Source organism: Acinetobacter sp. YH16044 (assembly GCF_013417145.1).
Classification (GTDB): Bacteria; Pseudomonadota; Gammaproteobacteria; order Pseudomonadales; family Moraxellaceae; genus Acinetobacter; species Acinetobacter amyesii.
In genome coordinates this window covers 1-56,808 of the sequence record NZ_VPEK01000019.1, presented here as the reverse complement: position 1 = coordinate 56,808, position 56,808 = coordinate 1, and the positions used below count along the sequence as shown (strand labels likewise).

The window sequence follows — 56,808 nt, the reverse complement described above, 5'->3', positions numbered from 1 at the left end:
TGTACACAGCGCATTGGGTTATGTATCGCCTTTTGAGTTTGAAGCAATGTACTATGATAAGATTAACCCGTTAGGTCACGTGGCCTAACTTAAATAAAAATGTCTCCGACAAACCCGGTACGGTTCAGTTTATTGCGATTAATTTTGATAATCGCGGCTGGATTGTGCATGACCCGATAAAACATCCACCTAATTTATTACCTGTGAACAAGCCGAGCCTGTTCGGGCAAGATGCAGGCGGTGTGGTTGGGAATATTGATATTGAATTTGGCTATCCACAGCCACAGCAAAACCTAGCATATAAACAGCATTTTGACTTGGTTTCTGCATACCCTTATCAGTCTTATTTGGTTTTTCGTGGCACTGGAGGGGAAAAATCAAATGAGGGTGGCTTGATTGGTGGCATTATAAATGCACTATCGGTTAGTGATAGAGATGCGTTTTATTTCGGCAACTCAAACTACATGAAAGAGATGTTGCTATGGGTGAAGCGTACGCGTGTTAGAAATGATGGTCAGGGGCAGTGGTATGAAGTTCGCGGAGATGGAGCGGTGGTTTGTGAGATCGGATCATACTACATTAAAACATTAATCGACCATTCAAGAATGGTGGGTAATGGCGTAATGCTGGAAACTAGAATATCTGATAATGAAACGGAAATATTCACAGAGTATAACGATGGTAGCGATTGGAGACTGGAAAATGTTGATAAATACGTCATAGTTGATCATAAAACAAACCATGCTGGTGGTATTTGGGTAGAGAACAATCCAGTCGGCTATGTTGGCTCAACAAGCGCAAGCGCAAATGTTAATTTTGAGATTGACTGTAACTTTTTGGTTGAAGTCACTTTCAACATAGACGGAACGAACTATTCTCCCAAAATAACACACAGTAGAGCTGATATTTTGTCATTTGAGGTGGAGGAATTTGCAGATGGTGACTCTAGTTATAAAATTGTTTTTCTGGCACTAAAAGATTTTAGCTTCAATGTTATCGTTGATCCGCACAGAGTTAATGATACGACAATTTTTTCAAATCACCTGTATCCTTTCTACGTTAGAGTTTTTTATCCTAGATCAGAAATAACAGAAACTATCGAACTTGATTCGCCAGATATTAATCCCATTCATAAAATCCGAGAGATTTTAACCGATGATATAGCAATGGCTAAGCCTGAGATTGATGTAAATGATGCTAATTTCATTAAAGCAGCTAACAGAATTTGGGATGAGGGATTAGGTATCTCATGGGCAATTGATGAGAAATCTTGCATTGATGCAATTGAGGAGCTTTGTTACCACATTGAAGCTGGTATCCGAGTAAACCGCCAAACTGGTTTATATGAGATGGTTTTGTTCCGTGATGATTGGCTTACTGATGAAGAAATACACACAATTGCAGAAAACAAAATCAAAGACTTATCGCTTGAAGTGATGAACTCTGATGATATTGTTAATCAACTAAACGTGACGTATTACGACAGAAAGCGCATTAAAAACTCGACATTCTCGGTTTATGAAAATGGCTCAATTTTAACAATTGGTAAAGCTAATGCAGAATCAATTGATTTTCCGTATTTCATGAATATGCGAAATGCTGAAATTGTAGCGAATTGGAAGTTGAAACAATACTCAACACCAGCATGGAAAGGCACACTCACAACTGGATGGCGTGAAGCTAGAAAGTGGAATCGCTATGACTTAGTTAAAATCAATTGGTCTAAAAAATGGCAAGGCACAATTTTAGCTCGAATTATGAAAATTGATTTGGGTAACGGCTTAAACAATGAGGTGATGATTGATTTTGAGGAAGTTGTACCATATTCAGGAGAAATGAATACAAGCATCGTGGTTGATGACTCTACTGAAGAAAAAGCCGAGCCTGCCATGCCCGCAATTGGTGAAACTTTTGAGGCACCTTACTACATTGCAGTCCAAAATATCGGTCAGCGCAAAATTGATGAGGAACTTGCGCATAATCCAGATGTAGGTTTTACATTCTCAACATATCGAAGACCACAGTGGAATGCTTTATATGCAGAGGTTTTAACTTCGGATGTAGATAAGCCTGAAAATGGATGGGTTGTTGAGGGAAATGCTGAGTTTGTTACAAGCGGTCAATTCGATCAATTGGTCTCAAGAACAGCAACACAGATTCCAGTCAAAAATCTACAGATTGAAGATTACTTGAATCCGAATGACTTGATTGTTGTTGGTACTTGGTTATCAGGTGAATTTGGCTCTTATGAATTTATGATTGTTGAATCGTTTGACGCTGAAACAAGCATCTTAACCGTTAAACGCGGTGCATTGGATACCATTCCAAGGGGTTGGGATAATGGCATGTATTTTTTTAGATCCAATCCTGATGATGGATTATTCTCACTAACTGAATATTCGGCAGATCAGAATGTAAGGGAATCTACATTAACGGTTACACCAAGCTCTAAGCTAGAGCAACTTGGCAGTGCGCCTGTTTATATGCGCTCAAGATTATCTAGACCATACCCACCTGCCAACGTGAAAATTAATGATGTTTATTATCCTGAAACCATTATCACGACAAACGATATTGTATTAACTTGGCTTGGTCGGAATCGCTTGGCGAATCAAATTATTGATTTTTATGATGCTTCAAATGATGCGGAATTAAACACAACATATTCTTATGAATTAATTTCTGAAAATGTTGTTTTGGGTAGTGCAAGCGGAATAACTGGAAATACAGCAACCATTCTATCTAGCGCGTTAATTCCAAATAAACCACATACATTGAGATTATGGTCTGTGCGGGATGGGTATTACTCATATCAAGTATTTGAACATTCATTCTTTGTTGAGTCAGCAAGTTTGATCTTGACTGCAACAACGGACGGCTCAAGCGTTACTGGAAACACAGTTCCGACTTCCAATATCTCTGTAAATGTGGATGAATCACTTAGCGCGAACATGAAATTTGATGGCTCATCAATTTCAGGGAAAGCCGAAGCAGGTGCAACTATTACAATTGAAATTGAGGAATAAGAGATTATGGCAACTTATACAACAGTTGCGGATGGAAACGGTGATTTTGCCGTTTCTTTCCCTGCCAGTTATACAGGTGGTGAAAAAATCACGGTTACATCTGAAAAGGATTCTGCGACAAAAACCATTGAATTGTATGCTCCAAGTGAAGTTATTGGTGGTGGAGCAATTCAATTTAGCGGAACAATGGATAATTTTCCATTAAATATAGGGAATGTAATACTGAGCAATGCTATAAGCGGGGTTATTCAAAATAACGCACTAATAGCAACGCAGCAGGATAATAATATTTTTTACAGAGCAACTGGATTAATCATTAGTGGCAGTGTGACTGAGATTAAAAATTACTCATTTACAGATTGGAGATATGCGTCATTACTGCAACTACCAAGTACATTGCAAAAAATAGGAGAATACGCTTTCCAAAACTTCGGTTCATCTGCACCTGTGTTTTTTGATTGCGTACTACCTAACTCTGTCACAAATTTATCCAACTATTGCTTTAGCAGGGCTGGATTCAAGAACTTTGATATTGGCTCTGGGGTATTAACCATACCTGACAACTCATTTGAATACACATCAAAACTTGAAACATTTAACTACAGAAACGTAAAAACAGTAAACGGTTCTGCTTTTTATAGCTCAGCTATTAAGTACAATATAATTCCAGACACTGTGACAATGATAGGGGGTGGGGCATACCAATATGCTGCTTCTTTGGAAGTAAATACAGGCAATGGAATAACATCAATACCTGCGTTTGCTTTTGCGGGCAATGATAAATGCACAAAATTCACAATTGGATTAAATGTGTTAAGCATACTTTCAAATGGAATTGCGGGGCTGACCAGTTGTAACGAGTTGATATGCCTTCCAGTCAATCCTCCGGACTTAAATTCATCTGGATTGTCTTCATTAAAATCTACATGCGTCATAAAGGTGCCTGTCGCTTCATTATCTGCATACCAAACAGCGCCGAACTGGTCGGCTCATGCCGCAAAAATGGTGGGTGTTTAGTGTTTTGCGCTTCTGGTACTACGTATCATTTAGGTGCCAGAGTTTTTATTACAAACCAAGTTAATTTTCGACCTGCGCCAAGTGGGTCGCATTCAGAAATAAAAGTTTAGATTTAAAAAAAATAAAGCACCTTTCGGGGTGCTTTTTTTATTACCAAAATTTAGGGGAATTTAATGGACGACTTTTCTAAACAAGTCGCTGAATCAGTAAGTCCTTTTTATACAGCCATTGCATCATTTGTAATGGCTTTTTTAATGGCTTTATTTCGTACCGCTAAGAAACGAGGGCAGGCCGATTGGCTTGAAGCGTTTATGTGTGGATTTTTTGCAGTGGGCTTTGCATCAGTTGTTGGCTACAAAGGCACGCATTTCGTAAGTAAGAAAATAGATAAGGTGAGTGATGAAACTAATCGATAACTGGAAACAAGCTTGGAAACTCAAGTCGATACAAGTAGGCGCATTAAGCGCCTTTTTTTATGCTCTGATTTTATTTTCAGAGCAATTTTTAAATATTTGGAATGTTATTCCACAGGAACTTAAAAACAAGATTCCTGAAAACATTGCAGAGTGGGTTGGTATGTTGGTTGGTGTGGCTATGGTTCTTGCCCGCCTGAAAAAGCAACCTGAACTACACGATGTAAATCAATTTGTGACGATTACCGCAGGGCATAGCAATGCAGATCCGGGTGCTGTCAGCGGCAAATATAAAGAAGCTGAATTGGTGCGACAATTCCGAAATGCTGTAGCACATTATCTTGCAGCCGCAGGTCTGTCTTATAAAACCGATGGCGCAGGAACAATCAACCTTCCTCTAACGAATGCAATTGCCCTAGCCAAGGGTGCATCGATTGCAATTGAATTCCACATGAATGCCTCTGTAAATGATCAGGCGAATGGAATTGAAACGATTGCTCTTCCCAAAGATAAGGTCTTGGCTCAAAAACTATCTAAGGCCGTGGCCGATGTTTTTGGATCTCGATTGCGTGGACAGAATGGTTGGATTGATCAATCAGAGTCAGCACGTGGACGGCTTGGATTCATCAATGCTGGTGGTTTGATTGTGGAGCTAGGCTTTATTTCAAACGCAACAGAACTTGCAGCATTTCATTCAAAATATTGGTCGGCTGCGAAAGCGGTGGCGCAAGTAATTATTGAACATGAAAAAGCCCTCAAGTAAGGGCTTTTGGTGCAAACCCTACGCAACTCGACGTGTTGGGGTTTGCTATTTTAGAATACATTAAATTATTAAAGTATGGATAAATTACCACTCATCTACCATATCAGCCCAATCTTGCATCATTTTTCTACGCTCATTTAGATGTTTGGCGTGATTATATGAAGCTTTAGTTCTATTGCCGCTTACATGGGCCAACTGGAGTTCAATCCAGTCTTCTTTATAACCCTTTTCGTATAAAGCTGTTGAAGCAGTTGCACGAAAATCATGTGCAGTAACTGCTGACATCCCCATGTATTCAAGCATTCTATTTAATGTAGTCCTAGACAACATATTATTGCGCCGTTGAGGTGAAGGGAAAACATAAATTTGATCACCTGATAGTGCGTATTGCTGCTGAAGCAAATCAAAAAGCTGTGACGAAATTGGGACGATATGAGTCCTATTTTTCTTCATAACACGATCTTGCTGCGTTTGTCTTGATGATCGGGGGAGCGTAATAGTCTTGGATTCAAAATCAATGTATGACCATTCTAACTTCCTTATCTCCACCGTCCGCAACATTGAATAAAGCATTGCTAAGCCAGCATTTCTGACAACTGTAGAGCCGTTATAGCTATCAATTTTTCTACGCAGTTCTTTTCTTTCATGTGGATCAAGCGCTCTCGCATGTTCGACTGCTGGTTGAGATACCACACTACGTAATGCGTATGTAGGATCATTATCCAATCGAGATGTGATAATTGCATAACGCATGACTAGGCCGATAAATCTACGATTTAAGTTTGCTGCTGCTTCACCTGTTCCGAATTTAGGGGATGCACTAATGCGACTTATGGTGTTTTTCATCACAGATAATATGTGAGCAGATGTAATGTCCTTAATTGGTAGTGAGCCAATTTCTTTATACACATCCATCTGCATGCAATTTTTAAATCGCTCAACATAATCAGGGGATTTGTGTTTCATTTGCTCAGCTGCATATTCTTCTGCTATAGCCTTGAATGTATTGCTGGCTTTAATTCTTTTTTCTAATTTTTCTTTCTTCTTTTCTTGTGATGGGTTTAATCCTTTAGCTAATTTTGCACGTGCATCATCTTTTAGTTTTCTCGCTTCCTGCAGGGTTACAGCAGGATATTCACCAAAACTAATAGTTCCTTCTTTGCCATTCAGTGTGTATTTGAAGCGCCATATCTTCGTACCAGTAGGGCGAACCTCTATATAAAGCCGCTCAGCATCTAAAATGCGATAAGACTTATCCTTAGGTTTAAGTGTTTTTACTTTTGCATCTGAAAGCATGACGGGTAACACGGGTAATTTTAATGTTACCCGTCAAGATACCCGTTTTTGATACGAATTAAAATGGAATTTATCGAACTGTAGCGAACTTTAATTATTCTAATTTAAAGGTTAATAGCAGACGTGGCGAACTATATAGGATTATAACGAATTATTATTATCAGAATTGTTTAAGATGACGATTTTCATAGGAAATAACTTCTATTAAATACAATAATTCAAATTGGTTAAGATTTATTCAATAGGGAAATGCAGCTATTTCCCATCTAAATCTCAAAAAAGGTAGATTTGCTTTAGAGTATTATGCGTGAAGCGCAATTAAAAGTCTTATCAAACAGCAATTATTTTTTCACTCGCTTCTCAGGGAGGGTCATAAAAATGGGTTATCAAAAGATCGTCGTTCCAGTGGATGGGACAAAAATTACAGTAAATTCAGACTTATCATTCAATGTTCCCAATAATCCAATTATTCCATTTATTGAAGGCGATGGTATTGGTGTTGATATCACTCCAGTGATGAAAACCGTGGTGAATGCCGCAGTACAAAAAGCTTATGGTGGAAAACGTGCCATAGAATGGATGGAAGTTTATTGTGGTGAAAAAGCCAATAAAATTTATGGTACCTATATGCCCGAAGAAACCTTTGAGGCTTTACGCGAATTTGTGGTTTCAATTAAAGGGCCATTAACGACGCCTGTCGGTGGTGGCATTCGTTCGCTAAATGTTGCACTACGTCAAGAATTAGATCTCTACGTCTGTGTGCGCCCAGTACGTTGGTTTAAGGGCGTTCCTTCACCTGTTCAGCATCCTGAACGTACAGACATGGTGATCTTCCGAGAGAACTCAGAAGATATCTACGCTGGGATCGAATGGAAAGCAGATTCACCTGAAGCCAAGAAAATGATCAAATTTCTTAAAGAGGAAATGGGCGTCACTAAGATTCGCTTTGAGGAAAATTGCGGTATCGGTATTAAGCCTGTATCTAAAGAAGGTTCTCAGCGTTTGGTTCGGAAAGCTATTCAATTCGCCATTGATAATGATAAGCCGAATGTCACCTTGGTGCATAAAGGCAATATCATGAAATATACCGAAGGTGCGTTTAAAGAGTGGGGTTATGAAGTCGCACTTGAGCGCTTTGGTGGTGAATTGCTAGATGGAGGTCCTTGGGTCAAAATAAAAAATCCGAAAACTGGCAAAGAGATCGTGATTAAAGATGCGATCGCAGACGCTTTTTTACAGCAGATTCTGATGCGTCCGACCGATTATTCAGTCATTGCTACCCTAAATTTAAACGGTGACTATATTTCAGATGCTTTGGCGGCCGAAGTTGGCGGTATTGGTATTGCACCGGGTGCCAATATTGGTGGCGCTGTGCAAGTATATGAAGCGACACATGGCACAGCGCCTAAATATGCGGGTCAAGATAAAGTAAACCCAGGTTCTATTATTCTGTCTGCAGAAATGATGCTGCGAAATTTGGGCTGGACAGAAGCTGCAGATCTAATTATTAAAGGTATTGCAGGGGCGATTGAAGCAAAAACAGTGACTTACGATTTTGAACGACTTATGCAAGGAGCAAAACTATTGCGTTGTTCGGAGTTTGGACAAGCCATCATTGAGCATATGGACTAACTTTATTTGCTAATCTAGGTGTAAAAAAGCTAGATGCATAAAAGGCTAGGTAAAAAGGATTGAATCATTCAGTCCTTTTTTAGGACTAAACATTAAAAACACAGAATCATAGCTTCTCAATACCATTCAAAAAACAGCAATCAAAAGGTGACTTCACGCAATCAATTAGATGGTCTGGCATGCTTGTCATGTTACTAAAAGTTTAAAACCGCACTATTCGAGTGAACTTAGGTAATGCAGAAAATAGAGGGGGATTGATTTCAAATTAATTATTCTCCATAAATTTTACAATGACGTAATTCGAAACATTTATCGGCTTGGATCCTTGAAAATTAGCGGTACATTGGTTGTTGTCCTTTAGTGGAAGTACATCTAGTAGTACATTGCGACACTTGTGATGAAAAGGAGAAATGAAATGTCTCGTAAACAGCATCAACAAAACCAACAATCTGATCAACAACAGCAGCAAAATGATCAGCAACAGCAACAGCAACAGCAACAGCAACAGCAACAGCAACAGCAACAGCAACAGCAACAGCAACAAGACCAAAAGAAACAGAAACAACAGCCACATCAACGAAATCAGCGTCAACAACATCATTAATAGGCTAAAGACTTTGTGAGTCAAAGTTCATTTGGTCAAACGATTTTCTAATTGAACGAAATTAAAGTTTTATACGTAGACGAGAAGGAGATGAATTTGTCTAAGAAAACCAAATCACTTAAAAAGGAAATTAAAGCGAGGTTGAACAAAATTTCAAAGCATAATTCTGCTCTGAAAAAATTAAAGAAAAAGCTAAAAAAAGCTTAGCCCATTCACTCTTTATCAAAATGAAAAGACCTATTTATATAGGTCTTTTCTTTGTATGCATGATTTTTGTATGTATGACTTTTGTATGTGTGATTGATGATGCAGTTGAATGTCATATGATTTGCCTAGACGAGATTTTTGCTCAATTTTGCTGTGCGAGTGAACCAAAAGAGTTGCATTGTTCCAATGCCGAGTACGCATGCGGCTAAAATAAATTGCTGTGAATAATCAATACCAATTCGCTGTAAAAAACTAAAGCTTAAACCGCCAATCAATTGAATAGATGCAAAGCACAGGGTTGCAATACTCCAGAGCTTTTTATAGGCGCTACCATAGATTTGCAGAATGGTATAAGAGGTGAGAAAAACCACTGCCGGATTGAGCAAACCTGTAGCAAAAGAAGAAAAAAAAGTAAAAAATGGATGGATATTAATAATCGCTATAAAAATCGCGAAGACATAGCAGCTATATAAAATTTTAAGAGCACTGATATTTCCCTGTTTTTGTGCTAGGCAGTAAGCAGCAAATGCCCCTAAAGCACTCCCTAGACCATATAAAATCCAATTGAAATTGATCCCGATCGGGCTCAGGTGTAGGGTGTGAGTTAAATAGTCAATCCAAAATAATGAATGGGGCACGTAAGCAAAAGCACTGGTGCTATACACGATTAAGAGACAATAGAATATCCCATCAACTTTATGTTCTGCAGCTGAAATCGTGGTGAATGTTGTGAGCTGTGATTTAAAACCTTTTAAAAGCACGCTGAGTAAAATACAAATCAGGCTTGAAAAAGAAAATAAAATCAACCAAGCCCACTTTGTCGGCATTTGTTGGATGTAAGGCAAAAATAGCGTTGCCATTAACACCCCTAAGCCAATACCACTGAAACCAATAAAGTTGATTTTAAAGCGGTCTTGAAGCTGTGAACATTGGGCCACAACACTTGGGGAGAGGATCATTAGTAAGCCGCCGCTGATCCCTGAAATAACGCGCCAAGTGCTATACCAAAGTTCTGAAAAACCTGAAAATGCACAACTGAGTAAACTGAGTGTCCCTGCAATAGCTGCGAGTTGGATATAATTCACCATGCTTTTATTTTGGGGTACTTTCATGGCCCAAAATGCACCGATCAAGTAGCCGAGCAAATTGGCACTGCCTAAGATGCTGGCAAAACTTGGGCTCCAACCAAATGCTTCACGGGTTGAAGGGAGGAGTGCGGTATAGGAAAAACGTAATATCCCGATGCCTAGGCACATGCTTAGACAGAGAAATAGGCTCAGTTTAATTTTGTTAGAGAACATCCTGTACTCATGTATTTTTATGATTGGTTAAAAAATAACATGAATATGCTGTAGAAAAATCAACAGATCTTAAAGTTTTGACTAAGGTCTAAGCTCAAAATAAATTATTAAAAACTTAACGATTCAAAAAGATAGCTGTGGTGTGAGTACAGTAAGAAGTCAAATTTAAGGATACAGTAATAAAAAAACCGTACAGCACGTACGGTTTTTTTATTTTTAAAGCACTTATGAATTAACGCATTTTCGCCAAGAAACGACCTAAACGAGTGAGTGCTTCACGTAGTTCATTTTCAGCAGGCAAGAACACCACACGGAAGTGATCTGGTGTTGGCCAGTTAAAACCCGTACCTTGAACCAAAAGTACTTTTTCAGCACGGAGGAAATCCAACATGAATTTCTCATCGTCTTGAATTGGGTAAATTTCAGGATCCAGTTTAGGGAAGCAGTACATAGCACCCTCTGGTTTCACACAAGATACACCCGGAATATCATTCAACATTTCCCAAGCAATGTTGCGTTGTTCATATAAACGACCGCCCGGACGGATGAGATCATTAATCGATTGATAACCGCCTAAAGCTGTTTGAATCGCATATTGCGCTTGGTGGTTGGCACACAGACGCATCGACGCCAGCATGTCTAAACCTTCAATGTAGTCTAGCGCACGTGATTTATCGCCTGTAATTGCCATCCAGCCTGAACGGTAACCGGCAATTCGATATGCTTTAGATAAGCCATTGAATGAAATACATAGCTGATCGCCTGCTAAAGATGCAACAGAGACATGCTCAATGCCGTCATAAACGATCTTGTCGTAAATCTCATCAGCAAATAAAATTAAGTCGTATTTCTTCGCAAGAGCTACAATTTGCTCAAGCACATGACGTGGGTAAACCGCACCTGTTGGGTTGTTTGGGTTAATCACCACGATACCGCGGGTATTCGGGGTGATTTTACTTTCCATGTCGGCAATATCTGGATACCAGAAATTTTCTTCATCACATTTATAGTGAATAGCAGTACCGCCAGAAAGGTTAACTGCCGCTGTCCAAAGCGGATAATCCGGCATAGGCACTAGCATTTCGTCGCCATCATCGAGCAAGCCTTGCATTGCCATCACGATCAGTTCAGATACGCCATTGCCGACATACACGTCATTGACGTGCATATTTAAGATACCTTTTTGTTGATAATACTGACAAATCGCTTTACGCGCAGGGAAGATGCCTTTTGAGTCGGTATAACCAATTGCGTTTGGCAGGTTTAATGCCACGTCGTTAATAATTTCTTGAGGCGCTTCAAAACCAAAAGGAGCAGGGTTACCAATATTTAATTTAATAATTTTATGGCCAGCCTCTTCCATCTCATTGGCCGCTCGCAACACTGGTCCGCGAATGTCGTAGCAAACATGCTCGAGCTTAGACGATTTCTTAATTTCGCGGGGGGTGTTAAACGTATTCGGCATTTTTATATTCTCGGAAAGAGTGGAGGTCACTTTTGCATAACGGTATAAATAGCTTTTAAATGTCTCGGTCGTTACTAAATCGAGATGATGTTCGTCTCTGAGTAAAGCAACTATTTTTTCATGCGTAAACCCTGCCTGTTGATATTGTTTGATCACGGGCAGCAGATTTTTAAAAATTACGCTCTTTTTCTGCGACATTTTTTAATCCTGAGCAAGAGTAGCGCTAAGATTATCACTAAAGGTGCTCACAAAAAAGCATTTAATTTGGCATTTTGCTCACCACGATTTTATATTTGCTTACTTTTTGCTTTTTGGGTCATTATATAGATTTTGTAAATTGTTGAATAAAGACTAGAAATTTAAGATTGAATGACGTAAATATAGGATTATCCTATTTTAAATACCACGATATAAAGGGACGTCATCATGGGAAAACTCAATAAAACAGAAAGAGAATGGCAAAATGGGAAAACTCAATAAAACAGAAAGAGAATGGCAAAGAGAATTGTCGCCAGAAGAGTTTCGCATAACGCGTCAGAAAGGCACGGAGCAAGCTTTCACTGGAAAATATTGGAATACGAAACAAGCTGGCACGTATGTATGTCGTTGTTGCGGGGAACCGCTTTTTTCTTCTGAAACAAAATACGATAGCGGTTGTGGTTGGCCGAGCTTTTATAAGCCAATTGAACCTGCTGCGGTGGAAGAAAATGTAGATACGACACACGGTATGGTCAGAACAGAAATTGTTTGTCATCATTGTGACGCACATTTAGGGCATGTTTTTGCTGATGGCCCACAGCCGACTGGATTACGTTATTGTATTAATTCGGCATCCTTAGAATTAGAAACAAAAGAAAAAAATGATGAGGAAACTTATCCATGACCACCATTCACCAGTTTGAAGCAGAATTACTGGACGGAAGTAATAAATCCTTTGCAGATTATGAAGGCAAGGTTTTATTAATTGTAAATACCGCTAGTAAATGTGGGTTTACTCCTCAATTTGCTGGTTTGGAGAAAATTTACGAACAATATAAAGATCAAGGTTTTGAGGTTTTAGGTTTTCCATGCAACCAATTTGGCGGACAAGATCCGGGTTCGAATGATCAAATTGGCGCGTTTTGTCAAAAAAACTATGGCGTATCTTTTCCGATATTTGCCAAAGTGAATGTAAAAGGCCCTGAAGCGCATGTGATTTTCCGTTATTTAACCAATAACTCGAAAGGCGTATTGGGTAATGGTATTAAATGGAACTTCACCAAGTTTTTAATTGGCAAAAATGGGCAAGTTATTAACCGCTATGCACCCACGACCAAGCCTGAAACATTGAATGAAGATATTGAAAAAGCTTTAGCTCAGTCAAAATGAAGTGAATTATTGGCCGAACTGAGGTTGATATAAAGGCGCGGAAGCGTCTTTATTTTTTTGGATGTTTTATACTGAAGTGTCTTTATTTGAAGGTCATAACATTGTTTAAGCAGATGGTTAAACGTCGAATTTGTGTTTTAACGTTTTTTTTACCCGTATGTGTGGGGATAGCTTGGGCAGATAGCAATCCAAGTGCATCTGAACCTACAAAAATGTCTGTTGTTGCAAGCAATCTAGACCGCACGACAGATGCTCGGGTCAATGCATTATTGCAATTATTAAAAACACCTGTTGAAGAATACCAACCTACGCGTGTTGCCGATGTAATTGATCCACATGTCAAACCGAAAATGTATGAAGTCTCTTGGGTAAATGCACCACAATATGTGCTGTCTGCGTCTGAAATGAAAACATATAAGCATCCTGTCAAACTACAGCTCACTGTGATTGCTGCAACAGGCTATATTGGTAGCTCAAAACTCATCGCAAGTTCAGGCTCTAAAAGCTTTGATCAAAAAGTACAAAAATCCCTATTGGTTGCGCGACTTGAACCTATTCCGATGGTTGATAAAAATCTCAGTTATACCGTTGAATATGAATTTACTCTTCATCCACCTCAATAAGCTTATAGCAGAAGGCAAATTTTGAGTTCCATAAATGATCTGTTATTACTGGTGGATCTAATTGATAAAGAAAGATATTACTTTGCAACTAGCTAAAACCTTTCAGATGTCTGCTTATCTATTCGCTTTACAACAATCCGTTATGATCATACTTATTTTTCATACAGCGTTTAACACTGAGCGAACCTCGAACATTTAAATTGAGTGCTACATTTGATTTCTAATGGTTTCTCAATAATTGATTCTTATTGAATGTTTCTAAATAGTTATTACTAAATGATTTTCTTTGAATGATGTTTAAGAAATAACTCAAATAAAAATGCCCCAAATCTGGGGCATTTTTTGTTCTAAGCAAAACGCTTTAAATCAATTAAAGTACTGCTTTTAAGCGACGAATCACTTCTTCACATTGGGCAATATCGGCAACAAGGGCTAAACGCACATGATTTTCGCCCGGATTACCTTGTGCTGTATCACGCGATAAATAACGGCCTGGAAGCACTTTAACGTGTGCTTTTTCCATGAGCATTTTGGCAAAGCTTTCATCATTATCCACTTTTAACCAGTAGTAGAACCCTGCATCAGGTTTTTGTAATGGTAGTAGGTGACCCAGTTCGCGTTGGAATAATTCAAATTTTGCACGGTACTGGACGCGGTTTTCTTCGACGTGTGCTTCGTCATCCCAAGCTGCAATTGAAGCTAACTGGTGTTGAACAGGCATCGCAGCGCCATGATAAGTACGATATTGTAAATAAGGTTTTAAAAGCGCAGCATCACCTGCAACAAAGCCAGAACGCATACCCGGTAAGTTAGAACGCTTAGACAGTGAGTGGAATACCACGCAGTTCTTATAATCATCACGGCCTATTTCAGCACAGACTTCAAGCAGACCAACAGGTGCTTCATCAAACCAAAGCTCTGAGTAGCATTCATCAGATGCAATCACAAAATTATATTGGTCAGACAGTGCAATCAGTTTTTTAAACTGTTCTTTAGAAAGTACCGCACCTGTAGGATTACCCGGTGTGCAGACAAACAGTAAAGTGGTTTTTTCCCAAACTTCAGCTGGCACAGCGTCAAAGTCGCCAAGGTAGTTATTTTCTTCTGTACAGTTAATGAAGTAAGGTTCTGCACCCGCAAGTAAAGTTGCGCCTTCATAGATTTGGTAGAACGGATTTGGCATCACCACATATGGGGCATCTTCACGTTTAATCAAAGCTTGTACAAACGAGAAGATCGCTTCACGCGTACCTGACACAGGTAGTACGTTGGTATCTGCACTGATGCTATTGAGTTTAAAGCGACGGGTTAACCAGTTTGCAATGCTCGTACGAAGCTCAGGTAAACCCTTGCTGTTTGGGTAAGTTGATAAGTGCTGAAAATTATCAATAATGGCCTGTTTCACAAACTCCGGTGCAGGATGCTTTGGTTCACCAATCGATAGTGGAATCAAAGGTAAATCTGCGGGTTTCACATCCTGAAATAGCTTATTCAGCTTTTCAAATGGATAAGGGTGCAATAATGACAAACTGGAGTTCATGGAATGGATACCGATAATTTAAGTTAATGATGACTACAAACCTGATTCGATGCTTCATCGAGTGCTGACTTTAACTGTGCAGCAAACGTTTCCGCTTCTGAATCACTCATAGGTGAGCCATCTTTTTTAGTGACATAGAAAATATCTTCAGCACGTTCACCGAGCGTTGCAATTTTCGCAGAGTGAATATCTAGACCTTGCATCATAAATAAACCACCAACTTTAGCAAGTAAGCCCGGATGGTCAAGTGTCGCAATTTCAACCATATTTTGTTGAAGTGCTTCATTGAAAGAAATACTCACGGTATTTTCAATATCAAAATGACGCAGTTGACGTGGGATACGACGTTGCATCAGGCCTGGATACTTGTCAGATTGGCTCAAGGCTTGTTTGAGTGCTTCAATAACAGTTTGCTCACGTTCAGGATCTGTTAATAAAGTGCCAAAACGGTCAAGTACAACATAAGTGTCCAAACTAAATGCAGTGGATGCAGTGATAATTCGAGCATCCTGAACATCTAGATTCATTCTGTCCAAAATAGCCACTGTGGTCGCAAACAAGTTAGGTTGATCTTGAGTGTAAATAAAGATCTGTACCGCATCTTGTGCAAATTTGCGATGTGCTCGCATCATCACCAATGGTTCTGCATTATTGCCATGTTTTAAAATGGCGCGCGTATGCCATGCGATTTCATCGGCAGATTCTTTCAGGAAATATTCATCACCGAGTTCTTGCCAAACAGTTTCTACATCGTAGAGCGAAAAATCGTTGACTAATAGTTCACTGGCCGCAAATTTAGTGTCTTCGATCAGCATTGGATAATCTACAGGACGACCCAAACCAGAACGAATCACATCACGCGCTTGTGTATACAGTTGGCGCATGAGGGATGCACGCCATGTATTCCAAAGTGTCGGATTGGTTGCGTTGATATCAGCAACTGTCAAGGTGTAGAGATAGTCGAGATGCTCCATATCGCCCATTTTCTCAGCAAATTCTTTCACCACATCTGGATCGGAAATGTCTTTTTTCTGAGAAGTAACGGACATCAATAGATGGTTTTGAATCAACCATGCGACAAGGTTGCATTCACGTTCAGTAAACCCATGGGTACGGCAGAATTTAATTGCATCTGCTGCACCAAGTTCACTGTGGTCACCGCCGCGACCCTTGGCGATATCATGGAAAATTGCCGCTAAATAAACAATGTCACGGCGCGCCAGTCGTTGGAATACGGAGCTAACGACAGGGAAGTCCTTAGCAAATTCAGGCTCTTTAAAACGGTTTAAATTACGTAGTAGTAATAGGGTATGGGCATCGACAGTGTAAATATGGAACAAGTCATATTGCATGAGTCCCATGATTTGCCCAAAGGCAGGAATATAGTTGCCGAGCACGCCATAACGTTTCATCGCCACCATGGTGTCGTATAAACGGTAGGGTGAGCGAATGATCGCCATAAATAAGGCTTGATGTGCAGGATTGTCACGGAAGTTCTGATCAATACGTTTTGCTGCAAGTGACAATAGACGTAAAGTTCGGGCACGAATCCCTTCAATTTCTGGACGATTCGCCAAGAGGTAGAAAATTTCTAGAATAGCACTTGGATTTTCAGAGAAAATTTTATGATGCTGTACCGCTAATTTGCCATCGACTAATTTGAAGTTAGCATTGATCTCTTCAATTTTACGTTCATAGTCAGGCAAGCGTGGCGTAATGACAGATTCATTAAAATAAGCCAAGAGCATTTCATTTAACGTCGTCACTTGCTGAGCGCTACGGTAGTAACGTTTCATGAACTGTTCGATTGGATAATTCGGTGATTTACCTTCTTCACGTTGATAGCCAAATTTAGCGGCAATGTCACGTTGATAATCAAACAATAATCGGTTTTCGTCGCGCTTGGTTAAGCGATGTAAATGATGACGAATTTCCCAAAGAAAGCTTTCTGTTTCTTCAAGAACGCCAAGTTCAAACTCTGAAATAAAACCCAAATGTACAAGGTCATAGATGCGATTGACACGGAAATGACGCTTAGCAATCCATCCGATTTGGTTGATATCACGGATACCGCCGGGCGCATTTTTAATATCGGGTTCTAAGTTGCTTTCGGTATTGTTATGTTGAGCATAGCGTTTGGCTTGCTCTTGCATTTTGGCATCATAGAAGGTTTTATCCGTCCATGTCTGTGACACGATACGGCGTGGCCATTTGGCTAGGTGTTCATTGCCCACAATCAAACGTGCTTCAATCAAAGCTGTTGCTACAGTTAAATCATTGGTGGCTTGAGCAACACAATCATTAATAGTACGCACACTGATGCCCGGTTTGAAATTACCAACATCCCAAAGAGTTGAAATAAAGCTGGAGATGAGTTTTTCTTGTTCTGGGCTGATTTCATCTTCAGACAAAATCATGATATCGACGTCGGAGTAAGGCAGCATTTCGCGGCGACCATAGCCACCGACAGCAAATAAACCGAGATCGGTTTGGTCGAGTTCAGCATGTGTCCATAAGAACTTTAAGGCTTCATCGATTAGATTCGAACGAGCCAAAATCACATCACGAATCGACTGTCCATTTTCAAAGCATTCCTGTAGCTGATTTTCAACATCTGAGCGCCATTGGTTAATCGCCTGAATGTCGTGGTTACTTTTAATGTAATTCAGCAGAGGAAGCGTATTGATCATGAACAGTGGTCCGTTAAGGTGTTACAAACTTAGTTTTGTTGAACACTGACTTGTTGTGCAGCATGTTGAGCAAGTTCACGCGCGTGATCTGTGGTTTCAGCGCGTGCTGTTGCTACGCCCATACGGCGACGTTTAAAGCCTTCTGGTTTACCAAAGAGGCGTAAATCGGTGTCTGGATTAGCCAAAGCAAGATTTAAGCCAGTAAATGATAAATTGGTATCATCCACGCCTGCATAGATGACTGCGCTCGCAGCAGTACTGTGTCGAGCAGTATTCACAGGCAGACCAAGAATGGCACGTGCATGCAGTTCGAATTCGCTTTGGAATTGCGATGCAAGCGTGACAAGGCCTGTATCGTGTGGACGAGGTGATACCTCACTAAACCATACTTTATCGCCTTTGACAAACAGTTCCACCCCAAAAATGCCACATCCACCTAATGCAATGGTTACTTTATTGGCAATACGCTTGGCTTCCTCTAAAGCAAGAGCAGTCATGAGTTGTGGCTGCCAACTTTCTACATAGTCACCAGCGTCTTGGCGGTGGCCAATCGGGTCGCAAAATGATGTTTCAATTTCACCTGTTTCTGCATTTTTTGCACGAACAGTCAGCAGGGTGATTTCAAAGTCAAAGTCAATTTGTGATTCCACAATCACTGTACCTTGATTTACACGTCCACCTGTTTGTGCATATTCCCAAGCAGCATCGACTTCATCAAAGCTTTTTACACGTGACTGTCCTTTACCCGAAGAAGACATGACAGGCTTAACAAAGTTTGGATAGCCAATGTCATCGCATGCAGCACGGAACGCTTCAAGGGTATTGGCAAATCGGTAGGCTGAAGTCGGGAGTCCAAGCTCTTCGGCAGCTAGACGGCGAATCCCTTCACGGTTCATCGTCAGGTTGACAGCTTTTGCAGAAGGAATGACAGTGGCAATATTTTGTTCTTCGATCTCGACTAAAACTTGAGTCGCAATAGCTTCAATTTCAGGAACAATCAAATGAGGCTTCACTTGAGAAATTAAAGCTTTAAGTGCCTCAGGATCTGCCATATTTAAAGTATGAGAAAAATGTGCAACTTGCATGGCAGGAGCATGGTCATAACGATCGGCAGCATGAACTTCTACACCCAAACGTTGCAATGAAATCACAACTTCTTTACCGAGTTCACCAGAACCTAACAGTAAGACTTTATACGCTGAAGACTGAAGTGGAGTACCAATAGTGACGCTCATGTAAATCATCCATGCTTGATTTTATGGGAATTTAAGCATAGCAGAACTTGTTCGAGAGATAAGAGAGTGTTCACATAAATAAATGATATTGTCCAACAATTTTTTTTATATCTTTATGGGGGAGCGTTCGTGTAATTATTTATCTGTTAAAATCTTTAAAAAGTGGTAATTAGTTGTTTTTTATTTAAATTCACTTTAAATATACCTGCATTTTTTACAGATGCAGGGAATGGCTCAATATCCAAATTTGCACATTGAAGCGCACAAAGCTGCACAGATGTTTGGCGGAAGTTGGGCCAGTACAGCAATCCGAGCAGTGGTACGGCGCATATGCATAAAATCAATATTAAGCCAATTAAAATGGCAGTGAAATAGAGTGCGTCTGCAGCTACCGATAGAAGGTGAAATGATGAATTGAGCCATGAACTGAGGCTGAAAATGCACAATAGAAAAACCAATAAGAAGCCGATCAGCTGCAGAAAATTGCTGAACAGACGAGGCATCGATATGTGTGAAAACATCAGGCGACGTGGATGTAAGTGCAGAATCTGCTGTGTGCAGTTATATAAACCCACAATCATTTTTTGTTGATTTTTCTCTATATAGATGGCGCGGATCTGATCTGTAGATTGGCAATGTACAGCGCAGAAATTAGCACTGAATAGCTGGCTTTGAATGAAGCATTCAAATATACGCTTTCGATGGGCTTTTGCAGTCCCCAACTCAATTCAGATGGTTGTCTAGAATGAATATAAATTTTGCCTTGAATACAATGGTACTTTGCCATCTATGGGGTTTCGCTAGATTTTTATGTTATGCGTTGACTATCTCATAAATATTGCTAATTAAAAGGCACAGGCTGAAGAAGCTTGTGCTTGAGGTTTTTATTTGGATTGTCGCTGACTCAGCTTTAGAGATGAAAAGGTATATAGGTATAGACTAAGCCGTAAGTCAGTGCCGCAGTCAGTGTAGCAGGGACAATTTTTTTAAACTTGAAATACAAGCCTGCAAGCACAGCAAAACCAACCAACATGGCAAAGCTTTTATTTGGTGTCTCAAGCAAAGGTGGTAAGGTTGCAACCACCAACATTGAACTAATTGCGGCAATGCCAATCGAGCCCAAAGCGATTTTGAGCCATAAAGAACCACGCTGCTGTGAACCTTGCTGAAATTTCTGAATTACAAAAAATGGCCCAAACCGTGATGCAAAATTCGCAATCCCGACCAAGATCCCAACCAAGATAATTTCTAGATTCATGATGCTTCACCCATATGTTCAGGATCAGGTTTCTTTAAGACATAATGTTTGAATAAACCGGCAAAAATACCAGAAGAAATACCGATAAAAATCGCAGCAGACAAGTCGATAAAGTAGCAGGCAATCGCAGAAACAATAATTGTAACCGTGACCACAAATGTATGTTTTTTCTCAAATGCTGCGAGTAAAAAGCTTAAAAACAATGCAGGCAGTAGGAAGTCGAGTGCGGCTTGTAAAAATTGTGGAAGGTTGCTGACTTGATCGGCAAATAAACCGCCTAAAAATGAGCCTGTTGCCCAAGACAGCCAACTAAATAAGCTGAGTCCTAACATCCAAGATTCTGACCATTCTTGACGACGTTGCGACAGTTTGATCATGCCTGATGCGAAAACTTCGTCGGTTAAACCCCAAGCCCAAACTGCCGTTTTCTTTAAATTGAGTCGGTCTTGAATCAGGTTTTGTAAAGCAGGACCGTAGAGCAAATGGCGTATATCGAGAGCAATCACAGTGAGTGCAGTCATCCAAATGGATGTTCCACTTCCCAGTAACGCAACGACGAGAAACTGACTGGCACCGGCATACATAGAGCATGATAAAAATAAGGCTTCCCACGCAGTGAAACCAAATTGAGTCGCAGAAACCCCAAATGCAAAAGAAACAGGAAGATAGGTAAAGATAATAGCTTGACTATCTTTAGCACCTTGCCAAAAACCCGCAGGCTGAACTGTAGGAAGTTTGTGCTCAGACACGACACACCTTTGAAAGAGTTGAACAACAGGTCAAATGATGATTGAGTATTGTACGCGAATTCACTAGCATAGTGCCGAATATGTTTGCTGAAATGAGCTGGATATGCAGAGGTTAAAGATGCGTGGGATACTGATTGTTTCATTATTGAGCAGCACGGTGTTGTTGCAGGCCTGTGGTAATGATGGAGCTGAACAAGCTCAAGTCGAAATTAAAGCAGCACCCAAATTAACCAATGATGCAACGGAGTATGCTGCCAAAGCTTGGGCGTTTATCAATGAAGCGGATCCGATTGTTTATGCAAAACAAGTCGATCAGATGGAAGAGAAAGTTCGTGTTCCAGCACGTAAATTGAGTACCGAATGGCGTATCAATGTCAAAATGACCGATTCTGTGACTGAAGGTAAATATGCACTGTGTCGTAAGGCTTTGACAAGTTTGGAAATTTGGGCACGTGAAAGTATTGATCAGAGTTCGACTGTTGCACAAAAGCAAGCAGATTATGAGCGTGATAAAAATCAATGCAAAGGTGCGATTGAAAACCCTGAACTCGGAAATACCGATCCGAAAAAAGTAGGCATTTAACCCGATCAAAGCAGTGAAGTTTCACTGCTTTTTTTTGGGAAAATATCAAAAAACAAGAATAAATCTATAATAGATGATTGATAATTTCTCCTAAAAGTATCGCTATTTCATATAAAAAATAAATCAGACTGCTGTCTTTGCGTTGAGCTTAGTTTCAAATTTGCATGTTTATTTTTTGAATTTAAATAGATAAAGCATTGATAATGAATTGTAAAAATATCTTTTGAGAAGAATTTATTGTTAAAAACTCCCCATTTTAGAACGCCAGTCGTCTGTCCTTCTCTTTAATTAATATCTTTAAAATATTAATAATACGAAGTATAGATAATGTGATAAAAAATTAAAATTATCAGTATTTGATAAAATATGTAAAAATAACTGCGTAAAAGATGAAGTATGTAAATTAAATTAAAGACGTTGAATAGGTGATTAAGATGAAAAAAACATTAATGATGTTATCGGTTTTGGCTGTTTTGACTACAGCAGTCAATGTACAAGCAGCGACTGAAGATAAATCAGAAGCATCAACTCAAGAAGTTGCAGCATGTACAAATGGTTTTGACAGTGTAAATGTTTGCCAATTATTGTCTTGATCAAAATTCGATAAAGCGAAGTGCTACAAATAAAAGCAAAATAACTATAAAGAATCATTCTGGTGCAATTAAATGCACTTATTTAAATCACAAATGTCAGACATCATGCACAGGAAGTGCATGAGCAATCTGATGTAACTGCGCTAGATCTAAAATTTCAATTTGTTTAAACGCAACACGAAGCACCTGCATTTTTTCCAACTGCTGAAGCTCCTGATTGACTGATTGTCTTGAGCAATTCATCAGTTGCGCAAGTTGTTCCTGTGAGATGTGTATGGTGTGTTGCTCAATTTCCAAATGATTTCCATATCCATTTAAAATAAACAGCAGACGCTGTGCGAGACGTTGACTTAAACTTTGCGTTTGTAAGGCAATGAGTTCCATAAAGGCATAGCGAAGTTTTTGACTGGTGAGCTGGGCAATATGAAACCAAAACTCAGGATGTTGTTGTAATAATTGCTGAATTGCTTGAGCCGGTAAGTGTAATAAGGTGGATTTTTTGATACAGATGGCATCGTGAGAGCGTGGTAATTGGTCAACCAAGGATATTTCGCCAAACCACATAATTGGCTCAGCAATGGCGGCAATAGCTTCTTTGCCATGAATATCAATATAGCCTAAGCGAACTGCGCCATCTAAGACTGCATACATACCATTAAAACGCTGTCCTGATAAAAAAACACGTGCGTATTTTTCGAAAGTTAAAGTCAGGGCATGGCGGCAGATAAAGTCTTGGAAGGAAAGATTTAAGCCTGAATACCACACATTTTTATTGAGTTGATGCACATATTGAGCGTCCAGCACAGCATATCCTTATTTTATGGTCCAACTTGTCTATTAGATGACAACTTTATTGATGCATTTTTTATATAGTGAAATGAGTGAATGAACAAGGAGTAAGTTAATGAGCAAACTTGAAAGACTGTTAAGCCAATATGCAGCATATCATTTAGATCGAAAAAATGTGCTGACGCATTTTGTGGGTATTCCGCTTATTGTATTTTCGATTATGTGTCTAACCGCACGAGCAGGGCTAATGATTTCAGGTTTTGAACTGACCCTTGCATTGTTGTTGATTATTGCCAGTGTCATTTATTACCTGAGTTTAGATAAAATTTTCGGTTTGATTATGCTTTTGGTGTTTGCCGTCACATATCCCTTAGCCTTAATGATCGCAAAAATGAGCCTTATGTCATGGTTGATCTGGAGTGTGGGGATCTTTGTTGTGGGTTGGATCATCCAGTTTATCGGTCATTATTATGAAAAGAAAAAGCCTGCGTTTATGGATGATGTCATTGGCTTGGCAATAGGGCCTTTATTTGTTCTAGCTGAGTTTGTGTTTCTACTAGGCTTTCGTAAAGAGCTTGAACAACGCATGCTGACAGAAGCAAGAAGACAGCGCGCAGAGATGGATGCAAAAGCATTACATATTGCTCACCCATAAATGATTTGAATAAAAAAGCCGGATAATTCCGGCTTTTTTTTGCGATGTGTTGATTCTCAACTGTTTAGGATTTCACAGCAGTTTTATGTTGTTCCACTGCCACCTTTTGTGCAGCGATTTTTGCTTTTGCGTCAGTATTTGCTGCTTTGGCAGCATGGGCTGAAGTTTTAGCTTCTGATTTTGCTTGTGTTGCAAGATGCTCTGCTTGAGCTGCATCATGTTTTGCTAATTTTTGATTATGTTTCACTTTACTCTGAGCCAATTGGCTGGCTTGTTTTGCATCGTGTCGAGCGATTTTTGCATCATGCTGCGCAACTTGTGCTGCATGTGTAGCAGTACGTTCCTGATGTTTTGCATCTTTAGCAATGGAAACACAAGTACCACCTTTATGGTTTGCACCTGTACCACCTGTAAGTGTGGTGCCTTGTGGACATGCAAACGCAGTTGCACTAAGCATTGTAAAGATACCTGCTGTTAGAATTGTGCTGATTTTTTTCATTGCTATTGTTCTATGAAAATAGGCATTAGTGCCTATGAGTAAATTTATAGCAGAACGGTAGAGATTTAAGTCGTTGCACTGTGGTGACTCGGCAACCAAATCATGTATTCGTGTCGATATAATTTTGTTTTTAAGCAGGTTTTAAGTTTTTAAATATGCATATTTTTTGGCTTGAGCTTTTGCCTAAAATTAAAAAAGCCAGCAAATTGCTGGCTTTTTATGGGTGCTATCTTATACGTTAAAACGGAAGTGTAAAACATCGCCATCTTGAACGATGTATGTTTTACCTTCTAAACGCCATTTACCTGCTTCTTTAGCGCCGGCTTCACCGTTGTATTGAACGAAGTCGTTGTAGGCAACACATTCAGCACGAATAAAGCCTTTTTCGAAGTCAGTGTGAATCACACCTGCAGCTTGAGGTGCAGTTGCACCAATTTTTACTGTCCAAGCACGAACTTCTTGTACACCAGCTGTGAAGTATGTTTGAAGACCAAGTAAGCCATAACCTGCACGAATAACTACGTTTAGACCAGGTTCTTCCATGCCTAAAGCTTCAAGGAATTCAGCACGATCTTCATCTTCAAGTAATGAAATTTCTGCTTCGATTTGGTTGCAAAGGGGAACCACAATTGCATTTTCTTCAGCAGCTAATTTTTGCACTGCTTCTAAGTGAGGGTTATTTTCGAAACCATCTTCTGCAACGTTGGCAATATACATGGTTGGTTTAAGGGTTAAGAAGCCATAACCACGCACCAATTTACGTTCATCTTCATCAAGGTCAGCTGCACGCGCAGGTTTACCTTCATCCAGTAAAGGTAAGATTTTGTCTAAAACAGCTTTGGTCGCAATCGCTTCTTTATCGCCACCTTTTGCAGATTTTGCTAGACGTGTAATTGCTTTAGAAACAGCTTCTAAGTCAGCAAGTGCAAGTTCAGTGTTGATTGTTGCGATATCGTCAAGTGGATCAATTTTGCCATTTACGTGAATGACATTCTCGTCTTCAAAACAACGTACAACATGTGCAATAGCATCCGTTTCACGAATGTTAGCTAAGAATTGGTTACCAAGCCCTTCACCTTTAGATGCACCAGCAACAAGACCTGCGATATCCACAAATTCCATCGTGGTTGGGACAACACGTTGTGGGTTTACAATTTCAGCAAGTTTATCCATACGTGGGTCAGGTACAGGTACGATCCCAGTATTTGGCTCAATTGTACAGAATGGGAAGTTTTCAGCAGCAATCGCAGCTTTGGTTAATGCGTTGAAAAGCGTTGATTTACCAACGTTCGGCAGGCCGACAATACCACAGTTAAAACCCATGAAATAACTCACAAAGTATTATAAAAAAATTGTGGATGATTTTACATGAAAGCCATAATAAAGTCAGGTGATATGGGCAGGAGAATGTATATCTTATTGAATCGCGCTGAGATCGAGATGAATTCACGTCTGAATAAAGCTTAAGTTGCACTACGGATGCAGAATAGGTGCAAAAATGACATTGTGTTTCAATAACACAGTGACTAAAGTATCCCTATAAAATTACTGGGTTTTATAAACCACAGTTACAACAAAAACTTGGAGCATTTATGCGAACTCTCTACCAGTTTCCACTCTCACATTTTTGTGAAAAGGCGCGCTGGTTACTCGATCACAAAGAGTTGGATTATGTGGCTCATAATTTAATGCCGGGTGTGCATCGTGCATTTGCACAGCTTAAAACAGGGCAAAACAAATTACCGATTTTACGTGATCAAGATCATTGGGTTGCAGATTCAACTCAAATCGCCTTTTACTTGGATGCGACCTACCCCGAACATAGTCTGATCCGTCCAGATGTCAAACTGCGTGAAGACGCTTTAGAAATTAATGAACTCTCCATTGAGTTAGGCCAACATGTGCGCCGTTGGGGGTTGGCACATGTATTAAATGAAAGTGAAGAATCACTTGATATTTTAATTGGTGAAAAAGGCTATTTACGTCAGTTTGAAAAATATTCAAAACCGATTATAAAGGCACTGGTTTCTAAGGGTTATCAATTAGATACAGATAAGGTTGCGGCTTCACGTGAGCGACTGGATGAAATTGTGGTTGATTTAAATCAACGTCTGATTGAACAAGGTGGGCGTTATTTTGTAGGCGACCGATTAGGTTTGGCTGATATTGCAGTGTGTTCAATGTTGGCGCCGATATTAGAGATTGTCGGAACGCCGTGGGAAAAAGAGCATGGCGAAACCTTGTCAGAAGAGTTTAAAGCTTACAAAGCCTATTTGAGCGATTTGCCTTTAGGTCAATATGTACAACGCATATACCAAACAGAACGGAATGCACGGGTAGATTGGCGTGGTGTATAAGCCCTTTATATGAAACTTTGCGTCATACTGCTTAAAAAAAAGCGCGCCTAATGGCGCGCTTTTTTTAAGCCACTTAATACTTACTTGGTAATATAAAAAATCAAACCGTGATGAAAAAACATTCATTTAATCAAGATATTTATGCAAATTATTATTTATATGATGCATCTGAGCTTTATTATTTTTAATAAATCATGCTATACATGAGAAAACTTGCACATAAATGCTGATTTTAAAATTTAAAATAACATTGAAAATGACAACAGGTGTTTGATGAATCGGGATTATCAGCACTGTTTTCAAAAATGGCTGGAGTAGACCGATGGAACTAGACCGTTTTGATAAACAAATTTTAGAAATTTTGACCCATGAAGATGTCAATTTAAATGAACTATCAGAGCGGGTGAATTTATCGGTCAGTTCAGTTCATCGTCGGATCAAACAATTGATTGATCACAATATTATCAGTGGTCTAAAACGTGAAATTAATTATCAAAAATTGGGCTTTAGTTTGCATGTGCTGCTACAGGTCTCCTTAAGCAAACATGATACAGATACTTTTGCTAAATTTTTAGAAGCATTAGAAAGTATTCCAGAAGTCATTAATGCATTTTTGGTGACAGGGCAGTCTGCCGATTTTATTGTGGAAGTCGTTGCACGGGATATGGAAAACTATAGTGAAATTTTACTCAAGCGCATTGGTAAAATTGAACACGTAGTTGCATTACATTCGAGCTTTGTAATTAAACAATATAATGTTTTTAACTGTAATGGCTTATTAAATAAGGTTTAAATGCAGCCCTCATATATAAACTCAAACAGTTGAAAGCTAGGCAATAAAAAACGCACCGAAGGGTGCGTTTTATACTTCACTCGATTGAATTATAGAGCTTCTAATTCAGCCATCACTTCATCTGTAAATTCAACGTTGGTATACACGTTTTGAACGTCGTCTAGATCTTCAAACATATCAATCATTTTGATGATTTTTTTCGCTTGTTCGATATCTGAAATTAACGCTTTAGTTGAAGGGTTCATGACCACTTCGGCGTTATCAGATTTTAAACCTGCTGCTGCAAGTGCATCCTGAACCTCACCGAAAGTTTCAGGTGTGGTGATAACTAGAATTTCATCTTCATCTACTTCAATATCTTCAGCACCAGCTTCTAAAGCGATGTCCATGATTTGATCTTCTAAAGAAACATCTTCAAAAGTAATCTCACCACGTTTGGTAAACATATAAGCCACTGAACCAGCAGTACCTAAATTACCATCAGTTTTCGAGAAGCAATGACGAACGTCAGGAACAGTACGGTTCAAGTTATCCGTCATTGTTTCAATGATGACTGCAACACCACCAACGCCATATCCTTCGTAGGTTACTTCTTTTAGATCGGTATTTTCTTCACCGCCCACACCACGTTGGATCGCACGATTAATGGTGTCACGTGTCATGTTTGCAACTAATGCTTTTTCAACAACAGCACGTAAACGTGGGTTAGACGCTACATCACCGCCGCCTAAACGTGCAGCTGTCACGATTTCACGGATAAATTTTGTGAATACTTTAGCGCGGCTCGCATCTTGTTTTGCTTTACGATGCTTAGTATTAGCCCACTTGGAATGACCCGCCATGCGAAATATGCTCCTTGTAGATTGGCCTTATGCCTATCAAATTGAGCAAATTCTACCATAATGGCTTTTTTGTGTGAAAGTACTGGATTTCAGGAATTGAGTAGTTGAAAAAAAAATATCCAAATTTGAGAAAATAATGCGAGATGTCTAAACGCTCGTACTGTAATTTTTCTTATGATGAGAATCGGGCTAAAAGGGTGAGCTCTATCTTGTTATAACAGGAAGATATAAATGTACAATGCGTGGAGCACGATACATTTATACCTTTAAATACGTATTTCGTTAAAACGTGAATGGCGCTTAGTCTTTATTTTTAGGTTCTGGGATCACGATATCTAAACCTACTTTATCTTTATAGAGTTGCTTAATTAAAGCTAAATCGTGATCGAGCTCAGTCGGGTAAATCTTACCGAAAATACCGCCTTGTTTGGTTTTTGAGTTGGCATACATTAATACAATCGGCACACCTGCTGCTTTAGCAATATACCAAAAGCCTGTACGAATCGGTTTTCGTGCTTCACCACGTTCTGCACGTGTCGCTTCTGGAGCAATAACTAAATTAAATTTTTCATTGGCTTCAAAATGCTCAACCATTTGAGTCACGATGTCTTTATTGGCTTTACGGTCTACAGGAATACCGCCAATCGCTTCAAGGACAGGTTTAAATGGACCTTTAAAGAGTTCTTTTTTAATCAGCGTGTGAATTTTAATGTCGTAAATTTGGCAAAGGGCCAGTGAAAGAACAGCATCCATCATTGAGGTGTGTTCAAAGCCGACGATCACTTGTTTATTTTCTAAAACATCAGGTTCTACGTGGTATTTCCAGCCTGCCAATTTAAATGCAGATTCGCCAATAAACTTTTTCAACATAGTCGGTGATACGGTGATTTTAAAAAGGTGTAATTTCTGCTTGTTTGGATCATCAGTCAAGAGGATTTAAGTGAGCTTTGATCTGAATTGTGCATATATTTCAAATCAGAATAAGAAGGGGGATTGAAGACTGATACTTTTTAGCAATAAATCGGTTAAATTTTATATAGCAAAGCTATCATCATAGATAAAAATACTCTTAAAAATTTGCTAAATATGGCTAGGCACCGTCAGAAATTCTTATTAGACTTTTGTCGTAGGTTAAAACTTTTAACCTGTTGGTCTTAACTCGTTTTCTAACGGAGAACTCAAGCATGATTTATTTAACTGCTGTGTTATTCGCTGTTGCTATGTTTGCTTTGATTGTTATTTGGTCAATTGTTGAGTTTTATTTGGACTTAAGAAAGCCTGAACAGGTTGAGTCTTAATATTTGTGCTTTTAAAGTGTGAAATATATAGTATTTCTAAATATCATGAATCAAAAAACATTTGCTTATAATGAATAAAATAATACCTTTTAAGTATAACAAATCGTGACTTTATTTAAGGGTATTTAGAACTTAAGCTTTTAAATTTTTCTTGAATGTATTTTTTTATAACCTACTTCTCGTATTAAGCAATCGTGGCTTACTCAAGCTGGCTTGAAGTTTTGTACGTATCTATAGGTTATCTGCCATATCTTTTAAAGCCTTAGACTGACTTTATTTAGTTTTTAACATTAAAAAACCCCTCACGATTAATGCACGTAAGGGGTTGTTTTATATGGTGGGCCCACACGTTACCACACTTAAATTTAAATATTTGTTTTATATTAATTTATTTCTATAGACTTAAATAAGGTACAAATATGGATACACGAATATTTTGTGTTATTTTTTGTTATTTATTTTCCTCAAACTCAAACGAACAACATTACTAAATTAATAATACAATCTAAAGGATGCTTAAAATGCTAATTTGGTACTAATACCTTGTTTTACAATGTTTTTATTTTAGCAAGTAGTTTTGCCAAGTTTTGCTAAAATGCTAATTCCTATAACTGATCAAATATATCCTTAGCAAATTTAGCACAACTTAGCATTCATCTTTGCTTTTACTTAAGCCTTATCATATAAGCCTTTCAACGAATTTTAGCAAATTTAGCAATGTTTTATAAAAGAACAGGGTTTATAACCACATACTCCTTTCCACTAATTTTTTCTATTTTCACATAATTACCATCGCAAAGCGTCTTCAATATATCATCACGGGTATTCTTGTTCCTCAATTTTTTGGGTGTTACATGAGTTGAAATACTTGATTTCAATACTTTTTCAGTTCCTTGTTTAAGGAGCCACTTAAGCATTAAATCACTGTCAGTTTCTTCATCTTCATCTTTGTTATAATATCTAATCCACTCATCTAGTGAGTAATTACATAAATCGATTGCTCCCTGCATAGTCTTGGCATCAATATAGTCTAGTTCAGGAGTAAAATATGCTAGAACGGTAGCAACTCTTAAGCTGTATTGAATCATCCGCAAAGCGTTGGGACGTATGCTGTAATATTTTCCACAATAGTTTTTAGTTTTATTTGCTTCTTTTTTTATATAGTTTTCAAAGTCTAAATGTAATGTTTCAGCCTCCTCATCTTTTAAGAACTGAATACGCTCATCGGTCGTTAGACTATTTTCTTTATGTGGAGGATACTTCAATCGTTCAGATAACTCATTAAATGCAATGATTGCGGCATCTTCACTTGCTTTGATGAGCCTCTGTTCTTTGGTAACCTTATTTACAGGCAAAGGTTCAGGAGCAGCAACAAAAAAACGAGCCAAGAATCCTTGAAGTCTTAATGTCTCATTATTTAGAGCCTTCTTAGCCATGACGTCCTGTATGGATAAATCAACGCTAAAACGTTTTCCTATGACAAATTCAGGTTCCTCGTTACCGTGTAAGGTATTGGATGATGTCCCTTTATCAATCAAGCTATTAACTACACCTAAAGACTCTCCCATGGTCTCAGTGCTAAAAGAATAACCACCTAATACCATTGCTCCCTCTGTAGTTTGCCACGCAAAGCTACTAAATACTGATCGTGACATGGCCTTTACAATACCTTGTGTTGTTCCTTTCTTATATAATGTGATTGGATTAATAGGTTCCTGTTCATTTCTACGTTCTTTTAATGGCAAAGATGAATAAGCATTTTTGTCAGTCATATACTGTTTAATAGCATTATTCTCTCGTTGTTCAATTGAACTTGCTAATAAATTTCTAGTTTCATCTTTACCCCCACCACTTTCGAAAATGGTTAACACACCGAACGAACAAGGTTGTCCTTTTATTGTTTTATCACTTGGTGCTTGGGCGTGCTCTTGTGCCACATATACCATCACACCTAAAGCTGTTTGACCTGCTAATGCTATAGGCACATGATTATAATATGAGACTTGTTTTATAGCCTGTTGTGGGATTAGTGGAAAAGCATGGATAGGATAAGAAGCCTGTACTTGTACTATTTTATGCTCTAGTGGTATTAATTCTCCCCACTGTGTTATTGAATCTTGCATAAATGTATTTGTGTCAATTTTTCTTTTAAGGTGATTAATTTCACTTAAGAAAAATGAATTAATTTGCTTTGATTTAAGCATATAAAAGCTATCATCTAGTTTTATAAATAAATCATGATTTTGCTCAGGTTCATTAAAACCAGTCATTGCTCTAAATATTGTTTCAGGCATACCATCATTTATAATCCAATATGCCTGATCAATGTCTTTGTGAAATACAATGGCATCACCAGCATTAGCAATTTTTAAAAATAACTCTAAATTGTCCGTACCTAATACGTATTGAATATTGGCTTTATTAGTATTACTTGCAAATACCCCTGTTGCACCAACAACCCAAGCTACTTTTTTAGAATCAAGTAATTCATGTGGATTTTTATCTGTATCAAATTTTTTTATATTGCCGCTTATGGTATAACCAACAACTTCAGATAAGTCTTTAGGGTTAACATAAGGGATTACAGAACATCCGTCACAGTCGTAATCCATATATTCTGGATGAATATAAGTCTCAGGCTTAATCTTAAAACTGTTACGATCAATACATGCTTCAACAAAAGCATTGAGTGTATAAAACTCTGTTTTATGACCTGTAATTGGATCAATGTTCACAGCAATTGTATTACTAAAAGTAATTTGTGAATTCATTTTTCGCTCCCCATTTGTGAATTTGAAGGGTTTAATTTCGAAACCCAATCTTTGATTTCACTTTCACGATAAAAAACACGAGCTTGTTTTTTATCGCCAAATTTAATAGCCGCGGGGAACGAAGGGTCTCTTCGTTGTATTGCGTATACCGTATTTCTACTAGCATTTATAATACGACATACATCTTTAATTTTAATCAACATTTCATCTATGCTCACTGTTGAAATGAACATTATGAGAAATACAAAAATGAGGAATTTTCATCTATATGCATATCTCAATTCTGTTCGTGGAATCGATATGCACATAGTTGATCAAAGCAGGACATTAAACAGTGTTATAGACACGACTAAAAATTAAGGCCTCAAGAACCTTGACAAAATAAAGAAATTAAAGGTCAGGTTTGTCTATGAGCCTAAAATTTTCAATAGTATTACTTTCTACACCTTTGGTGATTTGGATTATTTTTTGTGTGTTTAGTGGATGGGTATTAGCATTTTCTAATATATTTTTAATACCAGTTTCATCCAACTCATGATCAAAAACTGTAGATACAAGTTCACAAATTATTTTATTTGAGATAGTTTGATTAAAGGCGTTTTTTAGTTCTCTAACAAAAAAGTTTAGGCGTATATTTGTATCTCTTAATCTAAATGGATTTTGAGCATTCACTAAATATTGTGCATCGCTGAAATAATCATAAAAAAGTGCATCTGCATTTGAGAAAATAATGAGTTCATTTTTTATTGTTTCCTTAATTAATTGCACATCGACATTACTGTTGAGCAAATTGGTTTCCATTAAGTTTTTAATGGCCAGATGCAATCCAATATTCAATCTTTGATTTAACCAATCATTAATATTCAAAAGGTCAATCTGATCACTCTTTAAATTTGTGTAATTTTTCTCTAATTTTTTTAATTTTTTTGCATACTTTTTTTGTTCTATTTCTGAGTTTTCAACAAAATATCTAGAAGAATTTGAGTAAATGAGAACGATTTTACAAATTCCATCTAGGTAAAGATCACTTTTTTCAAATAACTTTATGAAATTTGGATTGTCTAATATTTTATCTAACGCTTCTAAATTGTCTTTATTCCCTAGTAAATATGAATAACCAAATTTTTCGAAGACTTTTATCTTTAAATCTTTATCTTTCCTAAAATTTTTTAAAAAAAAATTCTTTTGTAATTCTATTTTTTTATTAAATAATTCAATGAAATTTCCTGAATAATCACCTAGAACATCTAAGGGTGCAAAAATTTCTTCAAATTCTGAATTTTTCATAGCTATATACATCTATTTATTTATCTAAAAGAAAATGCGGTTTTCAGTTAGACGACTTTAATATTGAAACTGAACTAAGTTTTTTTTAGTCAGATATTCCACTTTGCTGATTAAAATAGAGCTGCTCTAATTTAATTAGAGCAGCTCTGTAGCTAATTATAGGAAGTCTATTTTATCTATTTCTTTCATAATTTCAGAAGTTCTTTGAAGCGTGGCAATGATCTTCTGATAGTGCTTAATATCTTCAAATTGTAGAGCTTGACCTTTCCTGTCTTTGAGCCATTTTTGTGCTGGTTGATAGCCACCGATATAGAAGTTCCAAGCTACTTCAGGAACATTGGCAAAATACTGTTCATCGTTGATATAGACATTTCCATCTTTATAAACTATTTGTTCAACTATATTGTCACCACCTTCAGGATATTGAGTGATAATTTTTAATGTTGAGTCTTCTATAAGATGAAGCGTTCTTAACTGATTTCCTAATTTTGCAAGATCTACAAAAATTTTTGTAGTTTTAGGGTAAGGAATCTTAGGAAAATCAATTTTTAAAAACTCTTTGTAAGTCTCTCTGTATTTTATTGAGTGTAGAACAGCATATACATAATCTAATACGTCGATAGGAGCAAAAGTCCCATTAATATTTTCTTTTTCATCAGTAAAAGTAAATCCGATATTTTTCTCAATCTTGTTAATAACTTCTATATTACAATTCGGTTTTAATGTTGTAGAAGTTTGTAATAACTCTTCACCTTCACGATAAACATATAAGGGAAAGACACTAGTAATCTCACTTGTCTTATTAGATACATATGAGCTTTCGATCATTTTATTGGTTATCAAGACATGCTGATATGTATCACCAGATTTAAATTGCTTACATAGAGATAATGCTAAGTTACTTTCTCCAAGCAAATTCTTCATAATGTCTTTTCTACTTCTTTCAATGAAGTGATCGTTATAGTAGACATACTGTTCATCAAATGGTCTATAGTAGATTTTTTTAATACAATCTTTGTCAAAGTTTTTTGCTTGTTGTTTTACAGAATCAATTTTCCAACTTTTATTTTCTTTTAATTTATATAACTGTTGTAATTGATCTTTACTGATATTAAAAAAATCTTTAATTCTTTTTTCTAGAGTATTATTGTTTCTATCAATAACAAATGAGTCTCTAGATGTAACTATGCCAACATTGTTTGCTTGAAATAACTCATTAACAGCAAAACCTTTTGAATACTTTTTCTCTGAATCAAAATCTTTTTTCACCATGTAAAAATTTGGAGCTTTATTAGTTAGTAAATTAAATTTGACTGTACTAAGCTCATTGTCAGTTAAAAAACTATACTTATCTTCACGCTTGCCATATAAATCATAATGAAAAACTTTACCTAATTCCGAAGCTTTCTTTTTTCCCGTTTTCACAAATATGTTAATTGATACACCTTGCATAATATCGAAGACATTTTGATCAACACTACCGTCAGGTGCTGTTTCCTTTTTCTTTGCATTACCATGAAGATCAATAGTATAAATCTTGTCGTAAGTTTTAAGTAGATTCCAACGCATCCCTCTAAAAGTAGGATTATCTAGATAACCATGAGGATTAATAAAAGCAAGTACGCCACTGCCATTCTTTTCAATAAAGTACTGACCATAGCGCAAGAACTTTACATAGTCATCATTAATCCATTTAGGGTTTCTTTCGTTTAATTTCTCTTTGCCACCTGGCTCTTTCTTATAGTCTTCCATTAAATTCATAATCCAATCGCCTTTATTAGCACTTTCACCGCTATAGGGTGGATTACCAATAATACACATGACAGGTGTATCACGTTTAATATGGTTCGCTTCATTTGCTTCAGCACTGAGCCAATTTGCAAATAACGTACCAGTATCAGGATGGCTTTCTTCTAAGCTATTCGTAAGATAAACTTTAAGTCGTTGTTCTTTATTTCCTTGAGGTTTATAGCCTGTTTCTGATAACAATAAATTCAATTGCAAGTGAGCCATTGCATAACTTGCCATAAGTAATTCAAAACCGTTTAAGCGTGGAATCAGATCTTTTTCTACATAGTTACTCCATATCCCTTGCATACCTTCAAAATCTTGATAGATATGTTTAATTACATGGGAAAGGAATGTACCTGTACCTGTTGCAGGATCTAGAATCTGAACTTTATGAATTTCTTTATCAGTAGTTATATAACCATCTTTATGACGTCTATCTGTTGTTGGGTTTTTAATTTGAATAGTCGTTTTTGATGTATCAGCTAGTCCTTCTGAAAGTCCAAATTCAGTTTTTAAAACTTCATCTACAGCTCTAACAATAAAATCAACCACAGGCTCAGGTGTGTACCAAACACCACGAGCTTTACGAAGTTTTGCATCATATTCGCTGAGGAATGTCTCATAGAAATGAATAATCGGGTTATTCATTCGTGTTGAGCGTCCATAAGTTTTTAAAATTTCTTGAACATTACAATGTAAGAAAATATCTGCAAGGCTATCAACAATCCATTTTATACGATCATCAATATCAGGACCTGCAATATAACCAAATAATTTACGCAAGAATGGATTTGATTTAGGGATTAGTTCAGCAGCTTCTTGTCTTGAAAAAGTAGGTAGAGTCGAGTCATACAATCTCGCTGCAAACATGCCGTAAGCAATAGTTTGAGCATATACATCGGCAAAACCTTTAGGCGTAATGTCGTGAATAAGGATTTGCTTGAAGCCTTCAAAATGACCTTTTAATGTACTATCTTCGTGGTTATCTTCATCCCTTGTTACTGCTTTTTCGAGTATTTCAGCAAGTAATTTAGCCTTGCTAGCCATCATTTTCGCTAGTTTTTGAGGACTTCTGATTGTGTTTCCAATATAAATACTAAAGTTTTGAATTAGACTTTCAAACATTGAAAAGTTTTCAGGTAGTGCTTTAATCTCGTTCCCTGAAATTTCTCCAATTGAAGTTTGAGCAACAAGCTCACCTTCTTGGTAAAAATAGAAGTCTAGGTAATTGGTAAAGATAATATTATTTAACGATGCTTTATAGCGATCAAACTGTTCTTTATTCCCTGTTTTTTTCTTACCTTCCAGGTCTGTATCGCCAATGTCCTTTGCTTCAATAAATCCAATCGGAATACTGTTTTTCTCAATGATATAGTCAGGCGCACCACAGGTTTGACGTTTAGGTTCATTAATTACCATATAGTCTGAGCCGATAATTGACTCTACTAAACTTTGCAGATCCCCTCGAAAGCTATGTTCGGTTGTTTTGCCTGTAACGAATTTGGCATTAATAGCCTGTATGTATCCTTGAACCATTTATTTCAATCTTTTAGTAAGTCAATTTATATAGTTATCTTAGTAGATTCATCACCTATATTGAAGAAACAGATTGAGTTTGAAGGGGATTTTTCCGAATAGCTCTTAATTTTTTTGGTAGTCTTTGATGAATAGTTTGATATTTGATCAAAAACATCCATTTGCATTTAAAAAATGATCAATTTCATTCCAATCACATTTTTGAGCTAACTCCCTTGGCAGTTCTATATCGTAATTAATATAAATCTCCCTTCTTAAACAATATTCCTCATAGCTATCAGCATATGTTTCATAACGTGGGGCAAAATATAGTTTCAAAGTAGGTAATTTTTGATCATCCCATCTTTGCTTGCCACGACTATATAAAAACAATTTTCCTAATGTATAAAGTCGTCCTACTTGCTGTCTCATCCCTCTAAAAACCGCATAGGTTTGAAAATATGACTGCCATTTCAAAAGATCTTCAATTGGTTTAGCTTTATTAGTCTGTGAGACATAGCGGTTAATAATATTAACTAAATCCGTTTTCTTTTTCGCTATAACTTCTTTTTTCCATCTCCAAGTCCAGCTAAAAGGCTTACTTGGGTTTCTGTAAAATTTGTCTGAATTTGATTTGTACTTCTTATGGGTCATTCGTACAAGTTCTGCTGAACATCCTGCAAAATCTAATTCTAGATAAGGCTTAGACATTACAAACTTCAAAACTTCACCATCTTTAAAGTAGTCATGGATTAGATCTGTTTCAGCAATAATATTTTCTCTAGAAAAAGACAACTCTTCCATTTCGATGATTTTATCTTTGCCGATTTGCTTATGCTGTTCAGTAGGGTGAACTGGCTGTTTACTATGTTTATGGCTGTTAGGCGTAGTGATCAAAAGAATAAATTGCCATCTGTTCTCATACATCACATCTTGAACAATCAGATCTGCAATAGGTTTACCTGTTTTAAGGCGGTAATTCCTCTGCCGACTCGTTAAATTTAGGTCATATCTGTCCGTTAGTTTCTCGATGAGTTTCTTAATGTTGGTTGTTGAGCCAATACCATTATCAATACTAAATGATGAGTAAAAGTATGCGCCACGAGTCACTTTATCCTGAATTTTTTGTGCTGTGTATTTGGTATGAGGGCTGTAATCAATCATTTTTTGTCATCCAACAATACAGTTTAACTGTAAATCAACAATCCACTTTTTCCCTGTGGATTCCCATCTAAGCATTTGTGTCAATCAACAATAGAAATTGTCTCAATTAAGGTGTTTTTACTTTTGAGCTTTGCTCAAAAACCGCTATGTCAAAGCCATAGCTTTATGAATGATCACCTCACTTTGTAAGGTGGCAATTAAGTAGTTCCTAATGACGACACAAACTTCATTAGTTAAATTTATATTATTTTAAATTTATTATCAATATTATTGATATTTAAAATTAGATGTACTAATATGAAGTCATCAATCGAATAGTGGACTGACCATCCATCCTTAATTTTCTTCTTTGAAGTTTTGGATGGGTTTAGACCACCATTCAAAACTTTGATACATATTGCCGTAAGTACCTGAACTAACCATTCGTGTGCTGCCGATGTAGCGGACTGCTGGGGAAACCTCGCTCGGTACGTTGCAACGGGGGCTGGAGAGCTGCAATGCTCTTCTTCTATCCGTTCATTCAACTTGGATTTAAGAGTTCCTATATGCATCGCATATAAAGTTGTTGGGCGACAAGGACACGGGAACCTATAAGGAATTTATTCCGAAATGGTCATTTGGTTAGCAATAGCCAGATTAGATTTAAAACTTTGGTTTTGAATTGATACCCTGTTCAAGGTGATACAGTCAGGAGCTGCACAGGATGTGCGATAGTCTCCGTTAATAGCTGAGTGTGTATGCTTGATCGAAGCAAGTGAATAACTTGCGAAAAGTATGCTCATTTCCAATCACGATGGCTGCTGAGAGTACCGTGAGGTACTAGGACTTCGAGGCTAACGCTGGAGAAGTTGGCACCATTTGGCGCAAGCTGAATGGGTCGCTGGATAGCTTAAACGTGTAACGGCATTAATCGATAGATGCTGATTGGAGTGTAAGAGTTTTACCCTTTATAAAGTTATGTATACATCATATCCCGATAAAACTAAGGAACTACGGTTGGGGGAAACAGGAAGTATGTATACAAGCGAGAGGATAAACGGTCTGCACAGTAAGACACTTTGAAATAACTTGGGAAGCACTGTATGAAGGACTTAAATTGGTTAAAAGTCTATTCATTTGTACAGTGTGGGAGCGATGGCAAGTAGCGCATATAAAGCAGGTCTTACCTGTGGAAGTTGTGATACAGATCTTCAAAGAAAGATTTGTATTAAGTGAGATAGCTAGCTTAAAGCGAATCCTAAAACAGTCTGATTGATCAGATTGCTCACTGCGAAAGCTTGAGTCGGCACATATGAAAATATGTTCGGCAATATGTTAGAGGAAGGTTAAGGGAATACTTGGTCGTATTCCTATGTTTGAGCTTGGTCGCTCAAACTAGACCATGATTGATGAAGTATGAGTATTCTAAAGTTTGGTCACTGAAGAAATATTGCTTATACGGAGTTGCTAGGTTCTTTTTAATCTAGCTAATGTTCACACAGACATGAAAAATATAAGTGTCTCGCTCTTCCATCTTAGGCGAGAAAAAACTAAATCCCCGATTTAGAAATTTGAAGTGGAATATGGCTTAAGTCAGCATGAAAAAATTGATCAGCCAATAAAGGCGTTAAAATTGAACAAGGAAATGTTCTCAAAAACCTTTTTAAGGCTACATCCATCTAGGAGTAGCCTTTCTTTTTAATAAGTAAATTAATCCATTTGATACTTTACAAAAGCATCAAAAAACAATCTAATTCAATTTAACCAATTGATATTAATTTAATTATGAAAAAAATATACATTATTTCAGCTCTTTCCTTAGTCATTCTTAATGGTTGCCAAACGATAGAAAGCATAACGCCAGAAAAAGTGAGTAAATACTCAACCCCTAATGATTTAGTTTTAAAAATGAAATTAAATGGTTCGGACAACAAAGGAAAAGACTATGTTTATGTATGGGATAACAAAGGGGATATAAGTAACCCTAATTCTTTGATTCCTAAAACTTCTTTAAATCTTTTTTGTCAAAATCAAAATGGTAAATTTGATAGAATTGAATCGAGCCCAATGGATCAAGTACGAGATCCCTATGCACGGAATCTGTTAAAAAAATATAATGTTGATGAAGCAGTTGGTGGTTTTAGATGCAATCTACCAAATAATAAAAGCTGGGGTGTTCTAATTGAGCCAATAAGTGAACGTGCAACGGACTCAAAATCTTATACTTTTAGATATGTTAAGCTCAAAACTGAAATAATGCCAGCTTCTGAGATAACAGGCTTTTACTTTAAACGCCAAGTACAAAAAGATATCGAACAATCTAGACAACGAGCTTTAAATGAAAAGTATCAAGCACAAGAAAAAGTAAAACAACAGACTTATACTAATTTCTTAAATTCAAATAAACCAACTTCTAAAAACATTGGTAGTAAAGTTTGTAAAGACGTTACTCTCAATTTTCCTACAAATCTTTATGTTTTAGGTCAACTACAATATGAAAAAGCTAATGGAGTTGCCGTCGGAAGTTTAGAGCAATTCTCGAATGATGGAAAAAATATAAAAATCAGTTTAAGAGGTTGGTTAACTAACACAGGTGGTATACAAGCTTCTCCAAGTGTTCACTTTGATGGCATTCCATTAGAAGCAGGGCGTAATATTTGGGAAAATGCTTATGGTTGGTATTTATGTAAATAAATAAATAAATAAATAAATAAAGCTGCCAAAACAATTTTTGGCAGCTTTATTTACAGTCTCTACTACTAAGCTACTAGCTTGCCTCTATTAGCCATGTTAGTTACGTGATCAGCCCACCACTGCATGATGTAAATTCTATCCTCCAAATGGGTAGCTTTATCATAGTCAGCTTTTACACCTCTTTTTTTATGCGCAAGAGCTGCCTCAATAACTTGATCTAAATCTGCAAATTTTTCATTCAAAGCAGTAGAGGCAATATGGCGAAAACCATGAGGACTTTGCTTCCCTCTATAGCCTAGATTTTTTAGAGCATTGTTGAGAGTTGCTTCACTCATAGGTTTAGTTAGGCTATCACGACTACAAAATAAATAATCTGATGGAGTTCTAATTTTTTCCAGTTTTTTTAAAAGACCAATTGCTTGATTTGATAATGGCACTACATGCCTAATACCACACTTCATTGTATGCTCTGGTTTTATCCAAATTTTATTCTCAAAATCGAAATCCTCCCATTTTGCATAACGAAGCTCTTGCGGTCGAGGAAATAGTAATACTAATAACTCTAATGCGATAGCAGTATGTTGGTTATTATAACTTCTTATAGACTCAACAACCTTTGGTAATTCAGCTATTTCCACATGCTTCATATTTCCTTTACTACCTTTATCTAAATGCTTCAGTATGCCATTTAAAGGATTTTGTGAAATATCTCCGCGAAATTCTGCAAGATCGTAAGCATTTCTACAATGTGAAACTAACTTTTTTACTCGATTAAAAATTGCTTCACTTCTAAGTAAATTCTGAAAAAAATCTAACCACTCAACTCGTGTAATTTCAGCAAAATCTTTATCTCCAAATACTGAAAGTATTCGCTTTTCAATAGATTGAGTCTCTTTTTTGATTGTGATTTCTGCCCAAGTTGTTTTCTTAGTTTTAAGCCACTCATACATTAAGCTATTTAAACTACATCTTACTTCTTTAACTTTCCTATTCTCGATTTCTTTTTTTGTTAGAATTTCCTCTTTATTTTTTAACTTAATAAAAATAGTTGAAGCTTCAAGTTTAGCATCTACCAATGATAATTGGGGATAACTGCCAATGCTGTGCCATTTCCACTTACCTTTATGATTCTTAAAACGAACTTGCCAAGATTTCTTACCTGTAGGTGAAACACGAAGATAAAGCCCTGTATCGCACGGAATGCGATACTCTTTTGCTTCAGGCTCAAGATTATCAAGATGAGTATCTTTAATCTGTTTAACACCATCTAGAACAGATCTTTTCACAATAAAATTCCTTGTATCCGAATAATGCAGAAAGAGTAGCGGATACAAGATCGGATACACAATGGGGCTGATCATAGCTGTGCATAGCAGTACATAACTGTGCAAAGAGTTGAAATAAAAAACCCATGAATCCTTAAAATTCATGGGTTTAACTATCAATAGAATGCAAAGTTGTGCATATCATTACAAAAATTTGGTGGGCCCAGACAGACTTGAACTGTCGACCAACGGATTATGAGTCCGCTGCTCTAACCAACTGAGCTATAGGCCCTATATTCTGAATGTGTTATTTATCAACAAGTTCAGACGCAAAGCATACTAGCGAAGATTTTTTTAAAAGACAAGCCTTTTTCTTCACGGCTGCACACTAACACAACAAATTGGCTGTAGTTGCAGCAGTTAAGCTTTGATTCGACCAAAATGCACAAAGTGTCAAATCCTATCGTGATGTAAATCACGACAAAAGTTATCAAACAGTCAAAATAACCTTATAATAATGCCCATTCTTGTCAGTACCGTGCCCAACAGCGTATAGATTGGTACTGGCCTCACATTTTTAAGTCAATGTCCTACAGTTATTCGGCTTATGTTTTCATTTTTATGTGTTGCACTGACACATAAGAATATTTAGGTGCCCACATGGAAATTAAGGTTAATTATCTCGATAACCTTCGACAAGAAGCCAAATTTGATGACTTCACGGTAATTGCCGACCAACCTATTCGCTATAAAGGTGATGGTTCTGCTCCCGGACCATTCGACTACTTTTTAGCGTCATCAGCATTATGTGCAGCGTATTTTGTAAAAGTGTATTGTGCGGCGCGAGACATTCCGACAGATAATATTCGCTTATCACAAAATAATATTGTTGATCCTGAAAACCGCTATAAGCAAATTTTCAAAATTCAAGTTGAACTACCTGCGGATATTTCTGAAAAGGACCGTCAAGGTATTTTGCGTTCAATTGACCGCTGCACGGTTAAAAAAGTGATTCAAACTGGTCCTGAGTTTGTCATTGAAGAAGTAGAAAGCATTGATGCAGATGCACAAGCTTTACTTATGCCAAATTTAGCGTCAGACAGTACCACGTTTATTCCGGGTAAAGATCTGCCATTAGAAGAAACCATTGCCAATATGTCAGGTATTTTGGCTGGTTTAGGCATGAAGATTGAAATCGCGTCATGGCGTAACATCGTGCCGAATGTTTGGTCTCTACATATTCGTGATGCACAATCGCCCATGTGTTTTACCAATGGTAAAGGCTCAACCAAAGAAAGCGCATTAGCTTCGGCTTTGGGTGAATTTATTGAACGTCTCAATTGCAACTTCTTCTATAACGACCAGTTCTGGGGTGAAGAGATTGCCAATGCTGACTTTGTGCATTATCCAGATGAAAAATGGTTCCAACCCGGCCCAGAAGGCGAGTTACCTACTGAAATCTTAGATGACTACACACGTGAAATTTATAACCCAGAAAATGAGTTATTAGGTACACATCTATATGACACCAATTCAGGAAATATAGCACGCGGTATTTGCTCTCTTCCATTTGTCCGTCAGTCCGACGGTGAAACAGTGTATTTCCCATCAAACTTGATTGAAAATTTATACTTGTCAAACGGGATGAGTGCAGGGAATACCTTGGCTGAGGCTCAAGTGCAATGTTTATCGGAAATCTTTGAGCGTGCGGTCAAACGTGAGATTTTAGAAGGTGAATTGGCTCTACCAGATGTACCAGAAGAGGTTTTAGCCAAATATCCAAGTATTGTTGCGGGTATTCAAGGCTTAGAAGAACAAGGTTTTCCTGTATTGGTAAAAGATGCTTCACTTGGTGGTCAGTACCCTGTGATGTGCGTAACCTTAATGAACCCACGTACTGGTGGGGTTTTTGCATCTTTTGGTGCGCACCCTAAACTCGAAGTAGCTTTAGAGCGTAGCTTAACCGAGCTTCTACAAGGCCGAAGCTTTGAAGGTCTAAACGATCTACCAAAACCAACGTTTAGCTCAAATGCAGTCACTGAGCCAAATAACTTTGTAGAACACTTTATTGACTCAAGTGGTTTGGTGTCTTGGAAATTCTTTAGCGCACAATCAGACTATGATTTTGTAGAGTGGGATTTCACATCTGAAGGTGAAAATGCCAATGCGGAAGAAGCTGCAGCGATGTTTGCGATTCTAGAAGACATGGGCAAAGAAGTGTATATGGCGGTATACCAGCATCTAGGTGCTACGGCATGTCGTATTTTGGTTCCGGGTTATTCTGAAGTGTATTTGGTTGAAGACTTGGTTTGGGATAACACCAACAAAGCTTTGGACTTCCGTGAGGATATTTTAAACATTCATCGCCTAGATGAAGACGAGTTAGTGTCATTGGTTGAGCGCTTAGAAGAGCTTGAGGTGGATGATTACACGGATATTGTGACGCTCATCGGGATTGAGTTTGATGACAATACCGTATGGGGCCAATTAACGGTTCTTGAGCTCAAACTACTGATCTATATTGCCTTACAAGAATTTGAAGAAGCAAAAGAGTTGGTCGAAACCTTCCTTCAGTACAACACTAATACAGTTGAACGTGGTTTGTTCTATCAATGCATGAATGTGGTTTTAGAAGTTGAATTGGACGATGACTTAGATCTCAATGACTATGAACATAATTTCCGTCGTATGTTTGGTGACGAACGTATGGATGCAGTGATTGGTTCAATGGATGGCAGTCTTCGCTTCTACGGTTTAACTGAAACCAATATGCAACTTGAAGGTTTAGATCGTCATTTACGTCTGATTGATAGCTATAAAAAATTGCATGCTGCACGTGCGAAGTTTGCCAGTCAGAACGTTTAAATCTGGGCTTGTGAATAACGTTACTCATGTGATCATCTATTTGAAAAAACTCTCCTAAGGGAGAGTTTTTTTTGTGCGAAATTTGCTGAAAATTAATCTATATCTGTGATGCTGATATTAATAAAAATCCTTAGAACTCAGGTGAATATAAGGCAGGCTTAAAAATAACCGATTATCCGAAATTGTGTCATTTTAAAGTAAAGATATTTGACTCATTGGAAAAATATGATAATAAATTAGCTATGGCGTGTTTAGGCATGATCATAATATTTCAGGACGAAATATTCAGAAGCACATTAATAAATAAACGGGAGTTTTAACAACATGCTTCAATTATTCAGAAAACTATTTTGCATGCATATTTACGAATACGAGCAAATGGAAGAAATCGGTTCGCACAAGGAATGTCGTAAGTGCGGTGTGACAAAGTAATGCAGAGTCTCAGCCAAAAAAAGTGAGCGAAAGCTCACTTTTTTAATGCCGGTCAATATTGAAATCATTAAAATAGAAATACATTCACAGTTTTTATGCAGATATGAGTAAAGATTTTCAAGCCGAACGTTATACCGTCGATGCCAATATGGCAGATACCATTGCATGGTTATTACAACATCAGGATTGCTTTGAATCTTTTCATTATGATGTGATTCAGCAGCAATTGGTGGTTCAACATGCTAATGGTCAAGACATTATTCGTGAAGGGGATTATTTAAATGCAGGCTATGGAATTTTAATAACAGCACATAACTTTGTTAAGTAAACGATATATTTTCCCTACTCATGGTGATTTAGCCATTTCATTTGTTCGCACCATCTCTTGCATTGCACTTTGATACCTATCACTGATCATTCAATTGAACTAAGCCCCGAACTTCGGGGCTTATTTTAAGCCATTTGCATGGCATCAGTTGAAAGCTGTGCAGCATTTGGTTTGGGCTGTTCAGCCACTAAACCGAGTTTGCTAAATAAAAGCTGATCTTTGCCTTCGCCTGCATTTGGCGTGGTCAGTAGTTTTTCACCAGAAAAGAGTGAATTTGCACCTGCCATAAATGCCAAAGCTTGTTCTGAATCACTCAGGGATTCACGACCTGCAGAGAGTCGAATATAGCTTTTTGGCATAATGATCCGTGCGACTGCAATGGTGCGAATCCATTCGATGACATCGAGTTTCTCAACATCAGCAAGTGGGGTACCTTGAATAGGTACAAGGAGATTGATCGGCACAGATTCAGGGTGAATCGGCAGCGTTGCCAACTCCATCAGGAAGGCGATACGGTCATCACGGCTTTCACCTAAGCCCACAATTCCGCCGCTACAGATTTTCATTCCAGATTGGCGAACATAGTCTAGCGTCGTTAAACGGTCATCATAGCTACGCGTGCTAATGACATTGGGATAATACTCACGAGAGGTATCGAGGTTATGGTTGTAATAATCTAAGCCTGCCTCATGTAGGCGCTCTGCTTGAGACTGATTCAGCATGCCAAGGGTCATACAGGTTTCAAGTCCCAGCGCTTTGACTTCACGCACCATTTCTAGCACATAGGGCATGTCCCGTTCATGTGGATTGCGCCATGCAGCGCCCATACAAAAACGCGAAGAACCTGAGGCAAGCGCAGCTTTCGCTTCATTGATGACTTTTTCCACAGCCAGACGTTTTTCAGCTTCTAATCCAGAGTCATAATGTGCAGACTGAGAGCAATATTTACAGTCTTCAGGGCACTTACCGGTTTTAATCGAAAGTAAGGTGCTGACTTGAATATGATTGGCTTGGAAATATTCACGGTGAATGGTCTGTGCTCGGAATAATAAATCCATCAATGGTTGTTGATACAACTCTTGTATTTCTGGGTGTGTCCAGTCATTTCGGTAGCTCATAAATGATCCATATTTTCTGCCTAATGCAGATCATCATACGTAAAATTTGCAGACTTCCAAGACTATTTTGTAACATTGAAAGTTGGCTAAAGTACATTGAAATGGCTTTTTTAAAGAACTTTTGATATTTGAGATACTTACAAAGTTGTGTTAAATGCCAGCACAATCGCTGCAATGTTTATTTTAAGATGAAAAATTAAGTTTCTTTGATTGCGTCACTAAATTTTAGCTTAAATGAAAACTTTGTAAGGATCTAGAAAATATAGAATCAAATCCATTAAAGCATCTTTGAGTTTTGTTCTGTAATTGCCCAATCAATATGAACTTGCACAATCGCGTCATGTTTTTCGCGAGAATTTTTTAATGATTGAACAATATTTGAACTGTATGGTGCATTGCCTAAGCCAATGGCGATATTTCGCATAAAGCTTTGATAGCCTGTTCGTCGGATAGGACTGCCTTCAGTGCAGCTTAAAAAGGTGGCTTCATCCCATTGCCAAAGATCTAATAAACTCACTTGATCGAGACCATGACGTGGATAAAAGTCCTCAATTTGAGTTTTATGCGCAAAGCTATTCCATGGACAGATAAGTTGACAGTCATCACAGCCAAACACACGGTTGCCAATGCCACGGCGTAATTCTTCAGGAATGATGCCTTTATATTCGATGGTTAAGTAGGCAATGCATTTACGTGCATCTAACATATAGGGCTCAACGATGGCCTGAGTTGGACAGATATCAATACAGGCTGTGCATGAACCACAATGTTTGGTTGTCGGAGAATCAAAAGGCAAATCGAGTGATGTAAACAGCTCACCTAATACAAAAAATGAGCCTGATTTTTTATGGATCAGTAAGGTGTGTTTGCCTGTCCAGCCCATGCCTGCATTTTCAGCTAAGGATTTTTCAAACACTGGTGCAGAGTCGGCAAAGGGTCTAGATTCAAAATCTCCGATTTTTTCACGGATGATATTCGACAAGGTTTTTAAACGACCACGCATGACTTTGTGGTAGTCACGACCTCGTGCATAGCGTGCAATGATGGCTGCATTTGGCTCATTAGGAACATAACGTGGTTTTGGGGTTTCGACCAAATAATCCATGCGGACACAAATGATACTGCGGGTGCCGGGGACTAAAAGTGCAGGATTGGCACGTTTTTCAAGGTTTTCCTCTAGGAATTTCATATCGCAATGATAACCACGTTCTAAATATTCTTTAAAACGAGGGAGTTCCTCTTGAGCATCTGGCTTTGCGATGACACAATCAGAAAAACCTAAATTTAAGGCTTGTGCTTTAATCCATGCTTTTAGGGTTTCTGGATCATATTGATCGACAGGAATTTTTTGTGCAGGAGTTGAAGCGGCCATAATCATAACAAGGAAAAACAATGCGTCTGCAAGTTTACCATAGCCCTGTTTATCTTAGCCAAAGTATTCAAGCTTGGGAGCAGCGTTGGTTTGCTCAGCACAATAGCAGTTATGGTCTGATGCAGCAGGTTGCATGGTCGATTGCTCAGCAACTCATTCCAATGTTAAAGCAGCAAAATTTAAAAAATATTGCAGTGTGTTGTGGGCAGGGCAACAACGCAGGTGATGGCTATCTTACAGCGCAATACCTACAGCCAGCAGGCTTTCAAGTTGATATCTATGCCGCTGAAATAGGGGCATCGAAGGACTTACATTCTGCAGTACAGGAAGCGATAGATCACAAGCTTAAGATCTATACACATTTTGATTTTCAGCGAGATTATGACGTCTATATCGACGCATTATTTGGTATAGGACTCAATCGTGAACTTTCTAGCGAATGGCAAGCCATTATTCAACGATTGAATGCATGCATGGGACTCAAAATTGCGATTGATATTCCAAGCGGATTACATGCCAATACAGGGCAGCCTTTACCCATCGCATTTCAAGCCGATTATACCTTTACGGCATTGGGTTTAAAAGCAGGGCTATTTACAGGTCAAGCGAAAGAATATGCAGGTGAAGTTTCGGTGATGGCATGTATACCGACTGATGCAGAGCTAGAGCCACTTGCTCATTTGTCGCCGCAGAAAATAGCCTTACCTGCGCGTCAAGCCTTTGGTCATAAAGGCAGTTATGGCCATGTTTTGGTTGTTGGTGGCCATGCAGAAATGGGTGGGGCGGTGATTATGGCTGCTGAGGCTGCATTCCATGCAGGTGCAGGTAAGGTTACGGTTGTTTGTGATGCACGACATCACACCGCTATTTTGGCGCGCGCACCGAATATTATGCTACGCGATATCAATGCATTAACTACAGAAGCAATTCGGCAACTGATCGATCAAGTCGATGCGATTAGCTTTGGCATGGGGCTTGGTCGTGACGATTGGGCACAACAGCAGTTTCAGTCATGGTTTCCATTGATTCAGCAGTCAACCTTGGAAATTGTTTTGGATGCAGATGCCTTATGGTTTCTAGCTGAAGCACCTAAAAATTTGAATGCACGAACCTATGCAACGCCACATCCGGGTGAAGCTGCGAAATTACTGGGTATAACTACTGCTGAAGTTGAAGCAGATCGTGTACAAGCAATTCAGTATTTAAAAGAAAAATTTCAAGGTCAATGGGTGCTTAAAGGCGCAGGCAGCTTAATACTTGAAGATCAGCTTTGGATTTGCACCGCAGGTAATGCAGGAATGGGTACAGGCGGTATGGGAGATGTGCTTGCAGGGATGATTGCAAGTTTAAAAGCACAATTCCATCAGCAAATACATCTGCATGAAATCGTAAGCCTGCATGCTTTAGCAGGTGATGTATTGGCGAAGCCGGGGATGCGTGGTTTGCAAGCGCAGGATATGGCCCAAGCGGTTTATCATGTGGTTAATCATTCAGGAGTTAAAGACTAAAATGCATGCAGTTAAATTGAGAATTCAAGGTAAAGTGCAGGGTGTTGGCTACCGTCGTTGGTTTGAGCAGCAAGCGCTTGCACTCGGTTTAAATGGCTATGTGAAAAATCTAGCGACGGGCGAAGTTGAAGCGCTGATTATAGGAACTGAAGACGCCATTCATAAAATACTGAAACACAGTCTGGTGGGGCCGTTACGAGCAGACGTGACTAAAATCGATCAGCAAGAAATTCCAATGCATGAATTAGACTATAGCGGTTTTAAAATGATTCGCTAAATTTGATCACTAGATTAGGTGGGCTTTTGAAAACAGAATGAATTACTGAACTATATGATTTGACGATTATTTACCGACGTCGAGTGCTTACACGACTTCGGCCGCGAGCCATACCACCTAAGGCATTCAGTACAGCCATTTTACTCATACTACCAGACGCATGCGCATGACAAATTGCGGCAGCCAAAGCATCGGCTGCATCCTGCTGGGGTTTGATGCTTAGGTTCAGAATGCGCATAACCATCATTTGGACTTGCTCTTTATCAGCAGCCCCATAGCCGACCACAGATTGTTTGATTTGACGTGCAGTATATTCAGCGACTTGTAAATCTAAATTGGTTAAAGCGGCAATGGCAGCACCGCGTGCTTGACCTAGTTTTAGGGCTGAGTCAGGGTTTTGAGCCATAAAGACTTGTTCAACAGCAGCTTCAGTAGGCCCGTGAAACTTTACGATGCGATCAATACCAGCAAAGATACGTTTTAAGCGTTCAGGCATTTCTGTTGTTTCGGTACGAATGGTGCCAGCATCGACAAAACGTAGTTTAGAGCCATCCTTCTCGATGATGCCGTAACCAGTTAGGCGAGACCCAGGGTCAATACCGATAATTAATGACATGTTTGCCCTATTTGCCCTTTAAAAATAAAATAATGCCCATATTGTTACATAAGCGTGTCAAAAAAGCTTGATAGTGATTGAGCAGTTGAACGCAACACCTTAAATTAATTTACTGAGATTTGTTTAATTTTCATGAAATTATTTCTTCTGATTTTAGCAGGCTTGATCCTGGAAGTGTTTGTCTGGATCGGTGTGGGCGACCTCGTCGGCAGCATGTGGTATGTCTTTTTCTGGTTCGTGGTGGCCTTCTTTATAGGGATGAATATTATCCGTAAATATTCATCAGGTCTGATGCCTCAAATGCAGCAAATGCAAGCAGGTCAAATGAGTAATGATCCAGCTTTAACTGGAAATTTACCAAAAATTTTGGCTGGTTTCTTATTGCTGTTACCGGGTCTAATCTCAGATATTATGGCATTACTTATTTTGATTCCACCTGTACAAAATGCCATGAAAGCAGTCATGATGAAAACAATGATGAAGCGTCAGCAAGCCATGATGGAAAAAATGATGGGTGGCATGATGGGCGATATGGGAGGCATGGGCGGTGCTCAGGGTCAGAACCCATTTGCAGATATGATGCGTCAAATGCAAGATATGCAAAATCAGCAATCAGGTCGTGATTCATCCGTTATTGATGGTGAAGCTCGTGAAGTGACGCCAGATGCGAAACAAATTGAACTGAAAGATGTCAATAAAAAATAATTAACTCAGTATGAAAGGCCGAATGTGTATTCGGCTTTTTTTTTGCGTAAATTTTGATACGGCCTAAAAATAAACCTTGTGTTGCCAACAAAAAAATTGAACAAGCGATATAATCTTCACGTTTTAATTCAAATGAATCAGCTTGCATGTCACTGTTATTCACCATCTGTGTGCTTCATTTTGTTGCGCAGTTGAGTCCCGGTCCAGATGTATTATTAATTGCTAAAAGTGCAGCATCAACAACGCGTGCAAATACCTTAAAAATTATTGCGGGGATCTCTGTCGGGATTGTGGTGTGGGTCGTTTTAACCTTATTGGGCTTTACGGTTCTGGTTGAGCAATTTCCATGGATACAACAAGTTTTAATGGCTGTTGGTGGATTTTTCTTAGCGAAAATGGGTTGGGCGATGTTTAGTGGTGGGCTTAAAAGTTTAAATCAAACAGCCAATTTAGAAGATGGGCAGGCCTTAAGTCAGCAGAATACTGAAAATTATTTCTTATTAGGTTTATTTACGAATTTAGCCAATCCGAAAACACTGATCTATTTTAGTAGTGTGTTCTCACTGGCGTTGAGTTCATCAGCCAGTAGTAACCTAAAAGCACAGCTTGCTGTCATCATTCCGATTCAAACTTTTATTGTGTTTAGTCTGTTTATGATGATTATGTCTTTGCCTAAAATTAAAGCACTCTACCAACGTTCGGGTAGTTATATTGATGTGGTTTCAGGGGCGTTATTTTTAATTTTTGCGATTTGGCTGTGGTTCGACGCAATTAGAATGTTCAATCTTCAATAGCTGCAAACATATTGCTGTCAGCAAAGCGAAAGCCAAGTATTAGAACTTAGCTTTTTTTATGTGCCAATTTTATTGCTCTGGATTGGTTTGATCTTGGTCTTTAGACGGTGCTATATTTGATGGATCTTGTGCAACATTGGTAGTTTCAGCATGATCACGATAACGGTTCGGTTTGAGGGTGGTTTCGGTATTTTCAGAGCCTTTGTATGATCGGCTACGATTGGCGCGTTCACGCAAACCGCCTTTTTTGATTAACTGCACCATCGTCTAGAACCTCATTGCTATTGCCATAGTTTAAAGAATTTTCCTCGTGAAGATAAGTGAGCAGGGCGATGCTAGCGCATAAAAAAGCCTGAAATCATTCAGGCTTTCATCATTTTAATTTATCTCTTTGAATGACTTTAAAGCAACTGGATAATAGTGCTTAGATTTAGCTTGGCTAAATTTTACACATTGCCAGCCTGTTCATACGGCTGTATTTGGCTGTTGTAAAAAAGCTTAATTTTTACCATCTTGCTTGAGTACTTCAAAGATGTTGAGTTGGGTCGAAGCTTCAGTATCATGCTGTTGCAAATACACTTGGACACTCTTAAATAGAATGGCAACAGCCAAACAACTGAGTATGCAAAATATCCAAAAGCCATATGGGCTACGGATATTATGCGAGCCACATTCGGAACATTCTTTATCGCTTGAAGCCAATACTTTATTGCAACAAGCACAGTGATATTGATAGTGCATTGCTTTTCTCCATTTAGTCGAATTTGACCAACATTCTTGTTGTTATTGTCAACCACCAATCCGTGATGATTGTTTTATCTTAATGTGCAAATAAGCTGCTGTACAAGTTTTAAACGGTTTGTTTTGCTCATTATTGTGTAAGTAAAAAGCGTCAGAGAGTTAAATATTTGTTTTATTGCTAATTTATAAATGAAACAAGACATGAATTTTTAGTCATAAAAAAGCCAGTTCGAAAACTGGCTTTTGCTGTTCTGTCTAAACTGAATTATTGACCAGAACGGATGATGTAATCAAAAGCAGATAATGATGCTTTCGCGCCTTCACCTGTCGCAATAATGATTTGTTTGTACGGTACTGTTGTACAGTCACCTGCAGCAAATACACCTTTTACATTGGTTTCATTGCGCTCGTTAATTACGATCTCACCACGGTTTGAAAGTTCAACTGCTGTTTCTTTTAAGAAATCAGTGTTTGGTAACAAACCGATTTGTACAAAGATACCAGCCAATTCAATCGTTTTGATTTCATCAGTTGCACGGTCTTTGTAGTTCAATGCAGTCACTTGTGAACCATCACCGACCACTTCTGTAGACAATGCATTCATGATCACAGTGGTATTCGGTAAGCTGTTTAACTTGTCTTGAAGCACTTGGTCAGCACGAAGTTTAGTATCAAACTCAACGAGTGTTACATGTTCCACAATACCTGCAAGGTCAATCGCCGCTTCTACACCTGAGTTACCACCACCGATCACTGCAACACGTTTACCTTTAAACAATGGACCGTCACAGTGTGGACAGTATGCAACACCACGAGTACGGTATTCTTGTTCACCCGGAACGTTCATTTCTCTCCAGCGTGCACCTGTTGAAAGAATCACTGTTTTAGATTCAAGTTTTGCACCATTCTCTAAAGTCACTTCAACCAAGCCATTGGCTGTTTCATCTGCACCTTTGATGTCAGATACACGTTGCAAGTTCATGATGTCCACACCGTACTCACGTACATGTGCTTCCATTTCAGCAGCAAACTTAGGACCTTGTGTCTTTTGAATCGACGTGTAGTTTTCAATGTCCATGGTATCCATAACCTGACCGCCCATGCGTTCAGCCACGATACCTGTTTTAATGCCTTTACGTGCTGCATAGATTGCAGAAGTATTCCCCGCAGGGCCGCCACCAATCACAAGAACATCAAAGGCTTCTTTGGCATTTAACTTTTCAGCATCTTTTGCGGCAGAGTTGGTGTCTAATTTAGCAATGATTTCTTCCAAGGTCATACGACCTTGACCAATGTGCTCACCGTCTTGGAATACCATTGGTACAGCCATGATTTTGCGTTCTTCGACTTCGTCTTGGAAGAATGCACCATCAATCATGGTTGCAGTTGTACCTGGGTTATAGATCGCAATTAGGTTCAAGGCTTGAACCACGTCAGGACAGTTATGGCAGCTTAAAGATACAAACACATCAAAGTCAGTTTTAAGACCTAGACCTTTGATAGTGTTCAGTACTTCGTCAGAAACTTTCGGTGCATAACCAGAGGTTTGTAACAATGCCAAAATCAAAGAAGTGAATTCGTGGCCCATCGGTAGACCTGCGAAGAATACACGTGGAGTTTCACCTGCTTTTGCAATACCAAAGCTTGGCGCACGGCTGTTGTTACCGTCAAAACGTGCAGTCACTAAATCAGATAAAGCAGCAACTTCAGTTACCAATTCTTTAATTTTGTCTGATTTGTCTGTGCCGTTTAAAGTCGCGACGATTTCAATCGGGCCTTCAAGGCGTTCAAGTAAGGTTTTTAATTGAGCAGAAGTATTTTGATCTAACATTGCTAACGTCTCCAGAGGAGTAAATTTATTTGATGAGAGAATGATAGAACAAACCATTAAATAGGTGAAACGGTTTGTTTTTATAAAATTAATCGGTTTTACAAATCAAATGATTAAATTTCTTTCTAAATCATAAGAATATGCCGATGTGAATGCAGTCAATATTGGGCCATTATCGAGAAATTCAAGTTAAATAGTGGAAAAATAAACGAATTCATCGCGCTTTAAGCAAGACAATGCTAGAGTCAACCCTATTGTATTGAGAACTTTTTAGGGAAATGGCATGCAGGTTAAACAAGGGATTTATCAGCATTATAAAGGTCAGTTGTATCAAGTCTTTCATGTTGCAACACATAGTGAAACGCGTGAAAAAGTTGTGGTCTATCAGTGCTTGTATGACGACTATTCAATGTGGGTCAGACCCTTAGAGATGTTTATGGAAACCGTTGAAATTGATGGTGAAATAATTCCGCGTTTTAAACTGATCCAAGAAACCCACTAAGTAGATATTTAGCCCTTCAATTTATAAATATGAATGAAATAGTAAAAGGACAGAATCATGAGCATGGATGCAAATTTTAAAAACTATATGCAACAACTCTATGCAGACTTTAGTGCTCACGATGCTGCGCAAAATCACCGACTTGCGCGTTACCGAAATATTGAGCCTGAGTCTGCACTGTTTTTGGCTATGCAAATTCGCTTAAAACAAGCCAAACAAATCTTGGAAATTGGAACATCTACAGGCTATTCCACGCTGTGGTTAGCAGATGCTGCGCAGTCTACACAAGGGCGGGTCGAAACCATTGAAATTGATGCAGCGCGTATCGAACAAGCCAAACAACATGCTGAAAATTTAAGCTTAGCCGAATACATTGAATTTCAACATGGCGATGCGCTGCATTTTTTACAGCAATTAAATCAGCGTTATGACTTCATTTTATTAGATGCAGAACGTGATGCGTATGTGGCGTATTGGCCATATTTAGCTGAATTAATACAAGCTCAAAGTGGCGTGTTAATCGTGGACAATGTGCTGTCACATGCCAGTGAGGTCGCTGAATTTATCCAATGTGTTGAAGCGGATGATCGTTTTATCAGTACAACATTAAATGTGGGTGCAGGGCTTTTTATGGTGACTTGGCGCAACTAAAAATCAGGGCATTCAGCCCTGATTTGATCGAAAATATTTTTTAATTAATAAAATACTGTTGCTATAGCGCTAAGCTTGTAGCGGTTTAACCCTGTAGGCTTACTCGTGAAAAATGTAGATCATATTCTAAATATTTGTGGACAAATGCCGTTTTATCACTACATCGAAGTAAATTATCATAAATAAAAGGTGAAACTGGATAAAAGAGATCCCCAGAACCATTCGCATAAAAAATTTTTAAGTAACGTGAAGAAGAACTGTATTTCCAAGAAGTTACAACAGTTGTTGTCATAAGCCGCCCCCTTATTGCGTTGTTATAGTCATACTGCAGTTAAAGGTTTATCTCATTTGAAATTAAGACAAATTCAGGGCATGGAGTATTGCAGAATTGTTAAAAAATAATGTTTTATCTCACATTTTTTTTCATTTCTTTATCAACTAATTTGATAAAAATAATGCCAGTTCAGAGAAATGCCATAAGCGTCTTTCTCCCATATTAGTGTAGGGAGAGTTAAAAACTACGGCATTGTTCTGATTTATTGCCTTTGACTTGGTTGTTGCTGCCATTAATTGAAAAAGCATTTTCAAGACAAATCAAATTACCTGCGATTTCATTATTATTTAGAACAATATTGCCGTTATTTTTCTTTAATTTCAGGTCGCCTGAAATTTGGTTATTGAGGAGTTGGATGTTTTTCCCAGTCGTAAAATCGACATTGCCATTGATATTGTTATGATTGGCAATGATCTTAGTAAAATTTTTATTCGATTCAATATTGCCTTTGATGTGGTTGTCATGCAGTTCAACACTGGCGCCATTTTCTAAAATAACGTTGCCATGAACAATTAAACCTTCAAGCTGACAATTTTTTTTGACTTTAGGGTGTGTTGACATTTACAGCCGATAAATTGAGCTAAAGAGGCAACCATATAAATATACAAGCTAAAGCAACAGCGCTTTGATAGTTACGTTTTAGCTTATCGTATCTTGTGGCAATTCCTCTAA

At 38.2% G+C, this 56,808-nt stretch carries 50 protein-coding genes, 1 tRNA gene and 1 pseudogene; 23 read left to right on the top strand and 29 right to left on the bottom strand.

Annotated elements, in window-relative coordinates; translation table 11 throughout:
* Window positions 1-164 precede the first annotated feature (164 nt).
* From FTV38_RS18295 to FTV38_RS11735, 4 genes are all read left to right on the top strand, one after another.
* Entirely contained in the window at window positions 165-3,026 is a 2,862-nt protein-coding gene (locus tag FTV38_RS18295) for a phage tail protein (RefSeq protein WP_180022568.1), read from the top strand.
* Between the two features lie 6 nt (window positions 3,027-3,032).
* Window positions 3,033-4,043: a leucine-rich repeat domain-containing protein gene (locus FTV38_RS11745; RefSeq protein WP_180022567.1), complete on the top strand. Its 1,011-nt coding sequence runs from the start codon at window positions 3,033-3,035 to the stop codon at window positions 4,041-4,043.
* Between the two features lie 173 nt (window positions 4,044-4,216).
* Window positions 4,217-4,459 carry a phage holin family protein gene (locus tag FTV38_RS11740; RefSeq protein ID WP_180022566.1) on the top strand — a complete coding sequence of 81 codons (243 nt, stop codon included), beginning with the start codon at window positions 4,217-4,219 and terminating at the stop codon, window positions 4,457-4,459.
* The gene (locus FTV38_RS11735; protein ID WP_180022565.1) at window positions 4,443-5,219 is read left to right on the top strand and encodes an N-acetylmuramoyl-L-alanine amidase; all 777 of its coding nucleotides are present in this window, start codon (window positions 4,443-4,445) and stop codon (window positions 5,217-5,219) included. Before FTV38_RS11740 ends, FTV38_RS11735 begins: the two co-directional genes overlap by 17 nt.
* Window positions 5,220-5,303: 84 nt before the next feature.
* Here FTV38_RS11735 and FTV38_RS11730 read toward each other — a convergent pair whose 3' ends face one another.
* Window positions 5,304-6,515 carry an integrase arm-type DNA-binding domain-containing protein gene (locus FTV38_RS11730; protein WP_180022564.1) on the bottom strand — a complete coding sequence of 404 codons (1,212 nt, stop codon included), beginning with the start codon at window positions 6,513-6,515 and terminating at the stop codon, window positions 5,304-5,306.
* Window positions 6,516-6,893: 378 nt separating this feature from the next.
* Here FTV38_RS11730 and icd point away from each other — a divergent pair, with 378 nt between their 5' ends.
* Both icd and FTV38_RS11720 read left to right on the top strand, forming a co-directional pair.
* Window positions 6,894-8,147 carry an NADP-dependent isocitrate dehydrogenase gene (icd, locus tag FTV38_RS11725; protein ID WP_180022563.1) on the top strand — a complete coding sequence of 418 codons (1,254 nt, stop codon included), beginning with the start codon at window positions 6,894-6,896 and terminating at the stop codon, window positions 8,145-8,147.
* Between the two features lie 415 nt (window positions 8,148-8,562).
* Window positions 8,563-8,751, top strand: a complete 189-nt coding sequence (locus tag FTV38_RS11720; RefSeq protein ID WP_171262571.1) for a hypothetical protein — start codon at window positions 8,563-8,565, stop codon at window positions 8,749-8,751.
* Window positions 8,752-9,083: 332 nt separating this feature from the next.
* Here FTV38_RS11720 and FTV38_RS11715 read toward each other — a convergent pair whose 3' ends face one another.
* Together FTV38_RS11715 and FTV38_RS11710 are read right to left on the bottom strand one after the other, a co-directional pair.
* Window positions 9,084-10,259, bottom strand: coding sequence for a YbfB/YjiJ family MFS transporter (locus FTV38_RS11715; protein ID WP_180022562.1), 1,176 nt, complete (start codon window positions 10,257-10,259; stop codon window positions 9,084-9,086).
* 232 nt (window positions 10,260-10,491) lie between these two features.
* A complete protein-coding gene (locus FTV38_RS11710; RefSeq protein WP_078189059.1) occupies window positions 10,492-11,922 on the bottom strand; it encodes a pyridoxal phosphate-dependent aminotransferase in 1,431 nt (476 codons plus the stop codon).
* 265 nt (window positions 11,923-12,187) lie between these two features.
* On the opposite strand from FTV38_RS11710, the gene msrB reads away from it, so the two are divergent.
* From msrB to FTV38_RS11695, 3 genes are all read left to right on the top strand, one after another.
* Window positions 12,188-12,607 (top strand): peptide-methionine (R)-S-oxide reductase MsrB, encoded by a 420-nt coding sequence (gene msrB, locus FTV38_RS11705; protein WP_078189058.1) that lies wholly within the window; start codon window positions 12,188-12,190, stop codon window positions 12,605-12,607.
* A complete protein-coding gene (locus FTV38_RS11700) occupies window positions 12,604-13,092 on the top strand; it encodes a glutathione peroxidase (protein ID WP_180022561.1) in 489 nt (162 codons plus the stop codon). Before msrB ends, FTV38_RS11700 begins: the two co-directional genes overlap by 4 nt.
* Window positions 13,093-13,205: 113 nt before the next feature.
* On the top strand, window positions 13,206-13,715 hold the full coding sequence (locus FTV38_RS11695; protein WP_180022560.1) for an energy transducer TonB: 510 nt from the start codon (window positions 13,206-13,208) through the stop codon (window positions 13,713-13,715).
* Window positions 13,716-14,085: 370 nt separating this feature from the next.
* Here FTV38_RS11695 and dapC read toward each other — a convergent pair whose 3' ends face one another.
* The 5 genes from dapC to FTV38_RS11670 form a co-directional block, all read right to left on the bottom strand.
* Entirely contained in the window at window positions 14,086-15,255 is a 1,170-nt protein-coding gene (dapC, locus tag FTV38_RS11690; RefSeq protein WP_180022559.1) for a succinyldiaminopimelate transaminase, read from the bottom strand.
* Between the two features lie 23 nt (window positions 15,256-15,278).
* Entirely contained in the window at window positions 15,279-17,945 is a 2,667-nt protein-coding gene (glnD, locus tag FTV38_RS11685) for a [protein-PII] uridylyltransferase (protein ID WP_180009460.1), read from the bottom strand.
* Between the two features lie 29 nt (window positions 17,946-17,974).
* A complete protein-coding gene (purT, locus tag FTV38_RS11680) occupies window positions 17,975-19,189 on the bottom strand; it encodes a formate-dependent phosphoribosylglycinamide formyltransferase (RefSeq protein ID WP_171263820.1) in 1,215 nt (404 codons plus the stop codon).
* Between the two features lie 901 nt (window positions 19,190-20,090).
* Entirely contained in the window at window positions 20,091-20,438 is a 348-nt protein-coding gene (gene ygaH, locus FTV38_RS11675) for an L-valine transporter subunit YgaH (RefSeq protein WP_078189050.1), read from the bottom strand.
* The gene (locus FTV38_RS11670; RefSeq protein ID WP_078194362.1) at window positions 20,435-21,187 is read right to left on the bottom strand and encodes an AzlC family ABC transporter permease; all 753 of its coding nucleotides are present in this window, start codon (window positions 21,185-21,187) and stop codon (window positions 20,435-20,437) included. Before FTV38_RS11670 ends, ygaH begins: the two co-directional genes overlap by 4 nt.
* 103 nt (window positions 21,188-21,290) lie before the next feature.
* On the opposite strand from FTV38_RS11670, the gene FTV38_RS11665 reads away from it, so the two are divergent.
* Entirely contained in the window at window positions 21,291-21,770 is a 480-nt protein-coding gene (locus FTV38_RS11665) for a hypothetical protein (protein WP_078194361.1), read from the top strand.
* A gap of 434 nt (window positions 21,771-22,204) precedes the next feature.
* Complete coding sequence (locus FTV38_RS11660; RefSeq protein WP_180133541.1) at window positions 22,205-22,363, top strand: hypothetical protein; 159 nt, start codon at window positions 22,205-22,207, stop codon at window positions 22,361-22,363.
* A gap of 96 nt (window positions 22,364-22,459) precedes the next feature.
* Here the strand turns inward: FTV38_RS11660 and FTV38_RS11655 are convergent, their stop codons facing one another.
* Window positions 22,460-23,167 carry a Crp/Fnr family transcriptional regulator gene (locus FTV38_RS11655; RefSeq protein WP_180022558.1) on the bottom strand — a complete coding sequence of 236 codons (708 nt, stop codon included), beginning with the start codon at window positions 23,165-23,167 and terminating at the stop codon, window positions 22,460-22,462.
* A gap of 100 nt (window positions 23,168-23,267) precedes the next feature.
* On the opposite strand from FTV38_RS11655, the gene FTV38_RS11650 reads away from it, so the two are divergent.
* Window positions 23,268-23,807 carry a DUF962 domain-containing protein gene (locus FTV38_RS11650; RefSeq protein ID WP_180022557.1) on the top strand — a complete coding sequence of 180 codons (540 nt, stop codon included), beginning with the start codon at window positions 23,268-23,270 and terminating at the stop codon, window positions 23,805-23,807.
* Window positions 23,808-23,871: 64 nt separating this feature from the next.
* On the opposite strand, the gene FTV38_RS11645 is transcribed toward FTV38_RS11650, so the two are convergent.
* Window positions 23,872-24,306 (bottom strand): hypothetical protein, encoded by a 435-nt coding sequence (locus FTV38_RS11645; protein ID WP_257228780.1) that lies wholly within the window; start codon window positions 24,304-24,306, stop codon window positions 23,872-23,874.
* 231 nt (window positions 24,307-24,537) lie between these two features.
* On the bottom strand, window positions 24,538-25,629 hold the full coding sequence (gene ychF / locus FTV38_RS11640) for a redox-regulated ATPase YchF (RefSeq protein WP_078189045.1): 1,092 nt from the start codon (window positions 25,627-25,629) through the stop codon (window positions 24,538-24,540).
* Window positions 25,630-25,898: 269 nt separating this feature from the next.
* Here ychF and FTV38_RS11635 point away from each other — a divergent pair, with 269 nt between their 5' ends.
* Entirely contained in the window at window positions 25,899-26,663 is a 765-nt protein-coding gene (locus tag FTV38_RS11635) for a glutathione S-transferase family protein (protein WP_180012150.1), read from the top strand.
* Between the two features lie 322 nt (window positions 26,664-26,985).
* Complete coding sequence (locus FTV38_RS11630; protein WP_111885999.1) at window positions 26,986-27,456, top strand: Lrp/AsnC family transcriptional regulator; 471 nt, start codon at window positions 26,986-26,988, stop codon at window positions 27,454-27,456.
* A gap of 89 nt (window positions 27,457-27,545) precedes the next feature.
* On the opposite strand, the gene FTV38_RS11625 is transcribed toward FTV38_RS11630, so the two are convergent.
* The 7 genes from FTV38_RS11625 to FTV38_RS11595 all read right to left on the bottom strand — a co-directional run bounded on the left by FTV38_RS11625 (window position 27,546) and on the right by FTV38_RS11595 (window position 38,124).
* Window positions 27,546-28,298, bottom strand: a complete 753-nt coding sequence (locus FTV38_RS11625; RefSeq protein ID WP_078194353.1) for a YebC/PmpR family DNA-binding transcriptional regulator — start codon at window positions 28,296-28,298, stop codon at window positions 27,546-27,548.
* A gap of 300 nt (window positions 28,299-28,598) precedes the next feature.
* The gene (locus FTV38_RS11620) at window positions 28,599-29,168 is read right to left on the bottom strand and encodes a 1-acyl-sn-glycerol-3-phosphate acyltransferase (protein WP_168379638.1); all 570 of its coding nucleotides are present in this window, start codon (window positions 29,166-29,168) and stop codon (window positions 28,599-28,601) included.
* A 1,150-nt stretch (window positions 29,169-30,318) separates the two neighbouring features.
* Window positions 30,319-32,367 carry a DUF3987 domain-containing protein gene (locus FTV38_RS11615; protein WP_180022556.1) on the bottom strand — a complete coding sequence of 683 codons (2,049 nt, stop codon included), beginning with the start codon at window positions 32,365-32,367 and terminating at the stop codon, window positions 30,319-30,321.
* Entirely contained in the window at window positions 32,364-32,570 is a 207-nt protein-coding gene (locus FTV38_RS18405) for an AlpA family transcriptional regulator (RefSeq protein WP_158318646.1), read from the bottom strand. The genes FTV38_RS11615 and FTV38_RS18405 overlap by 4 nt, the downstream gene beginning before the upstream one ends.
* Before the next feature lie 187 nt (window positions 32,571-32,757).
* Complete coding sequence (locus tag FTV38_RS11605) at window positions 32,758-33,654, bottom strand: hypothetical protein (RefSeq protein WP_180022555.1); 897 nt, start codon at window positions 33,652-33,654, stop codon at window positions 32,758-32,760.
* A 156-nt stretch (window positions 33,655-33,810) separates the two neighbouring features.
* Window positions 33,811-36,981, bottom strand: a complete 3,171-nt coding sequence (locus tag FTV38_RS11600; RefSeq protein WP_180022554.1) for a type ISP restriction/modification enzyme — start codon at window positions 36,979-36,981, stop codon at window positions 33,811-33,813.
* Window positions 36,982-37,128: 147 nt separating this feature from the next.
* Window positions 37,129-38,124: a hypothetical protein gene (locus FTV38_RS11595; protein ID WP_180022553.1), complete on the bottom strand. Its 996-nt coding sequence runs from the start codon at window positions 38,122-38,124 to the stop codon at window positions 37,129-37,131.
* A gap of 1,764 nt (window positions 38,125-39,888) precedes the next feature.
* Between FTV38_RS11595 and FTV38_RS11590 the strand changes: the two genes are divergently transcribed.
* Complete coding sequence (locus FTV38_RS11590) at window positions 39,889-40,797, top strand: hypothetical protein (RefSeq protein ID WP_180022552.1); 909 nt, start codon at window positions 39,889-39,891, stop codon at window positions 40,795-40,797.
* Window positions 40,798-40,862: 65 nt separating this feature from the next.
* Here the strand turns inward: FTV38_RS11590 and FTV38_RS11585 are convergent, their stop codons facing one another.
* Both FTV38_RS11585 and FTV38_RS11580 read right to left on the bottom strand, forming a co-directional pair.
* Entirely contained in the window at window positions 40,863-42,083 is a 1,221-nt protein-coding gene (locus FTV38_RS11585; protein WP_180022551.1) for a tyrosine-type recombinase/integrase, read from the bottom strand.
* Window positions 42,084-42,277: 194 nt separating this feature from the next.
* Window positions 42,278-42,354 (bottom strand) — tRNA-Ile (locus FTV38_RS11580).
* Between the two features lie 368 nt (window positions 42,355-42,722).
* Between FTV38_RS11580 and FTV38_RS11575 the strand changes: the two genes are divergently transcribed.
* Window positions 42,723-44,927: an OsmC domain/YcaO domain-containing protein gene (locus FTV38_RS11575; protein ID WP_180022550.1), complete on the top strand. Its 2,205-nt coding sequence runs from the start codon at window positions 42,723-42,725 to the stop codon at window positions 44,925-44,927.
* A 535-nt stretch (window positions 44,928-45,462) separates the two neighbouring features.
* Window positions 45,463-45,687 (top strand): hypothetical protein, encoded by a 225-nt coding sequence (locus FTV38_RS11570; protein ID WP_180007368.1) that lies wholly within the window; start codon window positions 45,463-45,465, stop codon window positions 45,685-45,687.
* A gap of 125 nt (window positions 45,688-45,812) precedes the next feature.
* Here the strand turns inward: FTV38_RS11570 and bioB are convergent, their stop codons facing one another.
* Together bioB and queG are read right to left on the bottom strand one after the other, a co-directional pair.
* Entirely contained in the window at window positions 45,813-46,805 is a 993-nt protein-coding gene (bioB, locus tag FTV38_RS11565) for a biotin synthase BioB (protein ID WP_180022549.1), read from the bottom strand.
* A 277-nt stretch (window positions 46,806-47,082) separates the two neighbouring features.
* The gene (gene queG, locus FTV38_RS11560) at window positions 47,083-48,177 is read right to left on the bottom strand and encodes a tRNA epoxyqueuosine(34) reductase QueG (RefSeq protein WP_180003130.1); all 1,095 of its coding nucleotides are present in this window, start codon (window positions 48,175-48,177) and stop codon (window positions 47,083-47,085) included.
* A 20-nt stretch (window positions 48,178-48,197) separates the two neighbouring features.
* Between queG and FTV38_RS11555 the strand changes: the two genes are divergently transcribed.
* Both FTV38_RS11555 and FTV38_RS11550 read left to right on the top strand, forming a co-directional pair.
* Window positions 48,198-49,685, top strand: coding sequence for an NAD(P)H-hydrate dehydratase (locus tag FTV38_RS11555; protein ID WP_180022548.1), 1,488 nt, complete (start codon window positions 48,198-48,200; stop codon window positions 49,683-49,685).
* A 1-nt stretch (window position 49,686) separates the two neighbouring features.
* Window positions 49,687-49,962: an acylphosphatase gene (locus tag FTV38_RS11550; RefSeq protein WP_168379658.1), complete on the top strand. Its 276-nt coding sequence runs from the start codon at window positions 49,687-49,689 to the stop codon at window positions 49,960-49,962.
* A gap of 70 nt (window positions 49,963-50,032) precedes the next feature.
* Here the strand turns inward: FTV38_RS11550 and ruvC are convergent, their stop codons facing one another.
* Window positions 50,033-50,578 carry a crossover junction endodeoxyribonuclease RuvC gene (ruvC, locus tag FTV38_RS11545; protein WP_078189034.1) on the bottom strand — a complete coding sequence of 182 codons (546 nt, stop codon included), beginning with the start codon at window positions 50,576-50,578 and terminating at the stop codon, window positions 50,033-50,035.
* Between the two features lie 132 nt (window positions 50,579-50,710).
* Here ruvC and FTV38_RS11540 point away from each other — a divergent pair, with 132 nt between their 5' ends.
* Entirely contained in the window at window positions 50,711-51,283 is a 573-nt protein-coding gene (locus FTV38_RS11540) for an FxsA family protein (RefSeq protein ID WP_180022547.1), read from the top strand.
* A 146-nt stretch (window positions 51,284-51,429) separates the two neighbouring features.
* A complete protein-coding gene (locus FTV38_RS11535) occupies window positions 51,430-52,077 on the top strand; it encodes a LysE family transporter (RefSeq protein WP_180022546.1) in 648 nt (215 codons plus the stop codon).
* 69 nt (window positions 52,078-52,146) lie between these two features.
* Here the strand turns inward: FTV38_RS11535 and FTV38_RS11530 are convergent, their stop codons facing one another.
* The 3 genes from FTV38_RS11530 to ahpF form a co-directional block, all read right to left on the bottom strand.
* Window positions 52,147-52,341 (bottom strand): hypothetical protein, encoded by a 195-nt coding sequence (locus FTV38_RS11530; protein WP_180010280.1) that lies wholly within the window; start codon window positions 52,339-52,341, stop codon window positions 52,147-52,149.
* 234 nt (window positions 52,342-52,575) lie between these two features.
* The gene (locus tag FTV38_RS11525) at window positions 52,576-52,818 is read right to left on the bottom strand and encodes a hypothetical protein (protein ID WP_180010281.1); all 243 of its coding nucleotides are present in this window, start codon (window positions 52,816-52,818) and stop codon (window positions 52,576-52,578) included.
* A 265-nt stretch (window positions 52,819-53,083) separates the two neighbouring features.
* A complete protein-coding gene (gene ahpF / locus FTV38_RS11520) occupies window positions 53,084-54,649 on the bottom strand; it encodes an alkyl hydroperoxide reductase subunit F (protein ID WP_180022545.1) in 1,566 nt (521 codons plus the stop codon).
* A gap of 283 nt (window positions 54,650-54,932) precedes the next feature.
* On the opposite strand from ahpF, the gene FTV38_RS11515 reads away from it, so the two are divergent.
* On the top strand, window positions 54,933-55,151 hold the full coding sequence (locus FTV38_RS11515) for a DUF1653 domain-containing protein (RefSeq protein ID WP_180022544.1): 219 nt from the start codon (window positions 54,933-54,935) through the stop codon (window positions 55,149-55,151).
* Between the two features lie 57 nt (window positions 55,152-55,208).
* Window positions 55,209-55,802 (top strand): O-methyltransferase, encoded by a 594-nt coding sequence (locus tag FTV38_RS11510; protein ID WP_180022543.1) that lies wholly within the window; start codon window positions 55,209-55,211, stop codon window positions 55,800-55,802.
* An 85-nt stretch (window positions 55,803-55,887) separates the two neighbouring features.
* On the opposite strand, the gene FTV38_RS11505 is transcribed toward FTV38_RS11510, so the two are convergent.
* The 3 genes and pseudogenes from FTV38_RS11505 to FTV38_RS11495 form a co-directional block, all read right to left on the bottom strand.
* Window positions 55,888-56,094 (bottom strand): KTSC domain-containing protein, encoded by a 207-nt coding sequence (locus tag FTV38_RS11505; protein ID WP_078189026.1) that lies wholly within the window; start codon window positions 56,092-56,094, stop codon window positions 55,888-55,890.
* Window positions 56,095-56,313: 219 nt separating this feature from the next.
* Entirely contained in the window at window positions 56,314-56,697 is a 384-nt protein-coding gene (locus FTV38_RS11500; protein ID WP_180022542.1) for a hypothetical protein, read from the bottom strand.
* 19 nt (window positions 56,698-56,716) lie between these two features.
* Window positions 56,717-56,808: pseudogene (locus FTV38_RS11495) on the bottom strand (IS5/IS1182 family transposase); the annotation flags it as partial.

Bases quoted from the DNA above. Each gene is read 5' to 3' on its own strand.
- FTV38_RS11745 (WP_180022567.1), top strand. From the start codon at position 3,033: ATGGCAACTTATACAACAGTTGCGGATGGAAACGGTGATTTTGCCGTT.
- FTV38_RS11740 (WP_180022566.1), top strand. From the start codon at position 4,217: ATGGACGACTTTTCTAAACAAGTCGCTGAATCAGTAAGTCCTTTTTAT.
- FTV38_RS11735 (WP_180022565.1), top strand. From the start codon at position 4,443: ATGAAACTAATCGATAACTGGAAACAAGCTTGGAAACTCAAGTCGATA.
- FTV38_RS11730 (WP_180022564.1), bottom strand. From the start codon at position 6,515: ATGCTTTCAGATGCAAAAGTAAAAACACTTAAACCTAAGGATAAGTCT.
- icd (WP_180022563.1), top strand. From the start codon at position 6,894: ATGGGTTATCAAAAGATCGTCGTTCCAGTGGATGGGACAAAAATTACA.
- FTV38_RS11720 (WP_171262571.1), top strand. From the start codon at position 8,563: ATGTCTCGTAAACAGCATCAACAAAACCAACAATCTGATCAACAACAG.
- FTV38_RS11715 (WP_180022562.1), bottom strand. From the start codon at position 10,259: ATGTTCTCTAACAAAATTAAACTGAGCCTATTTCTCTGTCTAAGCATG.
- FTV38_RS11710 (WP_078189059.1), bottom strand. From the start codon at position 11,922: ATGTCGCAGAAAAAGAGCGTAATTTTTAAAAATCTGCTGCCCGTGATC.
- msrB (WP_078189058.1), top strand. From the start codon at position 12,188: ATGGGAAAACTCAATAAAACAGAAAGAGAATGGCAAAGAGAATTGTCG.
- FTV38_RS11700 (WP_180022561.1), top strand. From the start codon at position 12,604: ATGACCACCATTCACCAGTTTGAAGCAGAATTACTGGACGGAAGTAAT.
- FTV38_RS11695 (WP_180022560.1), top strand. From the start codon at position 13,206: ATGGTTAAACGTCGAATTTGTGTTTTAACGTTTTTTTTACCCGTATGT.
- dapC (WP_180022559.1), bottom strand. From the start codon at position 15,255: ATGAACTCCAGTTTGTCATTATTGCACCCTTATCCATTTGAAAAGCTG.
- glnD (WP_180009460.1), bottom strand. From the start codon at position 17,945: ATGATCAATACGCTTCCTCTGCTGAATTACATTAAAAGTAACCACGAC.
- purT (WP_171263820.1), bottom strand. From the start codon at position 19,189: ATGATTTACATGAGCGTCACTATTGGTACTCCACTTCAGTCTTCAGCG.
- ygaH (WP_078189050.1), bottom strand. From the start codon at position 20,438: ATGAATCTAGAAATTATCTTGGTTGGGATCTTGGTCGGGATTGCGAAT.
- FTV38_RS11665 (WP_078194361.1), top strand. From the start codon at position 21,291: ATGCAGAGGTTAAAGATGCGTGGGATACTGATTGTTTCATTATTGAGC.
- FTV38_RS11660 (WP_180133541.1), top strand. From the start codon at position 22,205: ATGAAAAAAACATTAATGATGTTATCGGTTTTGGCTGTTTTGACTACA.
- FTV38_RS11650 (WP_180022557.1), top strand. From the start codon at position 23,268: ATGAGCAAACTTGAAAGACTGTTAAGCCAATATGCAGCATATCATTTA.
- FTV38_RS11645 (WP_257228780.1), bottom strand. From the start codon at position 24,306: ATGAAAAAAATCAGCACAATTCTAACAGCAGGTATCTTTACAATGCTT.
- ychF (WP_078189045.1), bottom strand. From the start codon at position 25,629: ATGGGTTTTAACTGTGGTATTGTCGGCCTGCCGAACGTTGGTAAATCA.
- FTV38_RS11635 (WP_180012150.1), top strand. From the start codon at position 25,899: ATGCGAACTCTCTACCAGTTTCCACTCTCACATTTTTGTGAAAAGGCG.
- FTV38_RS11630 (WP_111885999.1), top strand. From the start codon at position 26,986: ATGGAACTAGACCGTTTTGATAAACAAATTTTAGAAATTTTGACCCAT.
- FTV38_RS11625 (WP_078194353.1), bottom strand. From the start codon at position 28,298: ATGGCGGGTCATTCCAAGTGGGCTAATACTAAGCATCGTAAAGCAAAA.
- FTV38_RS11620 (WP_168379638.1), bottom strand. From the start codon at position 29,168: ATGTTGAAAAAGTTTATTGGCGAATCTGCATTTAAATTGGCAGGCTGG.
- FTV38_RS11615 (WP_180022556.1), bottom strand. From the start codon at position 32,367: ATGAATTCACAAATTACTTTTAGTAATACAATTGCTGTGAACATTGAT.
- FTV38_RS18405 (WP_158318646.1), bottom strand. From the start codon at position 32,570: ATGTTGATTAAAATTAAAGATGTATGTCGTATTATAAATGCTAGTAGA.
- FTV38_RS11605 (WP_180022555.1), bottom strand. From the start codon at position 33,654: ATGAAAAATTCAGAATTTGAAGAAATTTTTGCACCCTTAGATGTTCTA.
- FTV38_RS11600 (WP_180022554.1), bottom strand. From the start codon at position 36,981: ATGGTTCAAGGATACATACAGGCTATTAATGCCAAATTCGTTACAGGC.
- FTV38_RS11595 (WP_180022553.1), bottom strand. From the start codon at position 38,124: ATGATTGATTACAGCCCTCATACCAAATACACAGCACAAAAAATTCAG.
- FTV38_RS11590 (WP_180022552.1), top strand. From the start codon at position 39,889: ATGAAAAAAATATACATTATTTCAGCTCTTTCCTTAGTCATTCTTAAT.
- FTV38_RS11575 (WP_180022550.1), top strand. From the start codon at position 42,723: ATGGAAATTAAGGTTAATTATCTCGATAACCTTCGACAAGAAGCCAAA.
- FTV38_RS11570 (WP_180007368.1), top strand. From the start codon at position 45,463: ATGAGTAAAGATTTTCAAGCCGAACGTTATACCGTCGATGCCAATATG.
- bioB (WP_180022549.1), bottom strand. From the start codon at position 46,805: ATGAGCTACCGAAATGACTGGACACACCCAGAAATACAAGAGTTGTAT.
- queG (WP_180003130.1), bottom strand. From the start codon at position 48,177: ATGGCCGCTTCAACTCCTGCACAAAAAATTCCTGTCGATCAATATGAT.
- FTV38_RS11555 (WP_180022548.1), top strand. From the start codon at position 48,198: ATGCGTCTGCAAGTTTACCATAGCCCTGTTTATCTTAGCCAAAGTATT.
- FTV38_RS11550 (WP_168379658.1), top strand. From the start codon at position 49,687: ATGCATGCAGTTAAATTGAGAATTCAAGGTAAAGTGCAGGGTGTTGGC.
- ruvC (WP_078189034.1), bottom strand. From the start codon at position 50,578: ATGTCATTAATTATCGGTATTGACCCTGGGTCTCGCCTAACTGGTTAC.
- FTV38_RS11540 (WP_180022547.1), top strand. From the start codon at position 50,711: ATGAAATTATTTCTTCTGATTTTAGCAGGCTTGATCCTGGAAGTGTTT.
- FTV38_RS11535 (WP_180022546.1), top strand. From the start codon at position 51,430: ATGTCACTGTTATTCACCATCTGTGTGCTTCATTTTGTTGCGCAGTTG.
- FTV38_RS11530 (WP_180010280.1), bottom strand. From the start codon at position 52,341: ATGGTGCAGTTAATCAAAAAAGGCGGTTTGCGTGAACGCGCCAATCGT.
- FTV38_RS11525 (WP_180010281.1), bottom strand. From the start codon at position 52,818: ATGCACTATCAATATCACTGTGCTTGTTGCAATAAAGTATTGGCTTCA.
- ahpF (WP_180022545.1), bottom strand. From the start codon at position 54,649: ATGTTAGATCAAAATACTTCTGCTCAATTAAAAACCTTACTTGAACGC.
- FTV38_RS11515 (WP_180022544.1), top strand. From the start codon at position 54,933: ATGCAGGTTAAACAAGGGATTTATCAGCATTATAAAGGTCAGTTGTAT.
- FTV38_RS11510 (WP_180022543.1), top strand. From the start codon at position 55,209: ATGAGCATGGATGCAAATTTTAAAAACTATATGCAACAACTCTATGCA.
- FTV38_RS11505 (WP_078189026.1), bottom strand. From the start codon at position 56,094: ATGACAACAACTGTTGTAACTTCTTGGAAATACAGTTCTTCTTCACGT.
- FTV38_RS11500 (WP_180022542.1), bottom strand. From the start codon at position 56,697: ATGTCAACACACCCTAAAGTCAAAAAAAATTGTCAGCTTGAAGGTTTA.